45 protein-coding genes and 1 riboswitch (1 of these 46 cut by a window edge) are annotated in these 50,127 nt (G+C 70.6%); of the genes, 16 read left to right on the top strand and 29 right to left on the bottom strand.

Going from position 1 to position 50,127, the window contains the following annotated elements:
* Positions 1-300: 300 nt before the first annotated feature.
* The 5 genes from ACFYWX_RS33620 to ACFYWX_RS33600 all read right to left on the bottom strand — a co-directional run bounded on the left by ACFYWX_RS33620 (position 301) and on the right by ACFYWX_RS33600 (position 7,059).
* A complete protein-coding gene (locus ACFYWX_RS33620) occupies positions 301-1,722 on the bottom strand; it encodes a hypothetical protein (RefSeq protein ID WP_389428609.1) in 1,422 nt (473 codons plus the stop codon).
* Positions 1,716-2,324, bottom strand: a complete 609-nt coding sequence (locus ACFYWX_RS33615) for a hypothetical protein (protein ID WP_389428608.1) — start codon at positions 2,322-2,324, stop codon at positions 1,716-1,718. The genes ACFYWX_RS33620 and ACFYWX_RS33615 overlap by 7 nt, the downstream gene beginning before the upstream one ends.
* A gap of 60 nt (positions 2,325-2,384) precedes the next feature.
* A complete protein-coding gene (locus tag ACFYWX_RS33610; protein WP_389428607.1) occupies positions 2,385-3,185 on the bottom strand; it encodes a hypothetical protein in 801 nt (266 codons plus the stop codon).
* 410 nt (positions 3,186-3,595) lie between these two features.
* On the bottom strand, positions 3,596-4,939 hold the full coding sequence (locus ACFYWX_RS33605) for a class I SAM-dependent RNA methyltransferase (RefSeq protein ID WP_389428606.1): 1,344 nt from the start codon (positions 4,937-4,939) through the stop codon (positions 3,596-3,598).
* Between the two features lie 74 nt (positions 4,940-5,013).
* Positions 5,014-7,059 (bottom strand): APC family permease, encoded by a 2,046-nt coding sequence (locus ACFYWX_RS33600; protein ID WP_389428605.1) that lies wholly within the window; start codon positions 7,057-7,059, stop codon positions 5,014-5,016.
* A 334-nt stretch (positions 7,060-7,393) separates the two neighbouring features.
* On the opposite strand from ACFYWX_RS33600, the gene ACFYWX_RS33595 reads away from it, so the two are divergent.
* From ACFYWX_RS33595 to ACFYWX_RS33585, 3 genes are all read left to right on the top strand, one after another.
* Positions 7,394-8,344, top strand: a complete 951-nt coding sequence (locus ACFYWX_RS33595; protein WP_389428604.1) for a class I SAM-dependent methyltransferase — start codon at positions 7,394-7,396, stop codon at positions 8,342-8,344.
* Positions 8,345-8,565: 221 nt separating this feature from the next.
* Entirely contained in the window at positions 8,566-9,234 is a 669-nt protein-coding gene (locus tag ACFYWX_RS33590; protein WP_389428603.1) for a potassium channel family protein, read from the top strand.
* The gene (locus tag ACFYWX_RS33585; protein ID WP_389428602.1) at positions 9,234-9,905 is read left to right on the top strand and encodes a potassium channel family protein; all 672 of its coding nucleotides are present in this window, start codon (positions 9,234-9,236) and stop codon (positions 9,903-9,905) included. Before ACFYWX_RS33590 ends, ACFYWX_RS33585 begins: the two co-directional genes overlap by 1 nt.
* A 55-nt stretch (positions 9,906-9,960) precedes the next feature.
* Here ACFYWX_RS33585 and ACFYWX_RS33580 read toward each other — a convergent pair whose 3' ends face one another.
* The 7 genes from ACFYWX_RS33580 to ACFYWX_RS33550 form a co-directional block, all read right to left on the bottom strand.
* Positions 9,961-10,713 (bottom strand): DUF3159 domain-containing protein, encoded by a 753-nt coding sequence (locus ACFYWX_RS33580; protein ID WP_389428601.1) that lies wholly within the window; start codon positions 10,711-10,713, stop codon positions 9,961-9,963.
* Positions 10,714-10,716: 3 nt separating this feature from the next.
* The gene (locus tag ACFYWX_RS33575; protein WP_063768301.1) at positions 10,717-11,115 is read right to left on the bottom strand and encodes an OB-fold nucleic acid binding domain-containing protein; all 399 of its coding nucleotides are present in this window, start codon (positions 11,113-11,115) and stop codon (positions 10,717-10,719) included.
* 75 nt (positions 11,116-11,190) lie between these two features.
* Positions 11,191-11,874, bottom strand: a complete 684-nt coding sequence (locus tag ACFYWX_RS33570; RefSeq protein WP_389428600.1) for a response regulator — start codon at positions 11,872-11,874, stop codon at positions 11,191-11,193.
* Positions 11,871-14,444, bottom strand: coding sequence for an ATP-binding protein (locus tag ACFYWX_RS33565; protein ID WP_389428599.1), 2,574 nt, complete (start codon positions 14,442-14,444; stop codon positions 11,871-11,873). The genes ACFYWX_RS33570 and ACFYWX_RS33565 overlap by 4 nt, the downstream gene beginning before the upstream one ends.
* A gap of 213 nt (positions 14,445-14,657) precedes the next feature.
* The gene (locus ACFYWX_RS33560; RefSeq protein WP_389428598.1) at positions 14,658-15,422 is read right to left on the bottom strand and encodes a DUF3710 domain-containing protein; all 765 of its coding nucleotides are present in this window, start codon (positions 15,420-15,422) and stop codon (positions 14,658-14,660) included.
* A gap of 1 nt (position 15,423) precedes the next feature.
* Positions 15,424-16,002, bottom strand: coding sequence for a dUTP diphosphatase (gene dut, locus ACFYWX_RS33555; protein ID WP_389428597.1), 579 nt, complete (start codon positions 16,000-16,002; stop codon positions 15,424-15,426).
* Positions 15,999-16,583 (bottom strand): PaaI family thioesterase, encoded by a 585-nt coding sequence (locus tag ACFYWX_RS33550; protein ID WP_389428596.1) that lies wholly within the window; start codon positions 16,581-16,583, stop codon positions 15,999-16,001. The genes dut and ACFYWX_RS33550 overlap by 4 nt, the downstream gene beginning before the upstream one ends.
* A 58-nt stretch (positions 16,584-16,641) precedes the next feature.
* Here ACFYWX_RS33550 and ACFYWX_RS33545 point away from each other — a divergent pair, with 58 nt between their 5' ends.
* Positions 16,642-17,106: a DUF3093 domain-containing protein gene (locus tag ACFYWX_RS33545; RefSeq protein WP_389428595.1), complete on the top strand. Its 465-nt coding sequence runs from the start codon at positions 16,642-16,644 to the stop codon at positions 17,104-17,106.
* A gap of 217 nt (positions 17,107-17,323) precedes the next feature.
* Here the strand turns inward: ACFYWX_RS33545 and ACFYWX_RS33540 are convergent, their stop codons facing one another.
* The 4 genes from ACFYWX_RS33540 to ACFYWX_RS33525 all read right to left on the bottom strand — a co-directional run bounded on the left by ACFYWX_RS33540 (position 17,324) and on the right by ACFYWX_RS33525 (position 20,880).
* Positions 17,324-18,283, bottom strand: a complete 960-nt coding sequence (locus tag ACFYWX_RS33540; RefSeq protein WP_389428594.1) for a hypothetical protein — start codon at positions 18,281-18,283, stop codon at positions 17,324-17,326.
* A gap of 13 nt (positions 18,284-18,296) precedes the next feature.
* Positions 18,297-18,593: a DUF4193 domain-containing protein gene (locus tag ACFYWX_RS33535; RefSeq protein ID WP_003993510.1), complete on the bottom strand. Its 297-nt coding sequence runs from the start codon at positions 18,591-18,593 to the stop codon at positions 18,297-18,299.
* A gap of 394 nt (positions 18,594-18,987) precedes the next feature.
* A complete protein-coding gene (locus ACFYWX_RS33530; protein WP_389428593.1) occupies positions 18,988-20,220 on the bottom strand; it encodes a sensor histidine kinase in 1,233 nt (410 codons plus the stop codon).
* A 6-nt stretch (positions 20,221-20,226) separates the two neighbouring features.
* Positions 20,227-20,880 carry a response regulator transcription factor gene (locus ACFYWX_RS33525; RefSeq protein ID WP_007385219.1) on the bottom strand — a complete coding sequence of 218 codons (654 nt, stop codon included), beginning with the start codon at positions 20,878-20,880 and terminating at the stop codon, positions 20,227-20,229.
* A 416-nt stretch (positions 20,881-21,296) separates the two neighbouring features.
* Between ACFYWX_RS33525 and ACFYWX_RS33520 the strand changes: the two genes are divergently transcribed.
* The gene (locus ACFYWX_RS33520; RefSeq protein ID WP_389428592.1) at positions 21,297-21,470 is read left to right on the top strand and encodes a hypothetical protein; all 174 of its coding nucleotides are present in this window, start codon (positions 21,297-21,299) and stop codon (positions 21,468-21,470) included.
* Between the two features lie 62 nt (positions 21,471-21,532).
* Here the strand turns inward: ACFYWX_RS33520 and ACFYWX_RS33515 are convergent, their stop codons facing one another.
* Positions 21,533-22,348, bottom strand: a complete 816-nt coding sequence (locus ACFYWX_RS33515; RefSeq protein WP_389428591.1) for an inositol monophosphatase family protein — start codon at positions 22,346-22,348, stop codon at positions 21,533-21,535.
* A gap of 8 nt (positions 22,349-22,356) precedes the next feature.
* Positions 22,357-23,484, bottom strand: a complete 1,128-nt coding sequence (locus tag ACFYWX_RS33510) for a ferrochelatase (RefSeq protein WP_389428590.1) — start codon at positions 23,482-23,484, stop codon at positions 22,357-22,359.
* Between the two features lie 218 nt (positions 23,485-23,702).
* Between ACFYWX_RS33510 and ACFYWX_RS33505 the strand changes: the two genes are divergently transcribed.
* From ACFYWX_RS33505 to sepH, 3 genes are all read left to right on the top strand, one after another.
* Complete coding sequence (locus tag ACFYWX_RS33505) at positions 23,703-24,941, top strand: MFS transporter (RefSeq protein WP_389428589.1); 1,239 nt, start codon at positions 23,703-23,705, stop codon at positions 24,939-24,941.
* Positions 24,901-26,220 carry a D-arabinono-1,4-lactone oxidase gene (locus ACFYWX_RS33500; RefSeq protein WP_389428588.1) on the top strand — a complete coding sequence of 440 codons (1,320 nt, stop codon included), beginning with the start codon at positions 24,901-24,903 and terminating at the stop codon, positions 26,218-26,220. The genes ACFYWX_RS33505 and ACFYWX_RS33500 overlap by 41 nt, the downstream gene beginning before the upstream one ends.
* 421 nt (positions 26,221-26,641) lie before the next feature.
* A complete protein-coding gene (gene sepH / locus ACFYWX_RS33495) occupies positions 26,642-27,673 on the top strand; it encodes a septation protein SepH (RefSeq protein WP_389428587.1) in 1,032 nt (343 codons plus the stop codon).
* A 90-nt stretch (positions 27,674-27,763) separates the two neighbouring features.
* Here sepH and ACFYWX_RS33490 read toward each other — a convergent pair whose 3' ends face one another.
* Positions 27,764-28,615 carry a sulfurtransferase gene (locus ACFYWX_RS33490; RefSeq protein WP_389428586.1) on the bottom strand — a complete coding sequence of 284 codons (852 nt, stop codon included), beginning with the start codon at positions 28,613-28,615 and terminating at the stop codon, positions 27,764-27,766.
* Positions 28,616-28,914: 299 nt separating this feature from the next.
* On the opposite strand from ACFYWX_RS33490, the gene ACFYWX_RS33485 reads away from it, so the two are divergent.
* On the top strand, positions 28,915-29,718 hold the full coding sequence (locus tag ACFYWX_RS33485) for a VOC family protein (protein ID WP_389428585.1): 804 nt from the start codon (positions 28,915-28,917) through the stop codon (positions 29,716-29,718).
* A 41-nt stretch (positions 29,719-29,759) separates the two neighbouring features.
* On the opposite strand, the gene ACFYWX_RS33480 is transcribed toward ACFYWX_RS33485, so the two are convergent.
* Genes ACFYWX_RS33480 through ACFYWX_RS33465 form a run of 4 tightly spaced genes read right to left on the bottom strand, consistent with a single transcriptional unit; the run spans position 29,760 to position 35,149 of the window.
* Positions 29,760-30,407 carry a thymidine kinase gene (locus tag ACFYWX_RS33480; protein WP_389428584.1) on the bottom strand — a complete coding sequence of 216 codons (648 nt, stop codon included), beginning with the start codon at positions 30,405-30,407 and terminating at the stop codon, positions 29,760-29,762.
* 48 nt (positions 30,408-30,455) lie between these two features.
* Entirely contained in the window at positions 30,456-31,652 is a 1,197-nt protein-coding gene (locus tag ACFYWX_RS33475; RefSeq protein WP_389428583.1) for an alkaline phosphatase family protein, read from the bottom strand.
* Positions 31,652-32,245: a DUF5998 family protein gene (locus ACFYWX_RS33470; RefSeq protein ID WP_389428582.1), complete on the bottom strand. Its 594-nt coding sequence runs from the start codon at positions 32,243-32,245 to the stop codon at positions 31,652-31,654. Before ACFYWX_RS33470 ends, ACFYWX_RS33475 begins: the two co-directional genes overlap by 1 nt.
* A 42-nt stretch (positions 32,246-32,287) precedes the next feature.
* A complete protein-coding gene (locus ACFYWX_RS33465) occupies positions 32,288-35,149 on the bottom strand; it encodes a GNAT family N-acetyltransferase (RefSeq protein WP_389428581.1) in 2,862 nt (953 codons plus the stop codon).
* 176 nt (positions 35,150-35,325) lie between these two features.
* Between ACFYWX_RS33465 and ACFYWX_RS33460 the strand changes: the two genes are divergently transcribed.
* Positions 35,326-35,607 (top strand): HPr family phosphocarrier protein, encoded by a 282-nt coding sequence (locus ACFYWX_RS33460; RefSeq protein ID WP_351909603.1) that lies wholly within the window; start codon positions 35,326-35,328, stop codon positions 35,605-35,607.
* A gap of 241 nt (positions 35,608-35,848) precedes the next feature.
* Here ACFYWX_RS33460 and ACFYWX_RS33455 read toward each other — a convergent pair whose 3' ends face one another.
* The 4 genes from ACFYWX_RS33455 to ACFYWX_RS33440 all read right to left on the bottom strand — a co-directional run bounded on the left by ACFYWX_RS33455 (position 35,849) and on the right by ACFYWX_RS33440 (position 40,613).
* Positions 35,849-36,541 (bottom strand): GntR family transcriptional regulator, encoded by a 693-nt coding sequence (locus ACFYWX_RS33455; protein WP_389428580.1) that lies wholly within the window; start codon positions 36,539-36,541, stop codon positions 35,849-35,851.
* 188 nt (positions 36,542-36,729) lie between these two features.
* Positions 36,730-37,506 (bottom strand): M23 family metallopeptidase, encoded by a 777-nt coding sequence (locus ACFYWX_RS33450; RefSeq protein WP_389428579.1) that lies wholly within the window; start codon positions 37,504-37,506, stop codon positions 36,730-36,732.
* A 14-nt stretch (positions 37,507-37,520) separates the two neighbouring features.
* A riboswitch (cyclic di-AMP (ydaO/yuaA leader) is annotated at positions 37,521-37,687 on the bottom strand.
* Between the two features lie 191 nt (positions 37,688-37,878).
* On the bottom strand, positions 37,879-39,267 hold the full coding sequence (locus ACFYWX_RS33445; RefSeq protein ID WP_389428578.1) for a M16 family metallopeptidase: 1,389 nt from the start codon (positions 39,265-39,267) through the stop codon (positions 37,879-37,881).
* Positions 39,264-40,613, bottom strand: a complete 1,350-nt coding sequence (locus tag ACFYWX_RS33440; protein ID WP_389428577.1) for a M16 family metallopeptidase — start codon at positions 40,611-40,613, stop codon at positions 39,264-39,266. The genes ACFYWX_RS33445 and ACFYWX_RS33440 overlap by 4 nt, the downstream gene beginning before the upstream one ends.
* Positions 40,614-40,979: 366 nt before the next feature.
* Between ACFYWX_RS33440 and ACFYWX_RS33435 the strand changes: the two genes are divergently transcribed.
* Positions 40,980-43,436: a DNA topoisomerase (ATP-hydrolyzing) subunit A gene (locus ACFYWX_RS33435; RefSeq protein ID WP_389428576.1), complete on the top strand. Its 2,457-nt coding sequence runs from the start codon at positions 40,980-40,982 to the stop codon at positions 43,434-43,436.
* On the opposite strand, the gene ACFYWX_RS33430 is transcribed toward ACFYWX_RS33435, so the two are convergent.
* Entirely contained in the window at positions 43,433-44,530 is a 1,098-nt protein-coding gene (locus ACFYWX_RS33430; protein ID WP_389428575.1) for a CobW family GTP-binding protein, read from the bottom strand. The genes ACFYWX_RS33435 and ACFYWX_RS33430 overlap by 4 nt on opposite strands.
* 321 nt (positions 44,531-44,851) lie before the next feature.
* Between ACFYWX_RS33430 and ACFYWX_RS33425 the strand changes: the two genes are divergently transcribed.
* On the top strand, positions 44,852-45,403 hold the full coding sequence (locus ACFYWX_RS33425; RefSeq protein ID WP_389428574.1) for a DUF6082 family protein: 552 nt from the start codon (positions 44,852-44,854) through the stop codon (positions 45,401-45,403).
* Between the two features lie 173 nt (positions 45,404-45,576).
* On the top strand, positions 45,577-45,813 hold the full coding sequence (locus ACFYWX_RS33420; protein WP_133932844.1) for a hypothetical protein: 237 nt from the start codon (positions 45,577-45,579) through the stop codon (positions 45,811-45,813).
* 179 nt (positions 45,814-45,992) lie between these two features.
* Here the strand turns inward: ACFYWX_RS33420 and ACFYWX_RS33415 are convergent, their stop codons facing one another.
* Positions 45,993-47,159 (bottom strand): citrate synthase/methylcitrate synthase, encoded by a 1,167-nt coding sequence (locus ACFYWX_RS33415; protein WP_389428573.1) that lies wholly within the window; start codon positions 47,157-47,159, stop codon positions 45,993-45,995.
* A gap of 111 nt (positions 47,160-47,270) precedes the next feature.
* Between ACFYWX_RS33415 and ACFYWX_RS33410 the strand changes: the two genes are divergently transcribed.
* The 3 genes from ACFYWX_RS33410 to ACFYWX_RS33400 all read left to right on the top strand — a co-directional run.
* Positions 47,271-48,566, top strand: a complete 1,296-nt coding sequence (locus tag ACFYWX_RS33410) for a citrate synthase (RefSeq protein WP_389428572.1) — start codon at positions 47,271-47,273, stop codon at positions 48,564-48,566.
* Positions 48,567-48,601: 35 nt separating this feature from the next.
* Positions 48,602-49,543 carry a sucrase ferredoxin gene (locus tag ACFYWX_RS33405; protein WP_389428571.1) on the top strand — a complete coding sequence of 314 codons (942 nt, stop codon included), beginning with the start codon at positions 48,602-48,604 and terminating at the stop codon, positions 49,541-49,543.
* 91 nt (positions 49,544-49,634) lie between these two features.
* On the top strand, positions 49,635-50,127 hold the 5' portion of the coding sequence (locus tag ACFYWX_RS33400; protein ID WP_389428570.1) for an ATP-binding protein. Its footprint extends 1,178 nt past the window's final position; only the first 493 of its 1,671 coding nucleotides appear in the window; the start codon lies at positions 49,635-49,637; the stop codon falls past the right edge of the window.

The following is a 50,127-nucleotide window of genomic DNA, read 5'->3' as shown; positions in this document are numbered from 1 at the left end:
ACCCGCTCGAACAGCTCCCACATCTCATCCGGCACCAGGCGCTCAACGATCCCCACGAAGACACACTATCTACCGGACCAAATGAGACGACCTCTTAATACCTCCAGCGTGTCTTTTGGATGACGATCCGAATACCCCCGATTTCAGGGATTACGAACGCAGGTTAATCACAAATCGGGGCAGGCGCCCACTCGCCAGCGAATCGCCACAATCAAATCGACGGCTGCGCCAATTAGTCCATGAGGCGAGCGTGGACCGAAACCGTCGACGGAGCCCTCGCAAGTTCCGTCGTGATGGGCATCAGCCGTCGAAGAGATCCGTTTGCTCCCAACGAGCTGGAACCGGCTCGCCTGTGTCGAGCAAGCTCTCGAGTTGCGCGGCATTCTCGGCATCCAAACCCAGGATCAACCGAAGTGTTGTGCCCAGCAGCTCGGCATATGGAACGAGGGCCCGCGCCCCCGGTGGGCTGGCAGTCCTGCTGACGAAATTGCACCGCAGAGGAACGCGGGTGAGGGTGAGTGCTTGCGCTTCGACCACGCCCTCCTCCTGTCCCAACGCGGCGCTGATCCCATCGAGTTGCGGATCATGGGTGACGTCTTCGCCCGGGGCGTCGTAGCCGATGCTGCGATTGGTCATCAACATCCGGATCGAGGTCAAGGGGATGGCGAACCTGGCGGCACGTTCCCGGACCTCGGCCAGCAGGGGTACCTCGTACTCCTCGGGCGCATGGAGATCCTTACGGCTGGCGGCCACGAAGGCCACGAAGTCGGGGCCGCGCAGGCCGAGATGTCCATCGTCGATGACCCAGCGCCATGCGCCGCTGGCCCTCGCCGTTTCCCGTTCGACCACCATGCACACGTGCCCCTTCCACGTCTGCACTGCGCTGCGCATCAACCGCTGGAGGTTGGGTGTGTCCGTAATCTCGGTGCGCAGCAGCGTCTTGGCGTCCACGAGCGGTCGGATGCGACGCCAGAAAGCCTCATCCGTGATCTCCGGAGAGGAGAGGAGCAGACTCAGCGAAGCCTCGTCGAGGGACGTCTGGTGAGGCACGTTGGCCGGGAACTCGGCCAACGACCGGCCGCTGCCCTGCCACATGGCCGCCATCAACGTGGACATGCGACGCGACACATCCGGAACGGTGTGCCGGAAGACTTCTGAGAGAGCCAGGCGAGTGGGGTCGGTTTGGCCCTCACGTGCCGCCTCCACACCCGTACCGACCGTGTGCAGGAAGCGCTCCACCTGGCGCTCGCCCATGATGCCGCGACCGCCCTCGACGATCGCGTCGGACGCCAAAGCGGTCGGCGTCCGCGTAGGGGTGCGGGCAGGTAGCGCCCCGAGTCCGGAAGGATCGAGTACAAGGGTGTGATGCTCCTCAGCGACGGTCTCCAACTGGTCTCGCGCAGGCCCGGACCCGAGGTGGGCAAGTGGCACGACCAGCGGATGCTGCTCACGCTCGAAGAGCTGAACATCCGATGCCAGAAGTTTTGGATCAGAGGACGCACGAAGGTAGACGCGTCGTTCGGACCTGCGGGTGCCGGAGCTCCACGTCATCAACAGGTCCGGCACGTAGGTGTGGTTGAAGAAGTCCGTCCGCACGATCCGCACGGTGGGGTACACGTCCAGAAGGCGCCGCTGGACCACGTCCTTGACGCGCTCGACCGCTTGCCGCGGATCGGGGTGGTCGAGAGCGCTGTCGATCTCCGGCGCCACCGGCGTCACCATGACGACCTCCCCTGGCTGTTGTAGAAGTTGGCGACGACTCCACGCCAGTCGTCCAGCGGTACCAGCTTCTCCTGCTTCTCTGACATCACGACCAGCCAGAGCCGCTCGGACAAGTCCTCCACAAGCTCGTCCTTGATCGACTCGGCAGCCGCCTCCGGATCGTCGATGCCGAAGATCCGCAGCGACTCCGCGAGTACGGCTTCGCGGATCATCTGCGGGCTGGTGAGCAGGTCCCAGTCATTGGCACGGAAGGGCGCCCAGCTGATCCACATGTAGTGGTCTCCGAGCATGTACTCCTGGCTCAGCGCCACGTAGCACTTGGCCAGGAAGCTCTTATAAGCGGGGCCCTGGTCGCTCGCGGTCTTGCGCCACTTCACCTCGGCGCAGAACATCTGCCCGTCCCACTCGCCGCCACGCATCATCCCGCCGAGGTCGTACGAGAAGGGCCTCTCGTTGCCGTTCGGCCACCGCAAGGTGAGCTTCCGCGCCCACGCACCATCAATGTTGGTGTAGGACTGCGACACACGCATGGTGCCTTCAAGCCACCGCTTGACCCGCTGCACCGCCTCGGCGCCCTTGACGTGCTCTTCTTCACCCGGCACGGCGCAAGAGTATCTTTACGTACCATCTCCGATACAGAGTGCAAGAAATCTGGCAGCTACTCACAAGTGGTCGTCGGCAACGACTACGGTTGCGATCCCTTTACGGTCCCGCCAGCGGCCGGATCTGCCGGTCAGCCCGTGGGCGACCTCCACGACCAGACGCGCGGACCGCTCCGGATCCGTGGACTCTGGAAACTCCTGCCTGATGGTGACCGGATACGCGAAGCCGTCGACAACGACGTCCACCCCGCCCTCACGCGGAAAGTAGGACGACCCGACCTTCCGTACCTCGTGCCCTCGCCGCGCCGCCTCGGCGGCCAGCCCCTGCAGCATCAGAAGCGACCTGCGGCACAGCGCAGGCGGCATCACCAACTGCCTCGCGTTGTCCTTGAGCGCAGCTACAACCGGGTGAAGGGACGCCAGCCGCATGGGGACCCAGACCGCCGACGCGCCCGCCTTCGGTCGCTGACTCCGGGCATTGGGATGCGGGCCCTCCGCGAGGAAGAACTCCAGCCCGAGCAGACCGTACGGCACCTTCTCGATGCGCTTGCCCACCGGCTCCATGCCGTGCCGTTTCGCGTAGTTGACGACGCGCCGCCATTCCGCGATCTCCTCATCATCGGCATGGGCGAACCGGACGTGCCCTTCGGCGAGGAGCCGTTCGACCAACTCGCGAGCTTTCGCACGCCGCGCACGGGCGACGGGCCGCTCGCTGTACGGCGCCGGAGACTCGGCCAGCACCGACGGCTCACCGCGGTCAGCAGGCTCCGCCTCGTCGGGATAGCGGCCATGACGGAGATAGAAACGGCCGGCCTCCGTGACCTCCACAAGGGCAGCACCGCCGCCCTTGTCCACCGTCAAAAGCCCACGGTCACGCAGGGCACGCGTCGAGCGCCACTCCCCCGGCGCCCAGGCTCCTGGTTCCTCACCAGCCGCGAGCCGCTCAAGCAGCGCACACTGCCGTTCGTTCGGAGCAGGCCGTCGTTCCACAGCCTCCAGCCCACACCGCACGGGCGCGCCCTGTATAGACCCGGAAGAGCGGCTCCTTGCCGCCGGAGTCCCGCTGGGACTTACGGCTGCATCATCGAGAGCGTCACCAGTCCTCGACGCGTCACCGATTCTGGTCAGCGTGAAAGTACTTGAGCTGCCAAAAAGTCGTCTGACACCCCATCAGAACGAGCGTCAAATGAGCGTCACGAGCGTCATTTCAGCGTCAAGATATCACCTGTAACGCCCACACCGCGCATAATGCGCACGCACAAAACCGCAGGTCAGGAGCCCTTTGCGGCCGGTTCAAGGATCGCAACACACTCCACATGGTGCGTCATCGGAAACAGATCGAACGCCCGCAACGTCCGCACCCGATACCCCCCATCCCGGAAGTACCCCAGATCCCGCGCCAACGCCGCCGGATCGCACGCCACGTACGCGATCCTCCGCGCCCCCAGAGAAGCGAGGTGCTCCACCGTCTTCCGCCCCGCCCCCGCCCGCGGCGGATCGAGCACGATCAGGTCGACCTCACTGATCCCCGTGCGCGGCAGCACGCTCTCGACCTTGCCCTGTTCGATGCGCACCCGCTCGAAGCCCGCGAGGTTGTGCCGGGCGTCCTCGACGGCCCGCTTGCCGGACTCGATGCCGAGCACCGCGCCCTTCTCGCCGAGCCGGTCGGCGAGCGCGCCCGCGAACAGCCCCGCTCCGCAGTAGAGGTCCAGCGCCATCTCGCCCTTGCGCGGCAGCAGGCCCTGCATGACGGCCGTCACGAGTGTGTCCGCGGCCTTCGGGTGGACCTGCCAGAAGCCGCCGCTGCCGACGCGGTACGTACGGTCGTCGGCGCGCTCTCGGACGAAGGGGCGGCCGTGGACGCGGTGGACGCCGCCATCCTTTTCGCCGACTCGCATGACGGACACGGGCCGGTCCAGCTCGACGATCGGCAGGCGCGCGCCGGGCCGAGGCGTGAGGATCACCTGGCGGTCCTGCGACCCCGTCGCCGCGATCGCCTCGACCGACTCCATGCCGGTCCAGTCGCGCTTCTCGACGCCCAGCTCGTCGACACCCGGAGCGGCGATCATGCAGTGGTCGATCCGCTCGACCTCGTGCGAGCGGTGCCGGCGCAGACCGGCATGGCCCTCGGCGTCGACGGCGTACTGCACGCGCGTCCGCCACGCGGGCACCTCACCCGCCGGCAGCTTGTCGCCCTCGGCCGGCATCACCGTGCCGTCCCAGCCGGCCTCCTCGGGCGTGAGGCCCGCGAGGTGCTGGAGCTGCTCGGCGATCACCTCGCCCTTCAGGCGGCGCTGGGCGCCCGGCTTGGCGTGCTGCCAGTCGCAGCCGCCGCAGCGGCCGGGGCCCGCGAAGGGACAGGGCGCCTCGACACGGTCCTTCGACGCCGTCAGCACCTCGACCGCGTCCGCGCGCAGGAAGCGGGCGCCCTCCTCGCCCTCCGTCACCCGGGCCACGACCCGCTCACCCGGCAGCGCGTGCCGGACGAACAGCACCTGCCCCTCGGACGTACGAGCGATGCAGTGGCCGCCGTGGGCGACGGGGCCGATCTCGACCTCGTACTCCTCCCCGACCAGGGAGTTCCCCTCCTGAGACTTCTTCGGTTCTGCCTGCATGGCGGGGTGACTCCACAACGTCAAGGGGGTACGGCCGGACAACAGCCGACCAGTCTACGTGTTTCCCGCGCACGTCAGTTCTTGCCGCTGGACTCCTTCGCCCGCTCCGCAGGCCCCCGACGCACCGACCCCGGCGCGTTCCAGTCCTGCCGCTTGCGGGCCCGCTTCTTGGCCACCTCGGAGGACTGCAGCTGGTACGGCACCGACGTCACCATCACGCCCGGAGTGAACAGCAGCCGGCCCTTCAGCCGCAGGGCGCTCTGGTTGTGCAGCAGGTGCTCGTACCAGTGGCCGACCACGTACTCGGGGATGATCACGGAGACCGCGTCGCGCGGCGACTCCTTGCGCAGGCTCTTGACGTACTCGATGATCGGCCGCGTGATCTCGCGGTAGGGCGAGTCGAGCACCTTCAGCGGTACGTCGATGGCGCGCCGCTCCCACTCCTCGCGCAGCGCCTTCGTCTCGGCCGGGTCGACGTTGACGGTGAGCGCCTCCAGGGAGTCCGAGCGCATCAGCTTGGCGTAGGCCAGGGCGCGCAGGGCGGGGCGGTGGATCTTGGAGACGAGCAGCACCGAGTGGACGCGGGACGGACGGACGCTGTCGTCGCTGGGGCCCTCGGGGGCGGCGAGTTCCGCGGAGACGCCGTCGTAGTGGCGGCGGATCGCGGTCATCGTCACGTAGAAGATCACCATGCCGAGCAGGGCGACCCAGGCGCCGTGGGTGAACTTGGTGCCGAGGACGACGACCAGGACCAGGCCGGTGAAGAAGGCGCCGAAGGCGTTGATGGCGCGCGAGCGGACCATGTGCCGGCGCTTGGCCGGGTCCGTCTCGGTGGCCAGGTGGCGGTTCCAGTGCCGGACCATGCCGGTCTGGCTGAGGGTGAAGGACACGAACACGCCGACGATGTACAGCTGGATCAGACGGGTCGAGTCGGCGCCGTAGATCCACACCAGCAGCGTGGCCGCGCCGGCGAGGAGCACGATGCCGTTGGAGAAGGCGAGGCGGTCGCCGCGGGTGTGCAGCTGGCGCGGGAGGTAGCGGTCCTGGGCAAGGATCGAGCCGAGCACCGGGAAGCCGTTGTAGGCGGTGTTGGCCGCCAGGAACAGCACCAGGGCCGTCGCCGCGGCCAGCACGATGAACAGGAAGCTGCCCTTGCCGAACACCGCCTCGGCGACCTGGGTGATCACCGGGTTCTGCACATAGCCGGAGCCGACCGCGACACCGTTCTTCAGCAGGTCGGTGGCCGGGTTCTCCGCCATCCGCACGTCGGTGACCAGGGCGAGCACGATGATGCCGCAGAACATGGTGACGGCGAGCAGGCCCATCGCGGCCAGCGTCGACGCCGCGTTCTTCGACTTGGGCTTGCGGAAGGCCGGAACACCGTTGGAGATCGCCTCGACGCCGGTGAGCGCGGCACAGCCGGAGGAGAAGGCGCGCAGCAGCAGGAAGACGAGGGCGAAGCCCGCGAGGCCCTGGTGCTCGGCCTCGATGTGGAACTGCGCCGTCGGCGCCCGCATGGTGTCGCCGAGCACGATCCCGCGGAACGCGCCCCACGCGATCATGATGAAGACGCCCGCGACGAAGACGTACGTGGGAATCGCGAAGAGCTTTCCGGACTCCTTGACGCCGCGCAGGTTCATCAGCGTCAGCAGCACGATCACGGCGACCGCGCAGATCGTCTTGTGCTCGACGACGAAGGGGATCGCGGAGCCGAGGTTCTCGATGCCCGAGGAGATCGACACGGCGACGGTGAGGACGTAGTCGACGAGCAGCGCGCTGGCGACCGTCAGGCCCGCCCTGGGACCGAGGTTGGTGTTCGCCACCTCGTAGTCGCCGCCGCCGCTGGGGTAGGCGTGGACGTTCTGCCGGTAGGAGGCGACCACCGTGAACATCAGCACGACGACGGCGAGCGCGATCCAGGGGCTGAAGTGGTACGCCGACACGCCCGCGATGGACAGGACCAGCAGCACCTCGCCGGGCGCATACGCGACGGAGGACAGCGGGTCGGAGGCGAAAACGGGTAGGGCGATGCGCTTCGGCAGGAGCGTTTCTCCGAGCCGATCACTGCGCAGTGCGCGCCCGATCAGAATCCGCTTGGGCACGTCGGTCAGTTTGGACACAACAGAGGATCGTACGGCGTCGAACACGGGCAAGCCCACCTGCCATCCCTGTTCTGCCTCACGAGTGAAATCCGGGGCCCGGAACGCGACGGATTCCGCGGCCATGGCCACCCCCGTGCCTAGATGGCTGAACCCCGTCCGTCCTCGTCCTCAGGAGGTTCCATGCCCGCGATCGCCGTGCTCGTCGGCGCCGCCGCCGCGCTCCTCGGCCTCGGATTCCTGACTGTGTGGAGCGTGCGGAGCATCACTCGCCGCTGAATGGGAAGGCCCGTTACGGAACCGGCCGAGGGGCGGCCCCGCACGGGAGCCGGCTGTGCCGGATGGGAGGACGGCTGTGCCGGATCAGAAGCACGCGGGGGATCAGGACCACGCGCGGAATCGGGAGCACCCCCACGGCGAGCATCCCCACGACGCGCACCCCGAGGACAAGCACCCCCACCACGAGCACCCCCATGACGCGCCCCTGTTCGAGGCATGGGACGACCACCTGTTCAAGGGGGTGGCCGGGCATTACGAGCGCGGTCGGCTGCCGTACGCGGACGGCCTCGCCGACGCCCTCGCCGCCGAGCTGGCCCTCGACGGCACGGGAACCCTCGCGGACCTCGGCTGCGGGCCCGGCACGCTCGCCCGCCCCCTCGCCGGGCACTTCGCGCGGGTCGTGGCCGTGGATCCCGACCCGGACATGGTCGAGCGGGGCCGGGAGCTCGCCGCCGCGGCGGGAATCACCACCATCACCTGGCTCACCCGACCGGCCGAGGACGTCTTGTTCGACGACGGGGAGATCGACACGGCCGTCTTCGCACAGTCGTTCCACTGGATGGACCGCGGCCGCGTCGCCCGCAACCTGCGCAGGGCCCTTCGGACCGGCGGCCACCTCGTGCACATCGCCGACGTGAAGACCGAGCGGCCGCACGACGGAGGAATCCCCCGGACGGAGATCGACACGCTCGTCCGTGAGTTCCTCGGCGAGGTCAGACGCGCCGGCCGCCGGCTGCTGCCGCAGGGCACCCCCGGCGGCGAGGAGGACGTACTGGCGCGGGCGGGCTTCGTCGGCCCCCGGCGGATCGTGGTGAAGGCCGGGGGAACGCTGCACCGGACGGTCGACGACGTCGTCGCGGAGCAGTACTCCATGTCGTTCTCGGCCCCGCACCTGTTCGGCGAGGCCCTTGGGGAGTTCGACGCCCGCCTGCGGGCGCTGCTCGCGCGCCACGCCGTCGACGGGGGCTTCGAGGTCGGCCTCCCGAGCACGGACGTACGCGTGTGGACCAATCCCCCGCAGCCCTGACACTTCGGGCCTCTCCGCCCCGCTTCCGCCCGACCGATACGTTGGAAACGGCAGTCCGCGGCGGCGCCCCGGCCCCGAACAGGGGCATGGCCGAGAATCACCGGCATGATGGTGCCTGGCGGCCCGAGCAGGCCGCGCCCGTTGCCCGGCAAGCCGAGAGAGGGACATGAGCAAGACGTTGACGCAGGCCGCACGGCCTGCGGGGAGTGTGGTGTAAGGCCGTGCATATCGTGATCATGGGCTGCGGCAGAGTGGGTTCCGCTCTCGCCCAGACCCTGGAGCAACAGGGGCACACGGTCGCCGTGATCGACCAGGACCCCACCGCCTTCCGACGCCTGGGCTCCTCCTTCGGCGGCCGCCGGGTCACCGGAGTCGGTTTCGACCAGGACACGCTGCGCGAGGCGGGCATCGAGGAGGCCGGCGCCTTCGCCGCCGTCTCCAGCGGCGACAACTCCAACATCATCGCCGCGCGTGTGGCCCGGGAGATGTTCGGCATCGAGAACGTCGCCGCCCGCATCTACGACCCCCGGCGCGCCGAGGTCTACCAGCGCCTGGGGATCCCGACGGTCGCCACGGTCCGCTGGACGGCCGACCAGATGCTGCGCCGCCTGCTGCCGTCCGGCGCCGAGCCGCTGTGGCGCGACCCCACCGGCGGCGTCCAGCTCGCCGAGGTGCACGCCTCGGCCGCCTGGGTCGGCCACAAGATCAGCAAGATGCAGGAGGAGACGGGCGTCCGTGTGGCGTTCCTGACGCGCCTCGGCGAGGCGATCCTGCCCACCTCGCAGACGGTGCTGCAGGAGGGCGACCTGGTGCACGTGATGATGCGTACGGACGACGTCGAGAAGATCGAGGCGTCGTTCGCCGAGGGCCCGCAGGAAGGCGGTCACTGATGAGGGTCGCCATTGCCGGAGCCGGTGCGGTGGGCCGCTCGATCGCGGGCGAGCTCCTGGAGAACGGCCACGAGGTCCTGCTCGTCGACAAGGCGCCGACGGCCATCTCGGTCGAGCGTGTCCCGCAGGCGGAGTGGCTGCTCGCCGACGCCTGCGAGATCACCTCTCTCGACGAGGCGGCGCTCCAGCGCTGCAACGTCGTGATCGCCGCGACGGGCGACGACAAGGTCAACCTGGTCGTCTCCCTGCTGGCCAAGACGGAGTACGGCGTCCCGCGCGTCGTCGCCCGTGTGAACAACCCGAAGAACGAGTGGCTGTTCAACGAGTCCTGGGGCGTGGACGTCGCCGTCTCCACCCCGCGCCTGATGTCGGCCCTGGTCGAGGAGGCGGTGAGCGTCGGCGATCTGGTCCGGCTGCTGCGCTTCAGCCACGGCGACGCCAACCTCGTCGAACTCACCCTGCCCGAGGAGTCCGCCCTGGCCGGCACCCAGGTCGGCGACGTGGAGTGGCCCGAGGACACCTCCCTGGTCACCATCATCCGCGGCACCCGCGTCCTCACCCCCTCCCGGGACGACTCCCTGGAGGCGGGCGACGAGCTGCTCTTCGTGGCCGCGCAGGCGAGGGAGGAACAGTTGGAGGACCTGCTGTCGGTGCGCCGGGAGGACGCGTAGCCTGCTGACGCCGGTCGGGCATTCCAGCCCGACCGGCGTTTGAGGGCACCGGGCGCTAGGCGTCCCGCCGGTGCCGCCCTCCGGCCTCCGCGGCCGCCTTCTCCTCGTCGGCCTTCTCCTCCTCGGCCTTCTCCGCCGCCTCCATCTCCGCGAACACGTCGATCGGCGCGGGCGCCTTCGCCAGGAACACCCAGGTCAGCCACACGGCCAGCAGGAACGGCGGAATCTTCAACGCCACCAGCACCCAGCCCAGCTGCGCCGTGTCCGCCCACCAGTACAGCGGGAAGAGGATCGCGCACTTGGCGAGCAGGATCAGTCCCCAGGCCCAACTGGCCTTGGTGTACGCCTTCTTGCGGCCCGGGTTCCGCGTGCGCCAGGACAGGTTCTCCTTGAAGACCGGGCCGAGCATCAGACCGATCAGCGGCACACCGCACAGGGCCGTGATGATGTACGCCAGCGACAGACCCAGCGTGTAGATCATGCCGGGCAGGTAGAAGTCCTTGGCGTTGCCGGTCATCATCGCGAAGACCACACCGAAGGCGACGCCGAAGACACCGCTGAAGGCGTGCTTCACGGTGTCCTTCATGGCCAGCCGGACCACGACCAGGACCAGCGACACCGCGAGCGCGGCGATCGCGGACATGTGCAGGTCCTTGTTGATCGTGAAGATGGTGACGAAGAGGAGGCCCGGCACCACGGTCTCGACCATGCCCCGGACCCCGCCGAACGCCTCGAACAGCGCTGCCTCCGTCACCGCCCGGGCGTCCTGCTGCTGAGTGTCTTCGGTCGGCTTGTCGAGCGACGTCACCGGCTACTCCCGTCCGAGGGGCCTGAGTTCGTACTTGGGGTTGAACAGCACCCGGCGGCCGCGGCTCATCGAGATCCGGCCCGATGCGATCAGCTTGCGCCCCGGTTCTATCCCGACTATGGAACGCCTGCCGAGCCACACCACGTCCAGCGCCGCGGAACCGTCGAACAGCTCGGCCTCCAGGGCCGGGACGCCCGCGCGGGGCCGCAGGGTGACCGTGCGCAAGGTACCAGTAACCGTCACGATCTGCCGGTCATGACAGTCGCCGATGCGCGTACATCCCGCGGTCTCGGCGTCCTCGCGCAGCTCCTCCGACTCCAGGTCCTCCTGGGACGAGGAAAGCCGGTCGAGCATGCGCCGGAACCGGCCCACCGGCTTTTCGGAACGAGGAACAGCAGTCATATCTGAAGCGTACCGGGGCCCACTGACGGCGACGTACTCCTGGGCGGAGCCCTCGTGGGAGGCGGCTCACGTCGCTCACTTCTCGAACCGGTACCCCATCCCCGGCTCGGTGATGAAGTGCTTCGGGTGCGACGGATCGGCCTCCAGCTTCCTCCGCAGCTGGGCCATGTACACCCGCAGGTAATTGGTCTCCGTCCCGTACGACGGCCCCCACACCTCCTGCAACAGCTGCCGCTGGCTGACCAGCCGCCCCGTGTTGCGCACCAGCACCTCCAGCAGATGCCACTCCGTGGGCGTCAGCCGTACGTCCTTCCCTCCCCGGTTCACCTTCTTCGCGGCCAGGTCGACGGTGAACTCACCGGTCTCCACCATCACGTCGTCCTCATCGTCCCCGGTCGGTTCGGCACGGCGCACCGCGGCCCGCAGCCGCGCCAGCAGCTCGTCCATGCCGAAGGGCTTGGTGACGTAGTCGTCGGCGCCCGCGTCCAGCGCCTCGACCTTCTCGTCGGAGGAGTGCCGGGCGGACAGCACCAGGATCGGAACACGTGTCCAGCCGCGCAGGCCCCTGATCACCTCGACGCCGTCCATGTCGGGCAGGCCCAGGTCGAGGACGACCACGTCGGGGTGGCGTGCGGCGGCCAGCTGCAGGGCGGTGGCGCCGTCGTGTGCCGCGTCGACCTCGTACTTGCGCGCCTTGAGGTTGATCACGAGGGCGCGCACGATCTGCGGCTCGTCGTCGATCACGAGCACCCGGGTCATGAGACCTGCCTTTCCGGTTCCACGGGACGTACCTGTGCGGCGTCCGCTTCGAGGACGTCCACGCGCGGTCCCGCAGCGCGGAGCGTCAGCACCATGGTGAGGCCGCCGCCGGGCGTGTCCTCGGCGTCGAGCGTGCCGCCCATGGCCTCGGCGAACCCGCGCGCGACCGCGAGGCCGAGGCCCACGCCCGCCCCGCGCGGAGCGTCACCGTAGCGCTGGAAGGGCTCGAATATGCGCTCCTTCGCCTCGTCCGGCACACCTGGCCCCCGGTCGACCACCCGCACCTCGACCCGGTCGGCGAGGGCGCTGGCGGCGACCAGGACGGCCCCGCCGGGCGGGCTGTACTTGACGGCGTTCTCGACCAGGTTGGCCACCGAGCGCTCCAGCAGCCCCGGATCCACGGCGACCATGGGCAGGCTCTCCGGGATGTCCAGGTCGACGCTGTCCACGCTGTCCTCGGGGACCCCGCCGAGCGCCATCGGCACCACCTCGTCGAGGTCGATCTCCCGGATCAGCGGGGTGACCGTACCTGTCTGGAGCCGTGACATGTCCAGCAGGTTGCCCACCAGGTGGTCGAGCCGGTCGGCGCCCTCCTCGATGCCCTCCAGCAGCTCCGCCTGGTCCTCCTCCGACCAGGTCACGTCGTCGGATCGCAGGCTGGAGACCGCCGCCTTGATCGCGGCCAGGGGCGTACGGAGGTCATGGCTGACGGCGGCCAGAAGTGCCGTGCGGATGCGGTTGCCCTCGGCCAGCGTGCGGGCCCGGTCGGCCTCCTCCTGGAGGCGGCGGCGGTCCAGCACCACGGCGGCCTGCGCGGCGAACGCGGCCAGCACCCGGCGGTCCTCGGCGGGCAGCACCCGGCCGGTGAGCGCCAGCGCCATGTGGTCCCCGACCGGCACGTCCACGTCCGCGGCCTCGGGCCGGTCCACCGGCCGCCCGAGGCCGACGTGTCCCGCGCAGGTCCACGGGTCGACGTCGCTGTGCCGCTCCAGCAGGGCCGCCGACTCCATGCCGAAGGTCTCGCGCACCCGCTCCAGCAGCGCCTCCAGGCTGGTCTCGCCGCGCAGGACGTTACCCGCGAGGAAGGAAAGGATCTCCGACTCCGCGCGCAGCCGCGCCGCCTGATGGGTCCGGCGGGCCGCCACGTCCACCACCGACGCGACCGACACCGCGACGCCCACGAAGATCGCTAGGGCGACGATGTGCTTGGGGTCGGCGATCGTCAGCCGGTGCAGGGGCGGTGTGTAGAAGTAGTTCAGCAGCAGCGACCCGAAGGCCGCCGAGGCGAGCGCCGGCAGGAGGCCGCCGAGCAGCGCCGCCGCCACCGTCAGTGTCAGGAACAGCAGCATGTCGTTGGCGAACCCGAGGTGGACCGTGTTCAGCAGCACCGCCAGGATCGCCGGGCCGGCCACGCCGACCGCCCAGCCCCAGATGATCCGGGCCCGCCCGAGCCGCGCGCCCCGCGCCACCGGCAGCCCGCGCCCCTTGGCGACCTCGTCGTGGGTCACGATGTGCACGTCGATGTCGGCCCCCGACTCCCGGGCGACCGTCGCGCCGACGCCGGGCCCGAAGACGTACTGCCAGCTCTTGCGGCGCGAGGAGCCGAGAACGACCTGCGTGGCGTTGGCCCCGCGGGCGAACTCCAGCAGCGCGGCCGGTATGTCGTCGCCGACGACATGGTGGAACGTACCGCCGAGATCCTCGACGAGGGTGCGCTGCACGGCCAGTTCCTTGGGTGAGGCGGAGGTCAGTCCGTCACTGCGCGCTATGTACACGGCCAGCACCTCGCCGCCGGCGCCCTTCTCCGCGAGCCGGGCCGCCCGCCGGATCAGCGTCCGCCCCTCGGGACCGCCGGTCAGACCGACCACGATCCGCTCCCGGGAACCCCAGATCGCCGACACCCGGTGCTCGCTGCGGTACTGCTTCAGGTACTCGTCGACGCGGTCCGCCACCCACAGCAGCGCCAGCTCGCGCAGCGCGGTGAGGTTGCCCGGCCGGAAGTAGTTCGACAGGGCCGCGTCGACCTTGTCCGGCTTGTAGATGTTGCCGTGTGCCATACGCCGGCGCAGCGCCTGCGGCGACATGTCCACCAGTTCGATCTGGTCGGCGCGGCGGACCACCTCGTCGGGCAGGGTCTCCCGCTGCCGCACCCCCGTGATCGACTCGACCACGTCGCCCAGCGACTCCAGGTGCTGGATGTTCACCGTCGAGACCACGTCGATCCCGGCGACGAGCAGTTCCTCCACGTCCTGCCAGCGCTTGGCGTTGCGCGAGCCCGGGACGTTGGTGTGGGCCAGCTCGTCCACCAGGGCGACCTGGGGGTGGCGGGCCAGGACGGCGTCGACGTCCATCTCGGTGAAGGACGTGCCCCGGTGGTCGAGCTGCCTGCGCCGGACCTGCTCGAGCCCGTGCAGCAGCACCTCGGTGCGCTGCCGGTCGTGGTGCTCCACGAAGGCGACCACGCAGTCCGTGCCCCGTTCGACCCTCCGGTGCGCCTCGGACAGCATCGCGTAGGTCTTGCCCACGCCCGGTGCCGCGCCGAGATAGATCCGCAGCTTGCCGCGTGCCATGTCCCCATTGTCTTCCGGTAACCCCTGCCTACGCAGCGTCGACCTTACGGCCAACGATGCCGACAAAGGGGACGCCGGGTGGCTCAGGGGACACCTTTGACACAACCCTGACGCCCCGGACGCGAACAGCCCGGGCAAGTGAACCCGGGCATGTGAAAGGGCCGCACCCCGAGGGGTACGGCCCTGTGGCACGGCCCTGTGCGGCTCAGCCCGCTAGCGGACCTCGGTGATCTCCGGGCCGCGCTGGAGCTGCCCCATGCCGCCGGAGAAGCGCGACGAGCCATCGTCCTGCTGGACTCCCTCGGGCACCATCTGAGCGTCGTTCGGCAGCTTCAGGACGATCGGGTCGCGAGGCGCCATCGGGCCTTCCCCGCGGACCACGACCGTGTCCCGGAAGATCTGCTCCAGCAGACCGGCGGCCTGCGGCTGCACCGCGCCCTGCCCCGAGATCACGCCGCGCAGGAACCAGCGGGGCCCGTCCACACCGACGAACCGCACCACCTGGAATCCGCCCGTGCCGTCCGGCAGCTGTACCGGTACCTGAGCGCGCAGCTCCCAGCCCAGCGGGCCCTCGACCTCGTCGATGATGCCGCCCTGCTGGGTGATCCCGGCGCCGATCTCCTCGCGCACCTCGCCCCAGATGCCCTCGCGCTTGGGCGCGGCGAAGGCCTGCAGCTGGACGGCGCTGTCGCGCAGGACGACCGTCGCCGCGACGATCGCGTCGCCCGCGACCTCGACCCGCAGCTCCATGCCGTCGACCCCCGGCACGAACAGACCGCCGAGATCCACCCGGCCCTCGGCCGGGTCACGGACCTCGGAGTCGTCCCAGGGCCCGTCGGGCCGCGGCTCCGGCTCGAGCCTCACCCGCTCGCGCTCGCCCTCTTCCTCGTCCGCCTCAGTGTCGACACTGTCGACGACCTGCTCGGCCTCGCCGGCCGCGTCCTCGGCGGCATCCCTCTTCTTGCGACGTCCGAACACGTCACTGTCCTTCCCGGTCGGATACGACCGAAGCGTATCGATTCCCACCCGTCGCGCCGCCTACGGCGGCCTGACCCCTTGTGCCACTTGCGCCGTCCACCGCGGCGTGGCCACCGGTGGACCCGAAGCCCCCCTCGGCCCGCACCGAATCGGGAAGCTCCGCGACCTCCTGGAAGCGGACCCTCTCGACCTGCTGGACGACCAGTTGGGCAATCCGGTCGAAGCGCTCGAACCGCACGGACTCGCGCGGGTCGAGATTCACCACGATCACCTTGATCTCCCCACGGTACCCGGCATCAACCGTCCCCGGGGCATTCACGAGGGCGACACCGCATCGGGCGGCGAGCCCCGAACGCGGGTGCACGAAGGCCGCGTACCCCTCCGGGAGCGCGATGGACACCCCCGTGGGCAGCACGGCCCGCTCGCCCGGCCTCAGTTCGCAGCCCTCGGTGGTCCGCAGATCGGCCCCCGCGTCGCCGGGGTGCTCGTACGTCGGAAGCGGTACGTCGGGGTCGACGCGCCGGATCAGGACGTTCAGGGACTCACGGCCGACGGGGCTCACGGGGCTCGCGGGGCTCACGGGTTCACCTCGAAGGCGCGGGCGCGCCGGACCTGGTCCGGGTCGCTCATCGCGGCCTGGATCTCTTCCTCGCGGCCGTGGTTGACGAAGTGCTCGACCCTGACCTCGATGAAGAGGGCGTCGGCCCGCACGGCCACGGGCCCGTCGGGGCCGCCGACGCGGCCGGTCGCGGTCGAGTAGATCTTGCGCCCGGCCACCGCGGTCACCTCGGCCTCCAGGTACAGCGTGGTGCCCACGGGCACGGGCCGCACGAAGTCGGTCTCCAGCCGGCCGGTCACGGCGATCGTGCGCAGCAGCCAGTTCAGCGAGCCGAGGGTCTCGTCGAGGGCACTCGTGAGGACTCCGCCGTGCGCGAGTCCGGGAGCCCCCTGGTGGGCGGGCTGCACGGTGAACTCGGCGGTGATGGTGACCCCTTCGCCGGCCCGCGCCTCCAGGTGCAGCCCGTGCGACTGCTCACCGCCGCACCCGAAACACTGTTCGTAGTGGGCACCGAGGAGCTCACCGGGCGCGGGAGCGTCGGGGTGCCGCACCGGTTTCACGGCGTCGGCGGGAGGATCGACAGCTGCGGAAGTACCACTCACAGCCGCAGACCTTACCCGCGCGTCGGCCACATCCGGACACCGTGCCAAGCTTGGCTCCATGCAGCTCTCCGCGGCCCCGTACGAAGAACGTCTCACGGCCCCCCGCTCCTGGTGGTTGATCTCCTTCCTGGTGGGGGTTTCGTTCGCCCTCGTCCTGCTTCCCTTCGGCACGCTGCCGTTGCTCGCCGGCCTGGTTGGCGGCACCGCGGCCGCGGCCGTCGCGGCCAGCTCGTACGGCTCGATCCGCATCCGGGTCGTGGGGGACTCCCTGCTCGCGGGCGAGGCGAAGATCCCGGTCACGGCCCTGGGCGAGGCGGAGGTCCTGGACGCGGAGGAGGCCCGGGCCTGGCGCACCTACAAGGCGGACACCCGCGCGTTCCTGCTGCTGCGCTCCTACATCCCCACCGCCCTGCGCGTGGAGGTCACCGACCCCGCTGACCCGACGCCGTACCTGTACCTGTCGACGCGGGAGCCGGAACGCCTGGCGGAGGCCCTCAAGACCGCCCGGGCTGCCGCGGCTTAGGGGTCCTTGCACAATGAGCGCCCGATCAGGTCGCGTGGTCTGGTGCCGTGCATCGCAAGGCGCCGGAGAGCCCTCGATGGGGGTCCCCCCGCTCGAGCGAAGCCGAGAGTGGGGGAGGAGCTTCTAGGGCTCTTCGGCAACGCGGCGAGGTGCGGTGCCAGGCCGCGCGACCCGGGCGGGCATGGTGCAAGGACCCCTTAGAACCGCCCGCGCGCCGTCAGCCCCTGCGGCGGTCCTTGCGCCGGCCGAGCTGTCTGGGGATCTCCCCGATGGCCAGGGGGTCCGCCGGCGTCTCCAGCGGCGGCAGAGCGGGCAGCGCGTCCCAGGACACCTGCATCTTCCGCAGGTCCGTCCGGATGCGTGCCGCGACCTTCTTCGTGTCACGCCGGTTCATGACCGCCCCGACGGCGGCTCCCACCATGAACGGCATCAGATTCGGCAGGTCGCGCACCATCCGCTTCATGATCTGCTGGCGGAGTTCGCGCTTCATCCGGCCCCCGAGGGCCGAGTCCAGGGACGACGGCTTCATCACGTCGATTCCGCGCTCCCCCGACCACGAGCGCAGGTAGGCGGTGCTGCGGTCCTTCAGGTTCCCCGGCGGCCGCAGGCCGTACACCTCGTGAAGTTCGGCGATGAGCTTCAGCTCGATCGCCGCGACCCCGGTGATCTCCGCGGCCAGTTCGGCCGGCATCGCCGGTGGCACGGGCAGCATCGCCGCCGCACCGATCCCCGCCCCGACCGTCGCCGTGGCGCTCGCTGCACCCGCCACGAGCTTGTCGGCGAGCTCTTCGGGCCCCAGGCCCGGGAACTGCCTGCGGAGCGCCTGAAGGTCGCGTACGGGCACGCGCGGGGCAATCTCGATGATCCGGTCGGCGAGGTACGCCAAGCCCGCCTTTGCGCGGTCTCCGCCCTTGCGGATGCCTTCCCTGGCCATCTCGCCGGCCTTGCCCCGCATCGCCGCGGCCCGTCGCCGGGCGACGGGCGCGGGGCTCTCCAGCGGCACCGGGAGGTCAGTCCGGCCATCCGCCGGTTCGAGCGAGGCCTGTCCCCCGGGGACCGTTTCCCCGTGGGATGAGCCCCGCTCGTCGTCACGCACGCCGTGAGGGCCGTCGGACGGCCCTTTGTCCGCTCCCCGTAGGGGGAAGCGGCGCTTCCGAGGAGGGGTCGAGCCAGTCACGGCCGACCCGTCCTCAGTCGCAGTCGCGGCAGATCGGCTGCCCGTTCTTCTCCCGGGCCAGCTGGCTGCGGTGGTGCACCAGGAAGCAGCTCATGCAGGTGAACTCGTCCTGCTGCTTGGGCAGCACGCGGACGGCCAACTCCTCATTGGAGAGGTCCGCGCCCGGCAGTTCGAGGCCCTCGGCGGCCTCGAATTCGTCCACGTCGACCGCGGAGGCCGACTTGTCGTTACGACGGGCCTTCAGTTCTTCAAGGCTGTCCGAGTCGACGTCGTCATCGGTCTTGCGTGGGGTGTCGTAGTCGGTTGCCATGTCGCTCTCCCCCTCTGGGTGTCTGCAGTGTCTCCAGCGCACGTAACGCGTGAGAGGCCGGACTTGTGCCCGACCCGAGGCGGAGATTTTGCCTCACATCAAGGTCTGTTACTCAATCGACACCCAACCCGACTCCTCAAGAGTGATCGGCATGGATGGCGATCGGGACCGTACACGGTCCTAATGCCGCACTTCAAAGGCGTCTCACCGTGTACTTCCCGTGATCAGGACCCCCGAAAACCCGGATTTTCCCGGCTTTCCGACGAGACTCATGATCACGCAGAGTAGATGGCCAGAAAATCGCCCCTGTGATCGATCACACACGAAAACGTCAGAACAGGGTCCCGAGAATTCCGCGCAAAGCGAACATCCCCGCGTGTGTCGCGACATGATCTCAGACGGGCAGGGTGACTCGCATCACGAGCCCTCCTCCCTCGCGCGGTGTGGCCACGATGTGGCCGCCGTGCGCCCGGGCCACGGACCGGACGATGGACAGGCCCAGGCCGACGCCCTTGTCGCTGCCCGTGCGTTCGGTACGCAGCCGTCGGAACGGCTCGAAGAGGTTGTCGATCTCGTACGCCGGCACGACCGGCCCGGTGTTCGAGACCACCAGCACCGCCTGCCCGTGCCGGATCTCCGTGAGGACCTCGACCCAGCCGTCCTCGGTCACGTTGTACCGCACGGCGTTCTGCACCAGGTTCAGGGCGATCCGCTCCAGCAGCACGCCATTGCCCTGGACGACCGCCGGCTCGCGCTTGCCGCGGATCTCCACGCCCTTGGCCTCCGCCTCGCCGTGCACCTGGTCGATGGCCTGGGAGGCCACCTCCGCCAGGTCGACCGGCTTGCGCTCGACGATCTGGTTGTCGCTGCGGGCCAGCAGCAGCAGCCCCTCCACGAGCTGCTCACTGCGCTCGTTGGTCGCCAGCAGCGTCTTGCCGAGCTGCTGGAGCTCCACGGGCGCGTTCGGGTCGGACAGATGCACTTCGAGCAGCGTGCGGTTGATCGCCAGCGGTGTTCTCAGCTCGTGCGAGGCGTTCCCGACAAAGCGCTGCTGAGCCGTGAAGGCCCGCTGCAGCCGCTCCAGCATGTCGTCGAAGGTGTCGGCCAGCTCCTTCAGCTCGTCGTCCGGGCCGTCCAGCTCGATACGACGGGACAGGTCCGAGCCCGCCACGGCGCGCGCGGTACGGGTGATCCGGCCGAGCGGGGACAGCACGCGCCCGGCCATGGCGTAGCCGAAGGCGAAGGCGATGATCGCGAGGCCGAGCAGGGTCAGCAGGGAGCGGCTGAGCAGGTCGTCCAGCGCGTGCCGACGCTGCTCGTTCGCGCACTCGGCCATCGCGCGGTTGAGCTCCGTCGCGGTCGGCGAGCTCGGGAAGTTGCAGGTCTCGCTGGCCACCTGACCCGAGAGGATCTTGAAGGGCAGCTCGCTGCCCACATTGAGCGCGTTCGCGGCCAGCAGGTAGATGATCGACAGCAGCAGGATGCCGGCGATCAGGAACATGCCGCCGTACAGCAGCGTGAGCCGTATCCGGATGGTCGGGCGCAGCCACGGGAACGGGGCCTGCGGCCGCCTGGGGTCCCACGTGGGCTTCGGGGGCGCCTGGGGAGGCGCGGGTGTCGCGGCCACGGGGGATCAGATCCGGTAGCCGGAGCCGGGGACGGTGACGATCACCGGGGGCTCGCCCAGCTTCCGGCGCAGCGTCATCACGGTGACACGCACGACGTTCGTGAACGGGTCGGTGTTCTCGTCCCAGGCCTTCTCGAGCAGCTGTTCCGCGGAGACGACCGCGCCCTCGCTGCGCATCAGCACCTCCAGGACGGCGAACTCCTTGGGCGCGAGCTGGACCTCCTTGCCGTCGCGGAAGACCTCGCGGCGGTTCGGGTCGAGCTTGATCCCGGCGCGCTCCAGGACGGGCGGCAGGGGCACGCTCGTACGGCGGCCCAGGGCACGCACGCGTGCCGTCAGCTCGCTGAACGCGAAGGGCTTGGGCAGATAGTCGTCGGCGCCGATCTCCAGACCCTCGACACGGTCGCTGACGTCGCCGGACGCCGTGAGCATCAGCACGCGCGTGGGCATGCCCAGCTCGACGATCTTGCGGCAGACGTCGTCGCCGTGCACGAGCGGGAGGTCGCGGTCGAGGACGACCACGTCGTAGTCGTTGACGCCGATGCGCTCCAGGGCGGCCGCACCGTCGTACACGACGTCGACGGCCATGGCCTCCCGGCGCAGTCCGGTGGCCACCGCATCGGCGAGCAGTTGCTCGTCCTCGACGACGAGTACGCGCACGTCGCTTGTCCTTCCTGTGTCCACCCGCGTAGCACTCAGTGAGCGCACGCGGGCAGGAGTCTTGACGGGTGTGTTGCTCCATCCTGCCCTTTTCGGCCATAAGTCGGCTGTAAGACGGGTGAGCGGAGCCTGAAGGGCAGGTATGAGGCAGGGGAATGTCAGATTTTCTCGTTCCGTTGAGGTTTCCGCGGAACGGAGCGGGGGGAGGACGGCTTTACACCCCGCGATCACGCTCTGCATGTGCCGTACCACCATGCGGCACGCCTCGATCCGCTTGCAGCAGAGTGGGCGTGGGTGTCCGGCACCGTCGCCGCCCAGCCTGGGCAGCGCTGGGCACCTACTGGAGACGTGATCGCCCCTTCCGAACGGCACACCCCCGTGCCATCGACCCACGACCCAGGACGAGGGGGCGCAGCATGGACGCATTCACCGCAGGACTTCTGCAGCGCATAAGGGCGACCGAGTCCGACCTGACGCGGGCTCGCGACGAGGGCGACGACTTCCTCGTCGAGGTGGAGCAGGCCGAGCTCGACGACCTGCGCCGCCTCGCCTACGAGCACGGTGTGGAGGTCGGCGCGTTCAGCGTCTGATCGGCGCAGCACGGTGGGGCCCCGGCGAATCCAGCGCCGGGGCCCTGCTGTGTTTTCTTGGGTCAGTCGTGCCAGGCGCCGAAGTCCTCCAGAAGGTGCTGGAGGGGCTCGAAGACGCCAGGGGTACCCGCGACTGCCAGAGCGCGTGACGGGCGCTCTCCGGGGCGTCCACCGGTCAGGACGCCCGCTTCCCGGGCGATGAGGTCGCCCGCGGCGAGGTCCCAGGGGTGCAGGCCGCGCTCGTAGTAGCCGTCGAGGCGGCCCGCGGCGAGGTCGCACAGGTCGACCGCGGCCGAGCCGCCGCGGCGGATGTCGCGCAGGAGGGGGATCAGCTTGTGGGCGACCTCGGCCTGGTGGGCGCGGACCTCGGTGACGTAGTTGAAGCCGGTGGAGACCAGGGCCTGCTCCAGGGGCGCGGTCGGGCGGCAGGCCAGCCTGCGCTCGCCCTCCCGGCCGCCGGTGGCCCACGCTCCGCCGCCGCGGACGGCGTGGTACGTCTCGCCGCGCATCGGGATGACGACCACGCCGGCGACGGTCTCGCCGTTTTCCTCGGCCGCGATGGAGACGGCCCAGGTGGGGAGCCCGTAGAGGTAGTTCACGGTGCCGTCGAGGGGGTCGATCACCCAGCGGATGCCGCTGGTGCCCTCGCTGGCGGCACCCTCCTCGCCGAGGAAGCCGTCGTCGGGGCGGTGGTCGGAGATGAGGCCGGTGATGAGCCGCTCCGCGGCGATGTCCATCTCGGTGACCACGTCGATGGGGCTCGACTTGGTCGCGGCGACCGCGAGGTCGGCCGGGCGGCCGTCGCGCAGCAGTTCGCCGGCCCGGCGGGCGGCCTCGTGCGCGAGCTTGAGCAGGTCCGTGTGCAGGGAGTCGGTCACGGGGCTCCTCATGCGTAGGGGCTGTCGGCGCCCGCGGCGGCGGGGCGGGGGGCGCGGGCCGGGCAGCAGCCCACCGGGCAGAGGTGGTGGCTCGAACCGAGGGCACCCAGGGCGCAGGGTGTGACCTCGTGGCCGCTCTCGACCGCGGCGCGCTCCAGGACGAGCTCGCGGATCGCGGCGGCGAACCGCGCATCGGCGCCGACCGTGGCCGAGCGGCGCACCGGCAGGCCCAGTTCCTCGGCCTTGGCCCTGGCCTCCGTGTCGAGGTCGTAGAGGACCTCCATGTGGTCGGAGACGAAGCCGATGGGGGCCATCACGACGGCGGGGACTCCGGCGGCGTGGCGCTCCTCCAGGTGGTCGCAGATGTCGGGCTCCAGCCAGGGGATGTGCGGGGCGCCGGAGCGGGACTGGTAGACGAGCTGCCAGGGGTGGTCGACGCCGGTGCGCTCGCGGACGGCGTCGGCGACGAGCCGTGCCACGTCCAGGTGCTGCCTGACGTACGCGCCGCCGTCGCCGTGGTCCTCGACCGGGCCGGAGGTGTCGGCGGACGCGGTGGGGATGGAGTGGGTCGTGAACGCGATGTGGGCGCCGTCCCGGACCTCCTCGGGGAGGTCGGCGAGGGACTCGATCACGCCGTCGATCATGGGCTCGAGGAAGCCGGGGTGGTTGAAGTAGTGGCGCAGCTTGTCGACCTTCGGCAGGTCGAGGCCCTCGGCCTCCAGGGCGGCCAGCGCGTCGGCGAGGTTCTCGCGGTACTGGCGGCAGCCGGAGTACGAGGCGTAGGCGCTGGTGGCGAGGACGAGGATGCGGCGGCGGCCGTCGGCGACCATCTCGCGCAGGGTGTCGGTCAGGTACGGGGCCCAGTTGCGGTTGCCCCAGTGGATCGGCAGATCCAGGCCGTGGTCGGCGAAGTCCTTGCGCAGGGCGTCCAGCAGGGCGCGGTTCTGGTCGTTGATGGGGCTGACCCCGCCGAACAGGAAGTAGTGCTGACCGACTTCCTTGAGGCGTTCCCTGGGGATGCCGCGCCCTCGCGTCACGTTCTCCAGGAAGGGGACGACGTCGTCCGGGCCTTCCGGGCCGCCGAAGGAGAGCAGGAGCAGGGCGTCGTAGGGGCTGGCATCGAGCGCGTCTGGCATGAGTCGATCCTGCCACCCGGCACCGACAGCCGGGAAACGGTGGGGTGACCAGTGGGGTACCGGCCTGTTTTCGCCGGTCGGCCGCCGACGGCTCGGCAGTGAGTTAGGGTGACCTAACTCTCGTAAGTTGTATCAGCTGCATTCGGACCTTACGAGCCGCCTTCGTTCACGCCGTGCCGAGCCGTCGTCCACGCGTGACCGGACCACCGGAGAGCCACGTGCCCAGCCCCTACCTCGCCCTGTTCGCCGCGCCCGGCTCCAAGGGCTTCTCCGCCGCGGGGTTCGTCGGCCGGATGCCGCTGTCGATGATGGGCATCGGCGTGGTCACGATGATCTCCCAGCTGACCGGGCGCTACGGGCTCGCGGGTGCGCTGTCGGCGACCATCGCGTTGGCCGCCGCGGTGCTCGGGCCGCAGATCTCACGGCTGGTGGACCAGTACGGGCAGCGCAGGGTGCTGCGTCCGGCGACGCTCGTCGCGCTCGCCTCGTCGGCCGTGCTGCTGCTCGCCGCGCACTACCGCTGGCCGGACTGGGTGCTGTTCGTCTGCTCCGCCGGCGTCGGCTCCGTGCCGAGCCTCGGGGCGATGATCCGCGCGCGCTGGGCGGCGCTGTACCGGGGCACCCCGCAGCTGCACACCGCGTACTCCTTCGAGTCCGTGGTGGACGAGGTGTGCTTCATCTTCGGGCCGATCATCTCCATCGGTCTGTCGACGGCCTGGTTCCCGGAGGCGGGGCCGCTGCTGGCGGCCTGCTTCCTCGCCGTCGGCGTCTTCTGGCTGACCGCGCAGCGCGCCACCGAGCCCGCGCCGCATCCGCGCGAGCACCGCGGTGGCGGCACGGCGCTGCGCTCGGCCGGGCTCCAGGTCCTGGTGGCCACCTTCGTGGCGACCGGGGCGATCTTCGGGGCCGTCGACGTGGTCACCGTCGCCTTCGCCGACGAGCGGGGCCACAAGGGTGCCGCGAGCGTGGTCCTCGCGCTCTATGCGGCGGGATCGTGCGTGGCGGGCATCGTGTTCGGGCTGCGGCACTTCAAGGGGGCGCCCGAACGTCGCTGGCTGCTGGGCGTCTTCATGATGGCCGTTAGTATGATCCCCCTCCTACTGGTCGGAAACTTGCCGTTTCTGGCCGTGGCGCTCTTCGTTGCGGGACTGTCCATCGCACCCACGATGATCACGACCATGTCCCTCATCGAGGAGCACGTACCACGCGCGCAACTGACCGAGGGCATGACCTGGGTGAGCACCGGGCTCGCCGTCGGGGTCGCGCTCGGCTCCTCCGTGGCCGGCTGGGTGATCGACGCGGCCGGCGCGCGTGCCGGGTACGGGGTTCCGGCGGTGTCCGGAGCCGTCGCGGTCGCGGTCGGTTTCCTGGGGTACCGCCGGCTCAGCAGGCCGGCTCCGCGTCGGGGAGGCACCGTTGAGCAGCACAGCGAGCGGCAGGAACGGCACGTGGCGTAACTGGGGAGGCAATGTCACCGCCCGCCCCGCGCGGGAGGTCACGCCCGCCTCCGTCGAGGAACTCGCCGCGGCCGTACGGCGGGCCGCCGAGGACGGCCTGAAGGTCAAGGCGGTCGGAACGGGGCACTCGTTCACGTCGATCGCCGCCACCGACGGGTTGTTGATCCGCCCTCAACTGTTGACCGGCATCCGCAACATCGACCGGGAGGCGGGGACCGTCACGGTCGAGGCCGGAACCCCGCTCAAGAGACTCAATGCGGCTCTCGCGCGCGAAGGCCTGTCGCTCACCAACATGGGCGACATCATGGACCAGACGGTCTCCGGCGCGACCAGCACCGGCACGCACGGCACGGGCCGCGAGTCCGGCTCGATCGCCGCGCAGATCAGGGGGCTGGAACTGGTCACGGCCGACGGTTCGGTGCTCACCTGTTCCGAGAAGGAGAACCCCGAGGTCTTCGCGGCCGCCCGTATCGGCCTGGGCGCCCTCGGCGTCGTCACCGCGATCACGTTCGCCGTGGAGCCGATCTTCCTGCTCACGGCACGCGAGGAGCCGATGCCGTTCGACAAGGTCCTCGCCGACTTCGACCAACTCTGGGCGGAGAACGAGCACTTCGAGTTCTACTGGTTCCCGCACACCGGCAACACCAACACCAAGCGCAACAACCGCAGCGCGGGTCCGGAGAAGCCGGTGCCGCAGCTCCAGGGCTGGTTCGAGGACGAGTTCCTCTCCAACGGCGTCTTCCAGGTGGCCCAGTGGGTGGGCCGGGCGGTGCCCGGCACGATCCCGACGATCGCGCAGATCTCCAGCAAGGCCCTGTCCGCGCGCACCTACACCGACATCCCCTACAAGGTCTTCACCTCTCCGCGCCGGGTGCGCTTCGTGGAGATGGAGTACGCCGTCCCGCGCGAGGCCGTGACCGAGGCGCTGCGCGAGCTGAAGGCCATGATCGACCGCTCCCCCGTGCGGATCAGCTTCCCGGTGGAGGTGCGCACCGCTCCCGCCGACGACATCACCCTGTCCACGGCCTCGGGGCGCGACAGCGCCTACATCGCCGTCCACATGGTCAAGGGCACGCCCTATCAGGGGTACTTCACGGCCGCGGAGCGCATCTTCACCGCGCACGAGGGCCGGCCGCACTGGGGCAAGGTGCACACGCGGGACGCGGAGTACTTCGCGAGGGTGTATCCGCGCTTCGGCGAGTTCACGGCGCTGCGGGACCGACTCGACCCGGACCGGCGGTTCCAGAACGACTACCTGCGCAGGGTTTTGGGGGCGTAGGAGGGCCGAGGGGGACGCAACAATAGTTCCGTTTCCGTGGATTGCGTGAAGTACGCCACTTTCAAGATCCCGAAAATCGCGTGACAGGCGGCCAGGTCCCCTCTCTTGCGAGAAGTTGGGCGGCGTGCCAATCCACGCACGTGGCCCAAATGGAGTACTGTTGCGAGCCCTGGGCCCGGTCTCCCGCCAGGATGTTCCGGGCCTTGCTGGATCGCCGGGAGGGGGCTAGTTGCACAGGGTGACGGAGTTGGTCACTTAGCGTTGCGAATTGGTAACCGTGCCATAACGGCGATACAGGGCCCGCGCCCGACACGCCGGGCAACACGGCAAGGTTGTGGCAGGCTGCACCCGGGCAGGCCACACTCGACTAGCGGAAGCAGCGACGCACGTGACGTCGGCAGGCACCACCCGGGAGGTCCCCATGCCCGAACTGCGTGTCGTGGCCGTCTCCAATGACGGCACACGGCTGGTGCTGAAGGCTGCGGACAGCACGGAGTACACGCTTCCCATCGACGAGCGTCTGCGTGCTGCCGTCCGCGGCGACCGTCCCCGCCTCGGCCAGATCGAGATCGAGGTGGAGAGCCATCTCCGCCCCCGTGACATCCAGGCGCGTATACGTGCCGGCGCGACGGCGGAGGAAGTCGCCCAGATGGCCGGCATCCCCGTCGATCGCGTACGCCGCTTCGAGGGCCCCGTGCTGGCCGAGCGGGCGTTCATGGCCGAGCGGGCCCGCAAGACACCCGTCCGCCGCCCCGGCGAGAACGCCGGACCTCAACTCGGCGAGGCCGTCCAGGAGCGACTGCTGCTGCGCGGCGCCGACAAGGACACCGTGCAGTGGGACTCCTGGCGCCGCGACGACGGCACCTGGGAGGTCCTGCTTGTCTACCTGGTCGCGGGCGAACCGCACTCGGCGAGCTGGACGTACGACCCTCCACGCAGACTCGTCCAGGCCGTCGACGACGAGGCGCGCTCGCTGATCGGCGAGTCCGACGACCTCGCCGCACCCGAGCCCAGCTTTCCGTTCGTACCGCGCATCGCCCGGCTGCCGCGCGACCGCACGCTCGAGCGCGGCCCCGAGCGGCCGAGCCTGCCGGCACAGGCGTCCGAGCCGGCCGAGGAGAGCACGAGCGAACGGGACTCGCTGACCAGCCTGTTGGAGGCGGTGCCGAGCTTCAGAGGCGACATGGTCGTCCCGGAACGCCCGGCGGAGTCCTCGGAGGAACCACCGGACGAGCCGGCCGCCGTCGAGGAGGAGCCCCCGGCTCCCGCCGCCTCCGCCGGTTCCGCGTACGCGGACGTCCTCATGCCCCGCTCGGTCAGCAGCCACCGCGACCGGCTGGTCGGCTCCACCGACCGCCAGGCCGAGGCGGACGGCGTCCGTCCCGGTCGCCGGGCTGCGGTCCCGAGCTGGGACGAGATCGTGTTCGGGACACGGCGCAAGAAGCAGGAGTAGCAGCCCGTACGAGGACGTCGGGCCCGCGTCGAAGAGGCGCGGGCCCTGTCCGTGTGCGTTGTCCGTGTGCCTGCGTGGCCAGTTCCGGAACTACTGAGGGTCGGGTCCCACGGCGACGGGTCGGGAGGGGTCCGAGGACCATTCCGACCAGGAGCCGACGTAGAGGGCTGACGGAACCCCGGCCACCGCCAGCGCCAGCACCTCGTGCGCCCCCGAGACGCCCGAGCCGCAGTAGACGCCCACCTCGGTGCCGTCGGAAGCCCCCAACGCCTTGAAGCGCGCCCTCAGCTCCTCGGCGGGCAGGAACCGGCCGTCCGGCCCCACGTTCTCGCTGGTGGGCGCCGAGACCGCCCCCGGAATGTGACCGCCGACCCGGTCGATCGGCTCCACCTCCCCGCGGTAGCGCTCCCCCGCGCGCGCGTCGAAGAGCACTCCGGCACGGGCCAGCGCGGCGGCCTCGTCCGCGTCGAGCAGGTCCGCGGGGGCGGGCACCGGCTCGAAGTCGCCCTCGGCGGGCGTGGGCACCTCCACCGACAACTGTTCCTTCCAGGACGGCAACCCGCCGTCGAGGACCCGCACGTCCGGGTGACCCGTCCAGCGCAGCATCCACCACGCGCGGGCCGCCGCCCAGCCCTGTCCGCCGTCGTACACGACGACCGGCTTCGCGGCCGACACCCCGGCCCGGCGCATGGCCGCGCCGAACTCCGACACCTCGGGCAGCGGGTGCCGGCCCCGCTCGCCGGGCGCGGCGGCCAGTTCCCGGTCCAGGTCCACGTAGACGGCGCCGGGGATGTGCCCGGCCGCGTACTCGGCCCGGCCGTCGAAGGGCGGCTCCCCGGCCGCCTTGGCCAGGCTGAGCTGCCAGCGGACGTCGAGCAGCACCGGCGGGTTCTCCCCCGCCAGGGCGCCCTCGAGTTCGGATGCGGAGATGATGGCGTTCATGGCCCCATCCTCGCGCACGGGGTGGCCGCAGCGTCCGCGTCCGGCTACTCTGCTCCGCCGGACAGGCCCGATCACGGGGCGTACCGTATCGGGCACGTGCGGTACAACCGATCGGCACCCGTCGGCAAGCGCGCGGAAACGGACCGGGAACCGCACACAGGGCACCCTACGGTCACGGGCCGGCATACCCGGCGGCGCGCCCGGGCGCCCGGCACGACGGGTGGTGCGAGCGTCGGCACGGGGTCCGGACAGCGGAAGCGAAAACGCGGCCACCGCAAGGGGCCGAGAAGAGAGTGACGATGACCGAGGCACGGGGGTCGGCCGGCCTGAACGGCGAAGCGCACGCTCGGTACATGCCCGGCACGCCCTGCTGGGTGAGTCTGATGGTGCACGGGCTGGCCGCGACCCAGGAGTTCTACCGTGGGCTGTTCGGCTGGGAGTTCGAGCCCGGCCCTCAGCAACTCGGGCCCTACGTACGGGCCCTGCTCGACGGCCGCGAGGTGGCCGGCATCGGGCAGCTGCCCCCCGACCGGCATCTCCCCATCGCCTGGACGCCCTACCTCGCCTCCGACGACGTGGATTTGACGGCCGAAACGGTACGGCTGTGCGGCGGCACCGTCGGCGTCGGTCCGTTGGACGCCGCCGAGGCCGGGCGTCTCGCTATCGGCTCCGACCCCTCGGGCGCCGTCTTCGGTATCTGGCAGGCGGCGGCGCACGGCGGCACACGCATCACCGGCGTGCCCGGCACACCCGCGTGGAACGAACTGCTGACCTTCGAGACCGCGAGCGTCACCAAGTTCTACAAGACGGTGTTCGGCTACGAGGAGGAGCCGGTGGTCTCCGCCGACTTCGACTACGTCACCCTGCAGGTCGACGGCCGCCCGGTCGCCGGAGTCCACGGCGTGGGCCACACCCTGCCCCGGGACCGGGGGCCGCACTGGCTGACGTACTTCGAAGTGGCCGACACGGACGAGGCACTGGACCTGCTCGTCGACCTCGGCGGCCATGTCCTCCAGGGGGCACACGACAGCGCCCACGGCCGTGTGGCCACCGCGGCCGACCCTGAGGGCGCCCTCTTCTCCCTGATTCAGAGCCCCCGCTGACGCCGAAGGCGCCGGCCCGCGCGCGGCGGCGGCGCTCCTCCCTAGACGGCGGAGACCGGCAGCACGTCCGGCGACAACACCGCGGCCCGGGCCGAGGCGGCCGTCATACGGCGCCTGTGGTGCCGACGGCACAGCACCTCGTAGCCGATGGCGTCCGCCTGGTTGACGTCGCCGACGACCACCTGGGCGCCCTCAATGACCATGACGCCCCCTATCGTGCGGGCGTTGTGCGTGGCGCGGGCGCCGCACCAGCACAGGGCCTCGACCTGGAGCACCTCCACCCGGTCGGCGAGCTCCACGAGCCGCTGGGAGCCAGGGAACAGCTTGGAGCGGAAGTCGGTCGTGATGCCGAAGGCGTACACGTCGATGCTGAGGTCGTCGACCACGCGCGCGAGCTGGTCGATCTGCTCCGGCGCCAGGAACTGCGCCTCGTCCGCGATCACGTAGTCCGCGCGGCCGCCCTGGGAGAGGTGGTCGACGATGTACGCGTAGAGGTCCTGTCCGTCCTCGACCTCGACCGCGTCGGTGACCAGGCCGAGGCGGGAGGACAACTTGCCCTCGCCCGCGCGGTCGTCGCGGGTGAGGATCACGCCCTGCAGACCGCGCGCGGAGCGGTTGTGCTCGATCTGGAGAGCCAGTGTCGACTTCCCGCAGTCCATGGTTCCGGAGAAGAACACCAGCTCGGACATGGTGAGTTGAGCACCTTTCGGCGAAGGGGGCGTAAGGAGGCGGGTACGTCAGGAGCGTACTTCGAGCAGGGGAACCAGTTGCTCGGCAGGGGTCATGGAACCGTGGTTGCCGACCATCGCCGACTCCTTGGGCTCCCGCTCGGAGGCGATGAGCAGCACGTCGTCGTGCGCGGCCGCGACCACGTCGCCGATACGGGCGTACACGCGTTCGTCGAACCGGTCGGGCGGACCGAACCAGCCCGCCGTGATCGCCTCGTCCCGCGAGGCCACCCAGAACTGCTCGCCGAGCACCTCGCGCCAGCAGGCCACGACGTCGTTCCCGGCGCCCGGGACCGCGTAGACGTGGCGGGCGCGGCCTTCGCCGCCCAGCAGGGCGACCCCGGCGCGCAGCTCCCAGTCCTCGTCGAAGTCGATGCGGTGCTGCTCGTCGAAGGGCACGTCGACCATGCCGTGGTCGGCGGTGACGTAGAGCGCGGTGCGCGGTGGCAACTGCTCGGCCAGACGCTGGACGAGCCGGTCGACGTACATGAGCTGACCGCGCCAGGTGTCCGAGTCCACGCCGTAGCGGTGGCCGGCGCCGTCCAGCTCGGCGTAGTACGTGTAGACCAGGGAGCGGTCACCGGCGGCCAGTTGCTCGGCCGCGAGGTCCATGCGCTCCTCGCCGGTCAACCGCCCCAGGAACGTTCCGCCACTGAGCGCGACCTTGGTGAGCGGGGTGTTCGCGAAGGTGGGGGACGACACCTGCGCGGCGTGCACGCCCGCCTGGTCGGCCAGCTGGAAGACGGTGGGGTACGGCTGCCAGACGCGCGGCGACGTCCACGGCTGCCAGCGCAGCTGGTTCATCAGCGCGCCGGTGGCCGGGTCACGCACCGTGTACCCGGGCAGACCGTGCGCGCCGGGCGGGAGGCCGGTGCCGACGGAGGCGAGGGAGGTCGCGGTGGTCGCCGGGTAGCCGGCGGTGAGCGGGCGGCCGGTGCCCCCGCGGGAGCTCGAGAGGAGCGAGGTCAGGAACGGGGCCTCGTCCCGGTGCGCCTTCAGCTGCTCCCAGCCCAGGCCGTCGATCAGGAACACGCAGTTCCGGTCGGCGGGGGTGAGCTCCTGGATGGCGGCCTTCATCGCCGGTACGCCCATGCCCGCGGCCAGCGTGGGGAGCAGGTCGGCGAGGGAGCCGCTGCCGTACTCGGGGAGCGGCGCGGAGTCGAGGGCGAGTGGTTCCGGGTGGTCCCAGGGGGCGGACTGGACCATCAGGTGAGGTCCGCGGTCGCCTCGGAGAGCGACTGCGCGAAGGCGAGGGCCTGGCGCACCGTCTCGGGGCCGTCCCCGGCCTCGCTGACGCGCAGGCTGAGGTCGTCGGCGGTCGAGTTGCCCGTGTATCCGTGGTCGGCGTCGCAGTTGGGGTCGCCGCAGGCGGCGGGCTCCAGGTCGATGCGGGAGACGGCGCCCCAGCCGATGGTCAGCACGACCTCGCGGGGCAGCGTGCCCGGCTTGTAGGACTCAGGGTTGGCGACGACGCGGCTGACGACGACCGAGGAGATCCGGCCGAGCTTCACGGACTCCGTGGACGTGGTGGCGTACGGCGTCGGGGAGGTGGTGTCGGCGGCCTGCTCGTCGGTGTGGCTGACGATGAAACGGTTGCCGGTGAGGACCAGCACGGTCACGTGCCGCCGCACCTCGTTCTGGTCGAACGTCGTCTCCTGGTGGACCAGGTACGACCGGATGGGCTCGCCGCCCACGGCGGCCTCCACCGCCTCGGCCACGAGGGCCGGGTAGTAGCCGCTGCGCTCGATCGCCGCACGCAGCCCCTGGGTCGTCGTACTGGTCTTGGCCATGCCCTCCATTCTACGGGGGTGCACTGACTGCGAGGGACCGCTCGTGGCCGCTCAGTACGCGGGAAGCGTCCGCGGGCCGAGGTCGTCGCGGGCGGGGGGCTGCGCCAGGCGCACGGAGGCGCCGAGCACGCTCAGCCCGCGCGGGGCGACGACGACCGGTTCCAGGGTGACCGCGACGACCTCCGGGTGGTCGTCGACCAGCCGCGACACGCGCAGCAGCAGCTCCTCCAGCGCGGGCGTGTCCACGGGCGTCGAGCCGCGCCAGCCGAACAGGAGCGGCGCGGTCCGGATCGAGCGGATCAAGGAGGTCGCGTCCCGGTCGGTGACGGGGACGAGCCGGTGCGCCATGTCCCCTAGCAGCTGGGAGGCGGCACCGGCGAGTCCGAAGGAGAGCACCGCGCCTGCCGCCGGGTCGATGACCGCCCGTACGACGGTGTCCACTCCGCGCGGGGCCATCCGCTGCACGACCGGCCGCAGCTCCTCCGGCTTCCCGAACAGGCCGGTCAACTCGGCGTACGCCCGCCGCAGTTGCCCCTCGTCGGCGAGGTCCAGCCGTACGCCGCCCAGGTCGGCGCGGTGTCGCAGGTGCGGGGCGGTGGCCTTGAGGGCCACGGGGTAGCCGAGGGTGCGGGCGGCGGCGACGGCGTCGTCGGCGGTGGGTGCGGCCACGGCGCGGTGCACGTGGACGCCGTACATCCTCAGCAGCTCGCAGGTCGCCTCCGTACCGAGCGTGAGCCCCTGCCCGCGCGCGAGCAGCCCACCGATCAGCTCGGCGGCCCCCTTCTCGTCGATGTCCTCGTACTCGGGCACCTTCCCCGGCTCAGCGGCCTCCCGCCGCCACCGCGCGTACTTCACCCCTTCGGCAAGGGCACGGACGGCGCGCTCGGCGGCGGGGTAGGCGGGGATGAGACGGGAGTCGGCAGGGGGGTCCGGTACCGCGGTGGGCAGGCGTTCCGCAGGGCGATGGGGGTCCCCCCGCTCGAGCGAAGCCGAGAGTGGGGGAGGGTGGGCACCGCCCGCAACGCCGGGTGTCTGGGAACCAACCTGTGGTGCAGTACTCGCCGCCGCCGACAACGCCTCCGCAAGCCCTCCGAGCTCCACGTGCACCACCATCACCGGCTTGGCAGGCGCAGCCCCCGCAGCCGACCGCAACGCCTCCGCCAACTCCGCATCCCCCGGCGACGCCTCCCCGATCGCCGGGATCGCCGTCACGATCACCGCGTCGCAGGTCTCATCGGCCAACGCGCGCGCCAGCGCCCCCCGGAAGTCCTCCGCCGACGCACCCGTCGTCAGGTCGAGCGGCGGCAACGGCCGCAGCCCCTCGGAGAGACACGCGTCGTACGTCAGCTGCCCCAGGGACTCGGAGTTCCCGAGGATCGCCACGCGCGGTCCCGTGGGCAGCGGCTGGCGGGCGAGCAGCAGCCCGGTGTCCACCAGTTCCGTGATGGTGTCCACCCGGATCACCCCGGCCTGCCTGAGCAGCGCGGACACCGTCGCGTGCGGCAACCGCGTCGCCCGTACGGTGTGCCCTTGGGGAGCGGAACCGGCACCCTGCACCACGACCAGCGGCTTCGCCGCAGCCGTGCGCCGTGCGAGGCGGGTGAACTTGCGCGGGTTGCCGATGGACTCGAGGTACATGAGGACGACGTCGGTGTCCGGGTCGTCGTACCAGTACTGGAGGACGTCGTTGCCGGACACGTCCGCGCGGTTGCCGGACGAGACGAAGGTGGACACGCCGGTGACGCCGGTGACGCCTCCCCCGCGGCGGTGGAGCCGGGACAGCAGTGCGATGCCGATGGCGCCGGACTGGGCGAACAGTCCGATGCGCCCGGGGCGCGGCATCTCTGGGGCGAGGGACGCGTTCAGCCGTACGTCCTGGGAGGTGTTGATGATCCCGAAGGCGTTCGGACCGATGATCCGCATGCCGTACGCGCGTGCGTGCCGGACGAGTTGGCGCTGACGCTCGCGCCCTTCGGGGCCGCTCTCGGCGTATCCGGCGGAGACCACGACGAGGCCCTGGACGCCGTGCTCGCCACACTCGGCGACGATTTCGGGCACGTGGTCGGCGGGGACGGCGACGACCGCGAGGTCGACGGGTCCCTCGATGTCGCGCACCGAGCGGTGTGCGGGCACCCCGTCGAGTTCCTTCAGCTCTTCGGGGAAGGCCTTGTTCACGGCGTGCAGGCGACCGGTGAAGCCGGCGTCCCGGATGTTGCCGAGGACGCTGCGGCCCACGCCGCCGGGTGTGCGGCCGACGCCGACGACGGCGACGGAACCGGGCATGAGCAGCCGTTGCACGGACCGTGCCTCGGCGCGGTGCTCGCGCGCGTACTGCACGGCGAGCGAGCGTTCGGTGGGTTCGAGGCCGAACTCCAGGTGTACGACGCCGTCCTCGAAGCTGCGCTTCTGGGTGTACCCGGCGTCCGTGAACACCTTGATCATCTTGGTGTTGGCGGGCAGCACCTCGGCGGCGAACCGGCGGATGCCGCGCTCACGCGCGACGGCGGCGATGTGTTCGAGGAGGGCGGAGGCGACACCGCGTCCCTGGTGGGCGTCCTGGACCAGGAAGGCGACCTCGGCCTCGTCGGCGGGGGCGGAGGCGGGCATCCCATGGGCGCCGATGCGGTCATAGCGTACGGTGGCGATGAACTCGCCGCCGATCGTGGCCGCGAGTCCCACCCGGTCCACAAAGTCGTGGTGCGTGAAGCGGTGGACGTCCTTGGCGGACAGGCGCGGGTAGGGCGCGAAGAAGCGGTAGTACTTCGACTCGTCCGAGACCTGCTCGTAGAAGCTGACCAGGCGCTCGGCGTCATCAACGGTGATGGGGCGGATGCGCGCGGTGCCGCCGTCGCGCAGCACCACGTCGGCTTCCCAGTGGGCGGGGTACTCGTGCCGGTCCGACGCGCTCTGCATGGGGCCAGAGTACGGCTCGCGTCCGACAACGGCGCGAGGCAGTCTGTGGAGGACGGAAGTCGGATCTAGGCCGAGGTTCGACGACCACATCCGGAACGGGACGCAGGACCGTTCCTGCCACGCTTCACGTGTGGAACACTGGTCTAGACAACCTGAGAATCGAAGGGCAGCATCACATGGCTGAGCGCCGCGTCAACGTCGGCTGGGCCGAGGGCCTCCACGCCCGCCCCGCATCCATCTTCGTCCGGGCCGCCACGGCCGCAGGTATCCCGGTGACGATCGCCAAGGCCGACGGCAACCCCGTCAACGCGGCCTCCATGCTGGCCGTCCTCGGCCTGGGTGCCAAGGGCGGCGAGGAGATCGTCCTCGCCTCCGAGGCCGAGGGCGCGGACGCCGCGCTCGACCGTCTGGCGAAGCTGGTCGCCGAGGGCCTCGAGGAGTTGCCCGAGACCGTGTGAGCGTCGCTCGCAGCATGCGCGGAGCCGTGTCGCCCCTTCCGGGCGGCGCGGCTCCGCCGTTTTCACGGCGCTTTCGCGAGGAATTACCGCAGGCATATAAGGGCGCCGCGTGACGTGATGCACGGAAAACATCGCGCAGGCACACCTGTGACGCGCGACCGGAAATTCCCGGCGCGCGCGAGAAAAGGGCAGCGGAAATACACGTCCACCGAATATCCCCCCTTTGTATACGGCCCCCGTGTTAATGCCGCTGGCCCGACATGTTTACGGGATGTTGCGAAGTCCTCACACGCTCCGGGTGTTCCCCGCCCGAAAAGCGCAGCCGGTGCGCGGCGGTCGCGCGCTCGGTGTGCAGCGCCGTGATCGCCCGCGCGCGCTCACCGTCGCCGCGCGCCACCGCGTCCACGATCGCGCCGTGCTCCGTCCAGGACTCCACGGGGTTGGCCGGGGCCTCCACCGCGTACATCCAGGCGATCTTGTGGCGCAGCTGGGTGAGCATGGAGGTCATCGCATGGCTGCCGGAGGCCTGTGCGAGCGTCTCGTGGAACCAGCTTCCCAATGAGCGCAGATCCTCGCTGTTGCCGCGCCTGGCGCGCTCCTGGCCCAGTCGCACGAGGCCGCGCAGCACCTTCAGATGGGCCTCCGTGCGCCGCTGGGCGGCCCGGGAGGCACCCAGCGGCTCCAGGAGCATGCGCATGTCCAGCAGGTCGGCGGCCTCCTGCTCGGTGGGTTCGGCGACGCACGCGCCCGCGTGCCGCCGGGTCACCACGAAGCCCTCGGCCTCCAGGGTGCGCAGGGCTTCCCGCACGGGGACGCGCGAGACGCCGTAGCGGCGCGCGAGGAGTTCCTCGGTGAGCCGGCTGCCGCGCTCGTAGACACCCGCGACGATGTCGTCCCGGATGGCCGTGCACACCGAATGCGCCGGAATACGCATGACCGACCTCCGCCTTAATCCCCGTGAAACGTCGACGATGGACGCGTGTTCAGTGACTCTATTGCAATGAGCCGGAATTTCCGATGGCGGGCCGGAATCCATGGATATTTTTTGGACAGCGGGGTCTGTGAAACGGCGAAAGCCCCGGCTCGGGGAGCCGGGGCCGCGGGATGTCCTGCGGTCTGTCGTCAGACGTTCACGCCGTGCTGACGGAGGTAGGCGACGGGATCGATGTCCGAGCCGTACTCCGGAGTCGTACGGGCCTCGAAGTGCAGGTGCGGCCCGGTCACGTTGCCGGTCGCGCCGGAGAGGGCGATCTGCTGGCCCGGGGTGACCTGCTGGCCCACCGAGACGCCGATGGACGACAGGTGGCCGTACTGCGTGTACGTGCCGTCGTTCATCTTGATCACGACCTGGTTGCCGTAGGAGCCGCCCCAACCCGTCTGGACGACGGTGCCGGAGCCGACCGCGTGCACCGCGGTGCCGCTCGCGGCGTGGAAGTCGACGCCGGTGTGGCTGCCGGAGGACCACAGCGATCCGCCGGACTTGTAGCCGGTGGAGACGTAGGAGCCGGAGATCGGCGCCACGAAGGCGTTGAGGCGCTTGCGCTCGGCGGCGCGCACGGCGCGGGCCTTGACCTCACGCGCCTGCTCGGCCTCCTCGCGCGCCTTCTTGGCCTCCGCGGCGGCCTTCTTGCGCGCGGCCTCCTCGGCCGCCTTCAGTTGCGCGGCCTCCTTCTGGGCCGCGGCCTGTTCGTCGACCCTGACGGCGACCGAGTCGCCGACGGTGACGACGGGGGTGAGGCCGGTCTGTTCGACGGCGGTGTCGGCGGCGAGCGCCGGCGCGGCGGTCAGGGTGCCGATGACACCGGTGGTGGCGAGCGCGGCGACGCCCGCGGCGCGGGCGGTGGTGCGCTTCATGCGGCTGGGACGACGGTGCTTCCCGGTGGCGCAGGTGAACGCCATGAAGTTGAGGGGTCCTTTCCTTCCTTCTCGCCTACCGGGTTAGCTGACGGGTTCGGAGCAGGAAGGTCTCCTACGGGCCCCCTCGCGACACGCGCGGGCGTCCGATTCACCCCAGGGACTGCCTAGTTGGGTCCCCGGCTCCCCTGGCTCGCGCCGTACGGGGACTCGGCGATGACTGTCCGGTGCCGCGGTTGCGGCGCACTGCCTGACGAACAGCCCGGATGACGCTAAGCGGGACGACTTTCAATCCCCAAACGGATCGCGGCTTTTGTAGCGCATCCCACAGGCCAGACAGGCAACCTCTCCCCCAATTCGGACATCAGGGGGCCCTGGAGACGTTTCCGCCCCAGGGCCCCCTGCGCCTGTGTGCCGCTACTCGGCGGACACCACCGTGACGGCGCCGATGCCGAGGGCCTCGACGGGCTCCTTGATCTGCGCGGCGTCACCGACGAGGACCGTCACCAGGCGGTCCACCGGGAAGGCGCTCACGGCGGCCGCCGTGGCCTCCACAGTGCCGGTCGCGGCGAGCTGCTGGTAGAGCGTCGCCTGGTAGTCGTCCGGCAGGTGCTGCTCGACCTGGTCGGCCAGCGTGCTCGCGACGGCCGCGGCGGTCTCGTACTTCAGCGGCGCCACGCCGACGAGGTTCTGCACGGCGACATCGCGCTCGGCGTCGGTGAGGCCGTCCGCCGCGAGCGTGCGCAGCACCGTCCAGAGGTCCTGCAGGGCGGGGCCGGTGTTCGGGGTGTCGATGGAACCGCTGATGGCGAGCATCGCGGCACCCGAGCCGTCGGGGGCCGAGCGCAGGACCTGCCCGAACGCCCGCACACCGTAGGTGTAGCCCTTCTCCTCGCGCAGCACACGGTCCAGGCGGGACGTGAGGGTGCCGCCGAGGCAGTACGTGCCGAGCACCTGCGCGGACCACACGCGTGCGTGCCGGTCGGGGCCGATGCGCCCGATGAGCAGTTGCGTCTGGACGGCGCCGGGGCGGTCCACGATGACGACACGGCCGGTGTCGTCGGCGGTCACCGCCGGCACGGGCCGCGGCTGGGCCGAGGAGCCCGTCCAGGCGCCCAGGGTGTCGCCGAGGAGCGCGTCCAGGTCGAGGTCGGTGAGGTCGCCGACGACCACGGCGGTGGCCGTGGCGGGGCGGACGTGCTTCTCGTAGAAGGCGCGAACGGCCGCGGAGTCGATGTTCTGGACGGTCTCCTCGGTGCCCTGGCGCGGGCGGGACATGCGCGAGGTCGCCGGGAAGAGCTCCTTGGAGAGCTCCTTGGCGGCACGGCGGGAGGGGTTGGCCAGCTCGTGCGGGATCTCGTCGAGGCGGTTGCGGACGAGCCGCTCGACCTCGCTGTCCGCGAACGCGGGCGCCCTGAGGGCGTCGGCGAGCAGACCGAGGGCCTTCGCCAGGCGCGAGGCCGGGACTTCGAGGCTGAGGCGCACGCCGGGGTGGTCGGCGTGTGCGTCGAGGGTGGCGCCGCAGCGCTCCAGCTCGGCGGCGAACTCCTCGGCGGAGTGCTTGTCGGTGCCCTCGGAGAAGGCTCGGGCCGTGATCGTGGCGACGCCGTCCAGGCCGGCCGGCTCGGCGTCCAGGGGCGCGTCCAGGAGCACCTCGACGGCGACGACCTGCTGGCCGGGGCGGTGGCAGCGCAGAACCGTGAGGCCGTTGTCGAGGGTGGCGCGCTCGGGGGCCGGGAAGGCCCACGGCTTGGCCTCGCCCGCCTGGGGCTGGGGGTGGAAGTCCATCGTGGCGAGCTCGGTCACTGGGCCGCCTCCTCGTTCTCGTCCTGGTCGGCGGGGGCTTCGGGGGCGGTGGGCTCGTAGACGAGCACCGCGCGGTTGTCGGGGCGCAGGCGGGCCTTGGCGGCCTCCTGAACCTCCTGAGGCGTCACCTCCAGCACGCGCTGCACGGCGGTCAGGGCGAGCTGCGGGTCACCGAACAGCACGGCGTAGCGGCACAGTTCGTCGGCGCGGCCCGCGACCGTGCCGAGGCGGTCCAGCCACTCGCGCTCCAACTGGGCCTGAGCGCGCTCCATCTCCTCGGCCGTGGGGCCCTCCGCGGCGAAGCGGGCGAGCTCCTCGTCGATGGCGGCCTCGATGACCGGCACCTCGACGTCACCGGAGGTCTTCACGTCCAGCCAGCCCAGGGAGGGCGCCCCCGCCAGCCGCAGCAGGCCGAAGCCGGCCGCCACCGCCGTACGGTCGCGTCGTACGAGGCGGTTGTAGAGGCGGGAGGACTCGCCGCCGCCCAGGACGGTGAGGGCCAGGTCGGCCGCGTCGCACGCGCGCGTGCCGTCGTGCGGCAGCCGGTAGGCGGCCATCAGGGCGCGCGCCGGGACCTCCTCCTCGACGACCTCACGCAGCTGGGCGCCGATGACATCGGGCAGCGCGCCGTCACGCGGCGCGGGCTTGCCGTCGTGGCCCGGGATGGAGCCGAAGTACTTCTCGACCCAGGCGAGGGTCTCCTCGGGATCGATGTCGCCGACCACGGACAGGACCGCGTTGTTGGGCGCGTAGTACGTCCGGAAGAACGCGCGCGCGTCCTCCAGGGTCGCCGCGTCCAGGTCGGCCATCGAGCCGATCGGCGTGTGGTGGTAGGGGTGGCCGTCCGGGTAGGCGAGGGCGGTCAGCTTCTCGAAGGCCGTGCCGTAGGGGACGTTGTCGTAGCGCTGGCGGCGCTCGTTCTTGACGACGTCGCGCTGGTTCTCCATGGACTCGTCGTCCAGGGCGGTGAGCAGGGAGCCCATGCGGTCTGCCTCCAGCCAGAGGGCGAGCTCCAGCTGGTGGGTGGGCATGGTCTCGAAGTAGTTGGTGCGCTCGAAACTGGTGGTGCCGTTGAGCGAGCCGCCGGCACCCTGCACCTTCTCGAAGTGGCCGTTGCCCTTCACCTGGCCGGAGCCCTGGAACATGAGGTGCTCGAAAAGGTGAGCCAGGCCGGTACGCCCCTTGACTTCATGGCGCGAACCGACGTCGTACCAGAGGCACACCGCCGCGACGGGGGTCAGGTGGTCCTCTGAGAGCACCACGCGCAAGCCGTTGGCCAGGCGGTGCTCGGTCGCTGTCAGGCCGCCGGAGCCTGCCTGGGCTGTGGCCGTGTGACCCATGGGCATGTACATCCCTTCGATCGCGGGAGCGGTCCTTGCAACCGCGGATTTCCTGCTGGTCCTGCCACTTTATGCAAGCGTGCGGACGGTCGGCGAAGTTCCCGGAGGTCGTACGCCGAGAGCGAGAAGTCGGTTGCGGGCGGCGATGGCGTAGCCTGCGGGCAGTCGTGCCGCAGGGCCGCCCCGGTGGGCGCACGCGGCGCCTCTCGGCGTCGGGCCGAGCGTTGCGCACCGGGTCCCGGCCCGTGTTGTCAGTGCCACGGTCCACAATGGTCCGCGTCAGATCCCGTCAAACGCTTCAGCAAGAGTGAGCCGAAGGCGACGTGAGCGCCCCGTAGGCGAGCGACCAGGAAACAGGAGGAGCCGGCAGCGATGGCCCGCCGCAGCACGAAGACCCCGCCTCCCGACGACTCGTACGAGGAGAAGATCCTCGACATCGACGTAGTCGACGAGATGCAGGGATCCTTCCTCGAGTACGCGTACTCGGTCATCTACTCCCGCGCCCTGCCCGACGCCCGGGACGGACTCAAGCCGGTCCACCGCCGCATCGTCTACCAGATGAACGAGATGGGCCTGCGCCCCGACCGCGGCTACGTGAAGTGTGCCCGCGTCGTGGGCGAGGTGATGGGCAAGCTCCACCCGCACGGCGACGCGTCGATCTACGACGCCCTGGTGCGCATGGCGCAGCCCTTCTCGATGCGGGTGCCGCTCGTCGACGGGCACGGCAACTTCGGCTCGCTGGGCAACGACGACCCGCCGGCGGCCATGCGGTACACGGAGTGCCGTCAGGCCGCGGCGACGAGCCTGATGACGGAGTCGATCGACGAGGACACGGTCGACTTCACGCCCAACTACGACGGCCAGGAGCGGGAGCCGGTGGCCCTGCCCGCCGCCTTCCCGAACCTCCTGGTGAACGGCGCGTCGGGCATCGCGGTCGGCATGGCCACGAACATGCCGCCGCACAACCTGAGCGAGGTCATCGCTGCCGCCCGCCATCTGATCCGCCACCCGAACGCGGATCTCGAAACCCTGATGAAGCACGTCCCCGGCCCGGACCTGCCCACCGGCGGCCGGATCGTCGGCCTCGCCGGCATCCGGGACGCGTACGAGACGGGCCGTGGCACGTTCAAGATCCGCGCGACGGTGTCGGTGGAGACGGTGACCGCGCGTCGCAAGGGCCTGGTCGTGACGGAGCTGCCCTTCACGGTCGGTCCCGAGAAGGTGATCGCCAAGATCAAGGACCTGGTCGGTTCGAAGAAGATCCAGGGCATCGCCGACGTCAAGGACCTCACCGACCGCGCGCACGGCCTGCGCCTGGTCATCGAGATCAAGAACGGCTTCGTGCCGGAGGCCGTCCTGGAGCAGCTCTACAAGCTGACGCCGATGGAGGAGTCCTTCGGCATCAACAACGTGGCGCTGGTGGACGGTCAGCCACTCACGCTGGGCCTGAAGGAGCTCCTGGAGGTCTATCTCGACCACCGCTTCGAGGTCGTACGTCGCCGCAGCGAGTTCCGCCGGAGCAAGCGGCGCGACCGTCTGCACCTGGTGGAGGGCCTGCTCACGGCGCTCGTCGACATCGACGAGGTCATCCGGCTGATCCGCTCCAGCGAGAACTCCGCCCAGGCGAAGGAGCGCCTGATGGAGCGCTTCTCGCTGTCGGACGTCCAGACCCAGTACATCCTGGACACCCCGCTGCGCCGCCTCACCAAGTACGACCGCATCGAGCTGGAGACGGAGAAGGAGCGGCTCAACGCGGAGATCGCGGAGCTGACCCGGATCCTGGAGTCGGACGCGGAGCTGCGCAAGCTGGTCTCCGCCGAACTGGCCGCAGTGGCCAAGAAGTTCGGCACCGACCGGCGTACGGTGCTGCTGGAGTCCTCGGGCGCCCCGGTGGCGACCGTGCCGCTCCAGGTCGCGGACGACCCGTGCCGCATCCTGTTGTCCTCGACGGGTCTGCTGGCCCGCACGGCGAACGGCGAGGCCTTCGCGCAGGACGCCGACGCCCGGCGCACCAAGCACGACGTGATCATCTCCGCGGTGCCGGCGACGGCCCGCGGCGAGGTGGGAGCGGTCACCTCGGCGGGCCGCCTGCTGCGGATCAACGTCATCGACCTGCCACAGCTGCCGGACACGGCGTCCGCCCCGAACCTCTCGGGCGGCGCCCCGCTCGCGGAGTTCGTCTCCCTGGAGGACGACGAGACGGTGGTCTGCCTGGCCACGCTGGACGAGTCGTCCCCCGGCCTCGCCCTCGGCACGGAACAGGGCGTCGTCAAGCGCGTGGTCCCCGACTACCCGTCCAACAAGGAGGAGCTGGAGGTCATCACCCTCAAGGAGGGTGACCGGATCGTCGGCGCGGTCGAGCTGCGCACGGGCGAGGAGGACCTGATCTTCATCACGGACGACGCCCAGCTGCTGCGCTACCAGGCCTCCCAGGTCCGTCCGCAGGGCCGGCCGGCGGGTGGTGTGGCGGGCATCAAGCTCACGGAGGGCGCCAAGGTCATCTCCTTCACGGCGGTGGACCCGGCGGTGGACGCGGTGGTCTTCACGGTCGCGGGCTCGCGCGGCACGCTGGACGACTCCGTCCAGACCACGGCGAAGCTGACCCCGTTCGACCAGTATCCGCGCAAGGGCCGTGCGACCGGCGGCGTGCGCTGCCAGCGGTTCCTGAAGGGCGAGGACTGTCTGTCGCTGGCCTGGGCCGGCCCGGCCCCCGCCAAGGCGGCCCAGAAGAACGGCACCCCGGCCGAACTGCCCGAGATGGACCCGCGCCGGGACGGTTCGGGCGTGTCCCTGGCCAAGACGGTGTCGGTGGTGGCCGGACCCGTTTAGCCGTCCAGGATCCCGTCGTCCGGATCCGCCGGTACGTCGTCTTCGTACCGGCGGCCTTCCTGTCCGTCGTCCGGGTCCCGTACGTAGCGCAGGACGCCCCACATGCCGTACTCGTCGGCGTGTGGGGCGTCGCTCTTGCACGCCTCCAGTTCCTTGGCGAGGGCGGGGGCGTCGATGCCGGAGCCGATGAGGACGAGCTGGGTGAGGCGGTCGCCGGTGGCCGGCCAGGGCTCCGGGTAGAAGCGGAGGAACCGCCCGACGGCGTGAACGGCGTAGCGGTTGCGGACGTCGTACGGTCCGAAGTCGACGTACCCCTTGATCCGGTAGAGCCCCTCGGGCCGGCTGTCGAGGAACGCCATCAGCCGCCGCGGGTCGAGCGGCGCCTCGGAGACGAAGGACAGGCTGTCGTACGCGGTGTGCAGGTGACCGGCGTGATCGTCGCGGGAGCCCTGGTGCAGGTCGTCGAAGGAGAGCTGGCCGATGCGCTCCTCGCTCGGTCGGCAGTCGAAGAGGAACTCGGGGTCGATCCGGCCGTGCCGGGCGGGGACGACCGCGGCCCGGTCCGTGAGCGACCGGACAAGGCCGAGGACGCGCTCGGCGTCGGGGGCCCGGTCGAGCTTGTTGACGACGACGAGGTCGGCGAGGGCGAGGTGCCGGTCGATCTCGGGGTGGCGGGCGCGGGTGGCGTCGAACTCGGCGGCGTCGACGACCTCGACGAGCCCGCCGTACACGATCCCGGGGTGCTCGCTGGCGAGCACCATGCGCACCAGTTCCTGAGGCTCGGCGAGTCCGCTGGCCTCGATGACGACGACATCGACGCCGGTGGCGGGGTTGGCGAGTCGCTCCAGGTAGACGTCGAGTTCGCCGACGTCGACGGCGCAGCACAGACACCCGTTGCCGAGGGAGACGGTCGAGTCGCCGAGTGCGCCGGCCACGGCCATGGCGTCGATCTCGATGGCGCCGAAGTCGTTGACGAGGGCGCCGATGCGGCTGCCGCCGCTGTGGTGGAGGAGGTGGTTGAGCAGAGTCGTCTTTCCGGAGCCGAGAAATCCGGCGAGTACGACGACCGGAACCTGCGGACTGCTGTGCCCCAACGCGCGACCTCTCTCACACCGACGCGTGCACCGGCTCGCGGTCCCGGCTCACGTACGAGGATTGAATGCTGCCCCAGGATACGAGCCGGAAGAATGACCGCGAAGTGAACGATTGTTAGCAGCACTTGCGGGGCAGACGTTGGGCATGGCGCCGGAGCGTGCGACCCTCACTTCCTTCCGTGCGCCTCCTCTCCGCCTCCCCGCCGACCAGAGCCGCTCGGCACCCTGGGAGACGGCAAGCGCCGCCCACAGCTCGCCGGTCCCCATCAGTCGACCCGCACCCCGACGTCCGGCGGACGGCCGCCCGATTCGGGGGTTGACATGGCCACACAGAGGAATGCAGCGGGGAGGCTGGGCTCCGCCGGAGCCGGCCTGTTGCTCGTCACCGCCGGGCTGACGCTGGCCGCGCGTCAACGGCGGCTCGAGGAAGCGCGCCTGGAGGTGCGCAGACTGGAGCTCGAGGAGCTGGCCTCGCAACGCAAGGCTCTCGCGCACCAACAGCGCATGCACTGGGAACTCCTGGCGAAGGCGATCGACGACCCCTCCCTGGCCTCCGTGATCGACACGTACGACCAGAGCATCCCGGCGGAGAAGCGGCGTCAGTTCTTCTACGCCAACGCCTGGTACGTCAACCTCTACCACCTCTACCGAGCCGGGATGCTCGACCAGGAGGAGCTGTACGGGCGGCTGCGTGAGATCTTCCAGAGCGCTGTCGTGCGGGAGTACTGGGAGGCGTCCAGAGGTCAGCGCGCGACCCTGAAGTACTCGTCCGACGAGGCCAGGATCGGCCGGATGGTGGACGGTCTGATCAAGGACCTCGACGAGGCGGACACGGACGAGTGGTGGGTGGTGGGCGAGCCTCCGACCCACTGATTCCGCGCCGCCCGGGAACCACGCCGGAGGCACACCAGGAGGCACATCGGTCAAGGCCTCCGCACCGGCAACACGGCTGGGTGACTTTTGTCCATGCAGACGCGTACACCTCATGTATCCCAGTAACGTGCTGCCGAGCATGTGCCCAAATCTTCTGTAAGGACCGGTAACCCTTGAAGATCGTGCGCCGCATCGGTGTGCCTCCGAGCGCCCGTGGCAGTACCTCTGGAGCCAACTGCCCGGACGTTTTCGAGCTCAGCGACGGCAACTTCGCCGTCATCGGCACCGAGGCCACCGAGGCGCTGGAGCGAGAACTGCCTGCCGATGCCTCCCGTGCCGACTACGAACGCATCGTCGTGGTGAGCCGGGAAACCCTGATCCGCGCCAAGGCAGACATCCCCGACGCCTGACCCCTCCCGTCGTCATCCCCGGCACACCCGCAACCGTTGAGTGAGCCGGGCGCCCGTCCGGCGAGCAGCCCGGCACCCCGTCACTGCTCGGTCAGTCTCCGATGAGGCCTGGCGCCAGAACGGCACCAGGCCACACGTGCCTCTCAGGCCTCACGCCCGCTCAGGTCACACACGTCTTCTCAGGCCACCGCCGGCACGGCCGCGGGCGCTCCGGGCCCCACGTATCGCGCCACCGGGCGGATGATCTTCCGGTCCTCCGCCTGCTCCAGGATGTTGGCGCTCCAGCCCACCACCCGCGCCGCCGCGAACGTCGGCGTGAACATCTCGCGGGGCAGACCGCACAGCTCCATGACGACGCCCGCGTAGAACTCGACGTTCGTGTGCAGCTCACGCCCGGGCTTCAGGTCGGCCAGGATCGCCTCGACCTGCCGTTCCACCTCGACGGCGAAGTCGACACGGGGGCCGCCGAAGTGCTGGGCGATCTCGCGGAGCATGCGGGAACGGGGGTCCTCGGTGCGGTAGATGGCGTGGCCGAAGCCCATGATGCGGTCGCCGGCGAGGACGCGTTCACGGATCCAGGGATCGATGCGGTCGGGGCTGCCGATCGCGTCCAGGGTGTCCAGCGCACGGCTGGGCGCCCCTCCGTGCAGGGGGCCGGAGAGGGCTCCGACAGCACCCACGAGACAGGCCGCGACGTCCGCACCCGTCGAGGCGATCACCCTCGCCGTGAAGGTTGACGCATTGAATCCGTGATCAATAGTTGAGATCAGGTATTGCTCGATCGCCCGAGCCTGTTGGTGGTCCGGTTCGGCGCCGGTCAACATGTACAGATAGTTCGCCGCGTACGACAGGTCCTCCCGCGGCTCCACGGGGTCAAGGCCCTTGCCCAGCCGGTGCAGCGCGGTGAGCAGCGTCGGGACGGCCGCGGCCGCCACCACGGTGTCCTCACGGCGCCGGTCGGCGTCGATGTCGTACACCGGTCGGAACCCCTTCGCCGCGCCCAGCAGGGACAGCGCCGTACGCATCCCGGCGAGCGGGCCGGAGTCCCGGCCGGCGGCCGCGATGCCGGGCAGGGCGGCACGTACCTCGTCGGGCAGGCGGCGCAGGGCAGCGGTCTCGGCGGCGAAGGCGGCGGCGCGTGCGGCGTCGGGCAGTTCGCCGTGGACGAGGAGGTGCCAGACGTCCTCGAAACTCCGGGTCTGCGCGAGTTCGACGGCCGAGTACTGGCGGTAGTGGTAAAAGCCCTCGAGCCCTCGGACGTCACCCACCTCGGTGTCGGTGACGACGACGCCCGCGAGTCCTCGCGGGACGTCGACAAGAGTGGCTGCCGACCTGTTGACGGACATGATTTCCTCCCTGGACTTGATTCGACTGTCCATGCTTGACTCAATGGCTGTCAATATTGATTGAATCAATACATCACTCAATGTGTGTCTGGGATGGATACGGTGATCCTCATGCGCGACCAGGAACCCGACCCCGGCCACCCGGAACGACGGCTCAGCACCAAGGAGGCCGCCGAGCTGCTCGGCGTGAAACCCGAGACCGTGTACGCGTACGTGAGTCGCGGTCAGCTCAGCAGCCGACGCGTGCCCGGCGGCCGGGGCAGCACGTTCGACGCCCAGGAGGTGGAGGCGCTCGCCCGGCGCAACAGGCGGGAGAGCGGCGGCACTTCGCAGTCCGGCGCCGAACTCGCCGTACGGACCCGCATCACGCTCATCGAGCAGGACCGGTACTACTTCCGGGGCGTCGACGCGACCGAGCTGGCGGCGCGGCACTCCTACGAGGAGATCGCCGAGTGGCTGTGGACCGGTCGGCTGCGCCCGGGCATCGCCTTCACCGCGCCCGAGACCTCCGTGGCGGTCGCCCGCCGCGCGGTCGACGCGCTGCCCGAACACACGGGCCCCACCGACCGGTTGCGGGTCGCCGCGATCGCCGCCGCGGCGGCGGATCCCCTGCGTTTCGACCTGTCCGAGGACGCCGTCCTCGGCACCGCGCGCACCCTCATCCCCACGCTGGTGGCCTCCCTGCCGCCGCAGCGGCGCAGCCACCGGGACCAGGGCCCGCTCGCCCACCGCCTGTGGGCGCGGCTCAGCGGGCGGTCCGCAGACGAGGCGTCACTGCGCGCCCTGGACACGGCACTGGGCCTGCTGGTCGACCACGACCTGGCCGCCTCCACCCTCGCGGTCCGCGTCGCCGCGTCGGCCCGCGCGCACGCCTACGCGGCCGTCTCCGCCGGGCTCGGCGTGATCGAGGGCCCCCTGCACGGCGCGGCAAGCGGGCTCGCCCACCGGCTGCTGCTCGAGGTGCTCGACCACGGCGACGCGGCCCCCGTGATCGCGGACGAACTCCGCGCCGGGCGCCGCATCCCGGGACTCGGCCACCGGCTCTACCCCGCCGAGGACCCACGCGCGCGTGCTCTGTTCGCCCTCCTGGAGGACATGCCCCACGCCGCGCCCGCACTCGCCGCGGCCCGGGACATCGTGGCCACCACCGCCCGCCACACACCGCTGCACGCCAACGTCGACCTGGCCCTCGCCGTCTTCACGGTGTCCTCCGGCATGGCCAGCACGGCAGGCGAGACGATCTTCGCGGTCGCCCGGACCGCCGGCTGGATCGCGCACGCTCTGGAGGAGTACGGCGAACGCCCGCTACGCATGCGCCCGAGCGGGCACTACGTGGGCCCGAGGCCGCCCCAGCCCCTGCCGGAGGCGCCCCGGGCCCTCGCGGAGCAGGACGGCGGAGCGGCCTGAAGCATCCCGTCGAAAATCAGGTTAGGCTCACCTTTGTGAGTGCGTGTGCGACCCTCTCGCAGAACCTCGACGAGCCCGTTTCCGGAACCGCGGCGACGGCGCGTACCTGGCTGCTCCTGGAGCAGCCCGGCCCCTGGGGTGCCAAGGCGCTCACTTCGAGCCACCTGGACCCCGCGCTGGGCCGCGCCCTGGAGGCCGCCGCGGAGGGCACCTCCGTGCGCATCGCGCTCATCCGCCGTCCCGGGCGTCACGCGGACCCCGGCGCCCCGCACCTGCGCCGGGTGTACGCGGCCCACACCACTCCGGGCCGGGTGTGGCTGCACAGCGCCGTCACCACCGACCCGCGCCAGCTGCTGAACCTCGACTTCGCCGCACTCAGCCGGGGCGACCGGAGCACCTTCGACACCGTTCTGCGGGGCCGTCCCCATACGGGTGACCCGCTCGCCCTCGTCTGCACCAACGGCAAGCGCGACCGCTGCTGCGCCCTCCTCGGCCGGCCGCTCGCCGCCGAGCTCGCCGCATCAGAGGTGTCGGGCGTCTGGGAGGTCACCCATCTGGGCGGCCACCGCTTCTCGCCGACGGTGCTCGTCCTGCCGTACGGCTACGCCTACGGCCGGGCCGCGGCCCACACCGTCAAGGAGGTCCTGCACGGTGTCCAGGATGGCCGGGTCGTCGTGGAGGGGTGCCGTGGGCGCTCCACATGGGAGCGGCCCGGTCAGGCGGCCGAGCTGGCCGTGCGCAGGGCGGTCGGCGAGTACACGGCGGACGCGCTGAGCGTCGTGGGGACGCACGGCGCCGCACCGCGCTGGGAGGTGACCGTCGCCCACGCGGACGGGCGCCACTGGCGGGTCGTCGTGGCCCAGGGCGCGTCCCTGCCGCCCCGACCGGAAAGCTGTGGGGCGTCGGTCCTCGGAACGCCCGGGCGAATGGACGTCGTCGAGGTGCGTCAACTGGCCGCCACGGCGCTGGCGAGCTGACACCCCCTCCGCAACGCGACCTCGCATCCGGCCGAGAGATCCACGCCACACCCCTACGGCAAGTCCCGCGCCCCCACGTACCGTCGTGGGTATGAGCCGCACTCCCCCTGCCCGACGCCTGCGCCTCGGTATGCCGCGCCGGGTGTTCTCGCAGGTCCTGCTGATGCAACTGACGATCGCCGCGGGAGTCGTGGTGCTCGCGACCGGCCTGTTCCTCGCACCGCTCAGTCACCAGCTGGACGACCAGGCGATGCGGCGCGCCCTCGCGATCGCGCAGACCACCGCGGCCGTGCCGCAGATCGCCGAGGACCTCGAGAACACCCGTCCGACGGTCGAGGGGCCCGTGCAGCGGGAGGCGGAGCGGATCCGCAAGGCCAGCGGAGCCGAGTACGTGGTCGTGATGAACACGCGGGGCGTGCGCTGGTCCCACACGGACACCAAGCAGATCGGCCGCATCGTCTCGACCGACCCCAGCCAGGCCCTGGCCGGCAAGGAGGTCATGCAGATCGACAGCGGCACCCTGGGCCGCTCCGCCCGCGGCAAGGTGCCCCTGCGCGACAGCGACGGCCACATCATCGGGGCGG

It is taken from the genome of Streptomyces sp. NPDC002888 (genome assembly GCF_042888465.1).
GTDB lineage: Bacteria > Actinomycetota > Actinomycetes > Streptomycetales > Streptomycetaceae > Streptomyces.
This window is presented reverse-complemented; position numbering and strand designations above follow the sequence as displayed.

Excerpts from the sequence above, each read along its gene's own strand:
- ACFYWX_RS33620 (WP_389428609.1), bottom strand. The coding sequence starts at position 1,722 with ATGGTGACGCCGGTGGCGCCGGAGATCGACAGCGCTCTCGACCACCCC.
- ACFYWX_RS33605 (WP_389428606.1), bottom strand. The coding sequence starts at position 4,939 with ATGCAGGCAGAACCGAAGAAGTCTCAGGAGGGGAACTCCCTGGTCGGG.
- ACFYWX_RS33585 (WP_389428602.1), top strand. The coding sequence starts at position 9,234 with ATGAGGGTCGCCATTGCCGGAGCCGGTGCGGTGGGCCGCTCGATCGCG.
- ACFYWX_RS33575 (WP_063768301.1), bottom strand. The coding sequence starts at position 11,115 with ATGACTGCTGTTCCTCGTTCCGAAAAGCCGGTGGGCCGGTTCCGGCGC.
- ACFYWX_RS33570 (WP_389428600.1), bottom strand. The coding sequence starts at position 11,874 with ATGACCCGGGTGCTCGTGATCGACGACGAGCCGCAGATCGTGCGCGCC.
- ACFYWX_RS33565 (WP_389428599.1), bottom strand. The coding sequence starts at position 14,444 with ATGGCACGCGGCAAGCTGCGGATCTATCTCGGCGCGGCACCGGGCGTG.
- ACFYWX_RS33545 (WP_389428595.1), top strand. The coding sequence starts at position 16,642 with ATGCAGCTCTCCGCGGCCCCGTACGAAGAACGTCTCACGGCCCCCCGC.
- ACFYWX_RS33535 (WP_003993510.1), bottom strand. The coding sequence starts at position 18,593 with ATGGCAACCGACTACGACACCCCACGCAAGACCGATGACGACGTCGAC.
- ACFYWX_RS33520 (WP_389428592.1), top strand. The coding sequence starts at position 21,297 with ATGGACGCATTCACCGCAGGACTTCTGCAGCGCATAAGGGCGACCGAG.
- ACFYWX_RS33510 (WP_389428590.1), bottom strand. The coding sequence starts at position 23,484 with ATGCCAGACGCGCTCGATGCCAGCCCCTACGACGCCCTGCTCCTGCTC.
- sepH (WP_389428587.1), top strand. The coding sequence starts at position 26,642 with ATGCCCGAACTGCGTGTCGTGGCCGTCTCCAATGACGGCACACGGCTG.
- ACFYWX_RS33490 (WP_389428586.1), bottom strand. The coding sequence starts at position 28,615 with ATGAACGCCATCATCTCCGCATCCGAACTCGAGGGCGCCCTGGCGGGG.
- ACFYWX_RS33485 (WP_389428585.1), top strand. The coding sequence starts at position 28,915 with ATGACCGAGGCACGGGGGTCGGCCGGCCTGAACGGCGAAGCGCACGCT.
- ACFYWX_RS33480 (WP_389428584.1), bottom strand. The coding sequence starts at position 30,407 with ATGTCCGAGCTGGTGTTCTTCTCCGGAACCATGGACTGCGGGAAGTCG.
- ACFYWX_RS33475 (WP_389428583.1), bottom strand. The coding sequence starts at position 31,652 with ATGGTCCAGTCCGCCCCCTGGGACCACCCGGAACCACTCGCCCTCGAC.
- ACFYWX_RS33470 (WP_389428582.1), bottom strand. The coding sequence starts at position 32,245 with ATGGAGGGCATGGCCAAGACCAGTACGACGACCCAGGGGCTGCGTGCG.
- ACFYWX_RS33465 (WP_389428581.1), bottom strand. The coding sequence starts at position 35,149 with ATGCAGAGCGCGTCGGACCGGCACGAGTACCCCGCCCACTGGGAAGCC.
- ACFYWX_RS33460 (WP_351909603.1), top strand. The coding sequence starts at position 35,326 with ATGGCTGAGCGCCGCGTCAACGTCGGCTGGGCCGAGGGCCTCCACGCC.
- ACFYWX_RS33455 (WP_389428580.1), bottom strand. The coding sequence starts at position 36,541 with ATGCGTATTCCGGCGCATTCGGTGTGCACGGCCATCCGGGACGACATC.
- ACFYWX_RS33450 (WP_389428579.1), bottom strand. The coding sequence starts at position 37,506 with ATGGCGTTCACCTGCGCCACCGGGAAGCACCGTCGTCCCAGCCGCATG.
- ACFYWX_RS33440 (WP_389428577.1), bottom strand. The coding sequence starts at position 40,613 with ATGCCCATGGGTCACACGGCCACAGCCCAGGCAGGCTCCGGCGGCCTG.
- ACFYWX_RS33435 (WP_389428576.1), top strand. The coding sequence starts at position 40,980 with ATGGCCCGCCGCAGCACGAAGACCCCGCCTCCCGACGACTCGTACGAG.
- ACFYWX_RS33425 (WP_389428574.1), top strand. The coding sequence starts at position 44,852 with ATGGCCACACAGAGGAATGCAGCGGGGAGGCTGGGCTCCGCCGGAGCC.
- ACFYWX_RS33415 (WP_389428573.1), bottom strand. The coding sequence starts at position 47,159 with ATGTCCGTCAACAGGTCGGCAGCCACTCTTGTCGACGTCCCGCGAGGA.
- ACFYWX_RS33410 (WP_389428572.1), top strand. The coding sequence starts at position 47,271 with ATGCGCGACCAGGAACCCGACCCCGGCCACCCGGAACGACGGCTCAGC.